49 protein-coding genes, 3 tRNA genes and 2 pseudogenes (1 of these 54 running past the window's edge) are annotated in these 57671 nt (G+C 42.0%); 28 read left to right on the top strand and 26 right to left on the bottom strand.

Annotated elements, in window-relative coordinates; genetic code table 11:
• The 7 genes and pseudogenes from AACW90_RS17995 to recG all read left to right on the top strand — a co-directional run.
• Positions 1–514: pseudogene (locus AACW90_RS17995) on the top strand (DUF294 nucleotidyltransferase-like domain-containing protein); it begins 1320 nt to the left of the window's first position.
• 2 nt (positions 515–516) lie between these two features.
• Entirely contained in the window at positions 517–1152 is a 636-nt protein-coding gene (locus tag AACW90_RS17990) for a 3'-5' exonuclease (RefSeq protein ID WP_390237162.1), read from the top strand.
• Positions 1153–1384: 232 nt separating this feature from the next.
• Positions 1385–3325, top strand: a complete 1941-nt coding sequence (acs, locus tag AACW90_RS17985) for an acetate--CoA ligase (RefSeq protein WP_390237159.1) — start codon at positions 1385–1387, stop codon at positions 3323–3325.
• A 343-nt stretch (positions 3326–3668) separates the two neighbouring features.
• The gene (aroQ, locus tag AACW90_RS17980) at positions 3669–4121 is read left to right on the top strand and encodes a type II 3-dehydroquinate dehydratase (protein ID WP_390237157.1); all 453 of its coding nucleotides are present in this window, start codon (positions 3669–3671) and stop codon (positions 4119–4121) included.
• 64 nt (positions 4122–4185) lie between these two features.
• The gene (gene accB, locus AACW90_RS17975; protein WP_390237155.1) at positions 4186–4632 is read left to right on the top strand and encodes an acetyl-CoA carboxylase biotin carboxyl carrier protein; all 447 of its coding nucleotides are present in this window, start codon (positions 4186–4188) and stop codon (positions 4630–4632) included.
• 15 nt (positions 4633–4647) lie between these two features.
• Positions 4648–5991: an acetyl-CoA carboxylase biotin carboxylase subunit gene (accC, locus tag AACW90_RS17970; RefSeq protein WP_390237153.1), complete on the top strand. Its 1344-nt coding sequence runs from the start codon at positions 4648–4650 to the stop codon at positions 5989–5991.
• 165 nt (positions 5992–6156) lie between these two features.
• A complete protein-coding gene (gene recG / locus AACW90_RS17965) occupies positions 6157–8235 on the top strand; it encodes an ATP-dependent DNA helicase RecG (protein WP_390237151.1) in 2079 nt (692 codons plus the stop codon).
• A gap of 28 nt (positions 8236–8263) precedes the next feature.
• On the opposite strand, the gene envZ is transcribed toward recG, so the two are convergent.
• The 3 genes from envZ to greB form a co-directional block, all read right to left on the bottom strand.
• Positions 8264–9607 (bottom strand): two-component system sensor histidine kinase EnvZ, encoded by a 1344-nt coding sequence (gene envZ / locus AACW90_RS17960; RefSeq protein WP_390237149.1) that lies wholly within the window; start codon positions 9605–9607, stop codon positions 8264–8266.
• A 59-nt stretch (positions 9608–9666) separates the two neighbouring features.
• On the bottom strand, positions 9667–10386 hold the full coding sequence (ompR, locus tag AACW90_RS17955) for an osmolarity response regulator transcription factor OmpR (protein ID WP_390237146.1): 720 nt from the start codon (positions 10384–10386) through the stop codon (positions 9667–9669).
• Between the two features lie 161 nt (positions 10387–10547).
• Positions 10548–11024 carry a transcription elongation factor GreB gene (gene greB / locus AACW90_RS17950; protein WP_195704592.1) on the bottom strand — a complete coding sequence of 159 codons (477 nt, stop codon included), beginning with the start codon at positions 11022–11024 and terminating at the stop codon, positions 10548–10550.
• Between the two features lie 188 nt (positions 11025–11212).
• Here greB and prmA point away from each other — a divergent pair, with 188 nt between their 5' ends.
• From prmA to fis, 3 genes are all read left to right on the top strand, one after another.
• Positions 11213–12100, top strand: a complete 888-nt coding sequence (gene prmA, locus AACW90_RS17945) for a 50S ribosomal protein L11 methyltransferase (protein ID WP_390237143.1) — start codon at positions 11213–11215, stop codon at positions 12098–12100.
• A gap of 133 nt (positions 12101–12233) precedes the next feature.
• A complete protein-coding gene (gene dusB, locus AACW90_RS17940; protein WP_195704594.1) occupies positions 12234–13202 on the top strand; it encodes a tRNA dihydrouridine synthase DusB in 969 nt (322 codons plus the stop codon).
• 24 nt (positions 13203–13226) lie between these two features.
• On the top strand, positions 13227–13523 hold the full coding sequence (gene fis / locus AACW90_RS17935; protein WP_195704595.1) for a DNA-binding transcriptional regulator Fis: 297 nt from the start codon (positions 13227–13229) through the stop codon (positions 13521–13523).
• A 234-nt stretch (positions 13524–13757) separates the two neighbouring features.
• Here the strand turns inward: fis and AACW90_RS17930 are convergent, their stop codons facing one another.
• A complete protein-coding gene (locus AACW90_RS17930) occupies positions 13758–14225 on the bottom strand; it encodes an Lrp/AsnC family transcriptional regulator (RefSeq protein ID WP_195704596.1) in 468 nt (155 codons plus the stop codon).
• A gap of 109 nt (positions 14226–14334) precedes the next feature.
• On the opposite strand from AACW90_RS17930, the gene AACW90_RS17925 reads away from it, so the two are divergent.
• The 7 genes and pseudogenes from AACW90_RS17925 to AACW90_RS17895 all read left to right on the top strand — a co-directional run bounded on the left by AACW90_RS17925 (position 14335) and on the right by AACW90_RS17895 (position 21866).
• On the top strand, positions 14335–15495 hold the full coding sequence (locus AACW90_RS17925) for a cystathionine beta-lyase (protein ID WP_390237139.1): 1161 nt from the start codon (positions 14335–14337) through the stop codon (positions 15493–15495).
• Positions 15496–15553: 58 nt separating this feature from the next.
• On the top strand, positions 15554–16720 hold the full coding sequence (locus AACW90_RS17920) for a M24 family metallopeptidase (protein ID WP_390237137.1): 1167 nt from the start codon (positions 15554–15556) through the stop codon (positions 16718–16720).
• Positions 16721–16853: 133 nt separating this feature from the next.
• Positions 16854–18218: an APC family permease gene (locus AACW90_RS17915; protein ID WP_195704599.1), complete on the top strand. Its 1365-nt coding sequence runs from the start codon at positions 16854–16856 to the stop codon at positions 18216–18218.
• A 175-nt stretch (positions 18219–18393) separates the two neighbouring features.
• Positions 18394–19167: a maleate cis-trans isomerase family protein gene (locus AACW90_RS17910; protein ID WP_347997406.1), complete on the top strand. Its 774-nt coding sequence runs from the start codon at positions 18394–18396 to the stop codon at positions 19165–19167.
• A gap of 69 nt (positions 19168–19236) precedes the next feature.
• The gene (locus tag AACW90_RS17905) at positions 19237–20385 is read left to right on the top strand and encodes a M20 aminoacylase family protein (RefSeq protein WP_390237133.1); all 1149 of its coding nucleotides are present in this window, start codon (positions 19237–19239) and stop codon (positions 20383–20385) included.
• A 271-nt stretch (positions 20386–20656) separates the two neighbouring features.
• On the top strand, positions 20657–21037 hold the full coding sequence (locus AACW90_RS17900) for a Rid family detoxifying hydrolase (RefSeq protein WP_390237131.1): 381 nt from the start codon (positions 20657–20659) through the stop codon (positions 21035–21037).
• 250 nt (positions 21038–21287) lie between these two features.
• A pseudogene (locus AACW90_RS17895) lies at positions 21288–21866 on the top strand (hypothetical protein).
• Positions 21867–21964: 98 nt separating this feature from the next.
• Here AACW90_RS17895 and AACW90_RS17890 read toward each other — a convergent pair.
• Positions 21965–22309 (bottom strand): DUF3316 domain-containing protein, encoded by a 345-nt coding sequence (locus AACW90_RS17890; RefSeq protein ID WP_390237129.1) that lies wholly within the window; start codon positions 22307–22309, stop codon positions 21965–21967.
• 200 nt (positions 22310–22509) lie between these two features.
• Positions 22510–23511, bottom strand: coding sequence for a LacI family DNA-binding transcriptional regulator (locus AACW90_RS17885; protein WP_390237127.1), 1002 nt, complete (start codon positions 23509–23511; stop codon positions 22510–22512).
• 172 nt (positions 23512–23683) lie between these two features.
• On the opposite strand from AACW90_RS17885, the gene nhaC reads away from it, so the two are divergent.
• Positions 23684–25153, top strand: a complete 1470-nt coding sequence (gene nhaC / locus AACW90_RS17880; protein WP_390237125.1) for a Na+/H+ antiporter NhaC — start codon at positions 23684–23686, stop codon at positions 25151–25153.
• Between the two features lie 62 nt (positions 25154–25215).
• Positions 25216–26385 carry a MalY/PatB family protein gene (locus AACW90_RS17875; RefSeq protein WP_390237123.1) on the top strand — a complete coding sequence of 390 codons (1170 nt, stop codon included), beginning with the start codon at positions 25216–25218 and terminating at the stop codon, positions 26383–26385.
• Positions 26386–26634: 249 nt separating this feature from the next.
• Here AACW90_RS17875 and zntR read toward each other — a convergent pair whose 3' ends face one another.
• Complete coding sequence (gene zntR, locus AACW90_RS17870; RefSeq protein WP_390237121.1) at positions 26635–27033, bottom strand: Zn(2+)-responsive transcriptional regulator; 399 nt, start codon at positions 27031–27033, stop codon at positions 26635–26637.
• A 218-nt stretch (positions 27034–27251) separates the two neighbouring features.
• On the opposite strand from zntR, the gene purH reads away from it, so the two are divergent.
• Both purH and purD read left to right on the top strand, forming a co-directional pair.
• Positions 27252–28844, top strand: coding sequence for a bifunctional phosphoribosylaminoimidazolecarboxamide formyltransferase/IMP cyclohydrolase (purH, locus tag AACW90_RS17865; RefSeq protein ID WP_390237119.1), 1593 nt, complete (start codon positions 27252–27254; stop codon positions 28842–28844).
• 201 nt (positions 28845–29045) lie between these two features.
• The gene (gene purD / locus AACW90_RS17860; RefSeq protein ID WP_390237117.1) at positions 29046–30335 is read left to right on the top strand and encodes a phosphoribosylamine--glycine ligase; all 1290 of its coding nucleotides are present in this window, start codon (positions 29046–29048) and stop codon (positions 30333–30335) included.
• A 113-nt stretch (positions 30336–30448) separates the two neighbouring features.
• Here the strand turns inward: purD and AACW90_RS17855 are convergent, their stop codons facing one another.
• Positions 30449–31147, bottom strand: coding sequence for a DUF1481 domain-containing protein (locus AACW90_RS17855; protein ID WP_390237115.1), 699 nt, complete (start codon positions 31145–31147; stop codon positions 30449–30451).
• Between the two features lie 41 nt (positions 31148–31188).
• Positions 31189–31461 carry an HU family DNA-binding protein gene (locus tag AACW90_RS17850; RefSeq protein ID WP_390237113.1) on the bottom strand — a complete coding sequence of 91 codons (273 nt, stop codon included), beginning with the start codon at positions 31459–31461 and terminating at the stop codon, positions 31189–31191.
• Positions 31462–31729: 268 nt separating this feature from the next.
• Between AACW90_RS17850 and AACW90_RS17845 the strand changes: the two genes are divergently transcribed.
• Positions 31730–32779: a CNNM domain-containing protein gene (locus AACW90_RS17845; RefSeq protein ID WP_390237111.1), complete on the top strand. Its 1050-nt coding sequence runs from the start codon at positions 31730–31732 to the stop codon at positions 32777–32779.
• A gap of 78 nt (positions 32780–32857) precedes the next feature.
• Here the strand turns inward: AACW90_RS17845 and AACW90_RS17840 are convergent, their stop codons facing one another.
• Positions 32858–33445 carry a YjaG family protein gene (locus AACW90_RS17840; protein WP_390237109.1) on the bottom strand — a complete coding sequence of 196 codons (588 nt, stop codon included), beginning with the start codon at positions 33443–33445 and terminating at the stop codon, positions 32858–32860.
• A 69-nt stretch (positions 33446–33514) separates the two neighbouring features.
• Between AACW90_RS17840 and AACW90_RS17835 the strand changes: the two genes are divergently transcribed.
• Entirely contained in the window at positions 33515–34441 is a 927-nt protein-coding gene (locus tag AACW90_RS17835) for a D-2-hydroxyacid dehydrogenase (protein ID WP_390237107.1), read from the top strand.
• Positions 34441–35028 (top strand): uracil-DNA glycosylase family protein, encoded by a 588-nt coding sequence (locus tag AACW90_RS17830; protein WP_390237105.1) that lies wholly within the window; start codon positions 34441–34443, stop codon positions 35026–35028. The genes AACW90_RS17835 and AACW90_RS17830 overlap by 1 nt, the downstream gene beginning before the upstream one ends.
• Before the next feature lie 70 nt (positions 35029–35098).
• On the opposite strand, the gene hemE is transcribed toward AACW90_RS17830, so the two are convergent.
• Both hemE and nudC read right to left on the bottom strand, forming a co-directional pair.
• Positions 35099–36166, bottom strand: a complete 1068-nt coding sequence (gene hemE, locus AACW90_RS17825) for a uroporphyrinogen decarboxylase (RefSeq protein ID WP_390237102.1) — start codon at positions 36164–36166, stop codon at positions 35099–35101.
• 250 nt (positions 36167–36416) lie between these two features.
• Positions 36417–37199 carry an NAD(+) diphosphatase gene (gene nudC / locus AACW90_RS17820; RefSeq protein WP_390237100.1) on the bottom strand — a complete coding sequence of 261 codons (783 nt, stop codon included), beginning with the start codon at positions 37197–37199 and terminating at the stop codon, positions 36417–36419.
• Between the two features lie 184 nt (positions 37200–37383).
• On the opposite strand from nudC, the gene rsd reads away from it, so the two are divergent.
• Entirely contained in the window at positions 37384–37878 is a 495-nt protein-coding gene (gene rsd, locus AACW90_RS17815; RefSeq protein WP_390237098.1) for a sigma D regulator, read from the top strand.
• A 237-nt stretch (positions 37879–38115) separates the two neighbouring features.
• Here the strand turns inward: rsd and rpoC are convergent, their stop codons facing one another.
• From rpoC to AACW90_RS17755, 12 genes are all read right to left on the bottom strand, one after another.
• Entirely contained in the window at positions 38116–42321 is a 4206-nt protein-coding gene (gene rpoC, locus AACW90_RS17810; RefSeq protein WP_390237096.1) for a DNA-directed RNA polymerase subunit beta', read from the bottom strand.
• 120 nt (positions 42322–42441) lie between these two features.
• Complete coding sequence (rpoB, locus tag AACW90_RS17805) at positions 42442–46470, bottom strand: DNA-directed RNA polymerase subunit beta (protein WP_390237094.1); 4029 nt, start codon at positions 46468–46470, stop codon at positions 42442–42444.
• A gap of 242 nt (positions 46471–46712) precedes the next feature.
• On the bottom strand, positions 46713–47078 hold the full coding sequence (rplL, locus tag AACW90_RS17800) for a 50S ribosomal protein L7/L12 (RefSeq protein ID WP_195704621.1): 366 nt from the start codon (positions 47076–47078) through the stop codon (positions 46713–46715).
• A 57-nt stretch (positions 47079–47135) separates the two neighbouring features.
• Positions 47136–47630, bottom strand: a complete 495-nt coding sequence (gene rplJ, locus AACW90_RS17795; RefSeq protein WP_275135097.1) for a 50S ribosomal protein L10 — start codon at positions 47628–47630, stop codon at positions 47136–47138.
• A gap of 335 nt (positions 47631–47965) precedes the next feature.
• Positions 47966–48670, bottom strand: a complete 705-nt coding sequence (gene rplA / locus AACW90_RS17790) for a 50S ribosomal protein L1 (RefSeq protein WP_275135098.1) — start codon at positions 48668–48670, stop codon at positions 47966–47968.
• 4 nt (positions 48671–48674) lie between these two features.
• Positions 48675–49103 (bottom strand): 50S ribosomal protein L11, encoded by a 429-nt coding sequence (gene rplK / locus AACW90_RS17785; protein ID WP_195704624.1) that lies wholly within the window; start codon positions 49101–49103, stop codon positions 48675–48677.
• A gap of 131 nt (positions 49104–49234) precedes the next feature.
• Positions 49235–49783 (bottom strand): transcription termination/antitermination protein NusG, encoded by a 549-nt coding sequence (gene nusG, locus AACW90_RS17780; protein ID WP_195704625.1) that lies wholly within the window; start codon positions 49781–49783, stop codon positions 49235–49237.
• 12 nt (positions 49784–49795) lie between these two features.
• Positions 49796–50173, bottom strand: coding sequence for a preprotein translocase subunit SecE (gene secE / locus AACW90_RS17775; protein WP_195704626.1), 378 nt, complete (start codon positions 50171–50173; stop codon positions 49796–49798).
• A gap of 227 nt (positions 50174–50400) precedes the next feature.
• Entirely contained in the window at positions 50401–51585 is a 1185-nt protein-coding gene (gene tuf / locus AACW90_RS17770; RefSeq protein WP_275134997.1) for an elongation factor Tu, read from the bottom strand.
• Positions 51586–51791: 206 nt separating this feature from the next.
• Positions 51792–51866, bottom strand: a tRNA-Gly gene (locus AACW90_RS17765).
• Between the two features lie 34 nt (positions 51867–51900).
• Positions 51901–51985, bottom strand: a tRNA-Tyr gene (locus tag AACW90_RS17760).
• Positions 51986–52011: 26 nt separating this feature from the next.
• Positions 52012–52087, bottom strand: a tRNA-Thr gene (locus AACW90_RS17755).
• 207 nt (positions 52088–52294) lie between these two features.
• On the opposite strand from AACW90_RS17755, the gene coaA reads away from it, so the two are divergent.
• Entirely contained in the window at positions 52295–53218 is a 924-nt protein-coding gene (gene coaA, locus AACW90_RS17750) for a type I pantothenate kinase (protein WP_390237088.1), read from the top strand.
• A gap of 48 nt (positions 53219–53266) precedes the next feature.
• On the opposite strand, the gene birA is transcribed toward coaA, so the two are convergent.
• A complete protein-coding gene (birA, locus tag AACW90_RS17745) occupies positions 53267–54220 on the bottom strand; it encodes a bifunctional biotin--[acetyl-CoA-carboxylase] ligase/biotin operon repressor BirA (protein ID WP_390237086.1) in 954 nt (317 codons plus the stop codon).
• Positions 54221–55261 (bottom strand): UDP-N-acetylmuramate dehydrogenase, encoded by a 1041-nt coding sequence (murB, locus tag AACW90_RS17740; protein WP_390237084.1) that lies wholly within the window; start codon positions 55259–55261, stop codon positions 54221–54223.
• Between the two features lie 65 nt (positions 55262–55326).
• Between murB and AACW90_RS17735 the strand changes: the two genes are divergently transcribed.
• A complete protein-coding gene (locus AACW90_RS17735) occupies positions 55327–55752 on the top strand; it encodes a GNAT family N-acetyltransferase (protein WP_390237082.1) in 426 nt (141 codons plus the stop codon).
• A 220-nt stretch (positions 55753–55972) separates the two neighbouring features.
• Complete coding sequence (gene pssA, locus AACW90_RS17730; RefSeq protein WP_390237080.1) at positions 55973–57313, top strand: CDP-diacylglycerol--serine O-phosphatidyltransferase; 1341 nt, start codon at positions 55973–55975, stop codon at positions 57311–57313.
• Positions 57314–57671 lie beyond the last annotated feature (358 nt).

The following is a 57671-nucleotide window of genomic DNA, read 5'->3' as shown; positions in this document are numbered from 1 at the left end:
GTCGCTGATGCTCATGCGGTCGCGGGCAATAAGGCACTATTAACGCCAATTAAAAATTACTTGATTAAACGAATGGCGAATCAAGAACTTATTCTCGCGGAATTTACTCGCCCTGCCCTGAATTTTTCGATACCGCTTACCTTGTTTGGAAAAGTTAAATCATCCAAAGAAGGGGTCGATATCAAGGGAGGTGGAATATTTCCGATCGTTCATGGGGTTAGAGCTTTGAGCTTTGAGCCTAGAGCATGCCCTCGATGTGAATAACACTTTCGACAGACTAATTGCTCTTCAAGAGAAGAACGTGTTAGAAAAAGAAACCGCAGAGAACCTCAGCGAAGCATTAAAACTTTTCCTAAAACTTCGTCTAACACAACAATTGTCCCAGCAACATAGCCACAACAAGATCGAACTAAAACTATTAGACAGAACCGAACGTGACCTACTTAGACACAGCCTACACGTGGTGAAGAAATTCAAGCAGTGGCTCGGTTATCATTATCAAATTAGGGATTAGGCATGAATTGGCTTAGGCGCAACTGGTGGCACTACAAACTCAAAGAATCACCTTACCGTGACCTCTTCGCTGCACCTATGAATCAAGAATTAGTCTCTCTTGATTGTGAAACAACCAGCTTAGATCCTAAAAGAGCTGAGTTGGTCACTATTGCGGCAACCAAGATCATAGGTAATAGGATCATTACCAGTGAACCATTCCATGTACGGCTTCGAGCACCGCAGTCTTTAGATTCGGGTTCCGTACGAATTCACCGCATCCGCCACCAAGATCTCATCGACGGCATAAGCGAGAAAGAGGCACTAAAAGCATTAATCACATTTATAGGTAATCGTCCATTAGTCGGGTACCACATCCGTTATGACAAGACGATATTAGATATCGCGTGTAAAAAGCAACTTGGGTTTCCATTGCCCAACAAGCTCATAGAGGTCAGTCATATCTATCATGAAATGTTAGAGAAACACCTCCCTAATGCTTATTTTGATTTAAGTTTAGACGCAATATGCAAACACCTGAACCTACCGCCTCAAAACAATAAACATGACGCATTGCAAGACGCCATCTCTGCCGCACTAGTCTATGTTCGATTAACTTATGGTGATTTGCCAACGCTAAGTTCGGCTTACATGCGATAACTTTTTTAGTTATACCGCTGAGATTTATAACCCGCAGCACAAGTTAATAAAAAAATTCAAAAAATAACCCATATTGAACGACCCAACGTCTCAATTTATCCTAAAGTCTAATTGAGAAAAAACGCGTATTAACCGACAGTTATAGCTATTAGTTAGGTTATAAAAATCAATAGCACAATGCTTATCAAAATGAACTCAATGGAAGTTTGCTTAAATCACAAGGAGAGAAGCAATGAGTGTGTATCCAGTCAAAGATAGTATTAAAGCCCTAACCCATGCAGATAACGATACTTATCTATCCATGTATCAACAGTCTGTCAGCGATCCAGAAGGATTCTGGGGGGAGCACGGCAAGATTGTTGATTGGATAAAACCTTTCACCCATGTCAAAAGCACTTCATTTGATACCGGTCATGTTGATATTCGTTGGTTTGAAGACGGTACACTTAATGTTTCAGCTAACTGTATTGATCGCCATCTTGCAGACAAAGGGGATGAGGTCGCGATTATCTGGGAAGGTGACGATCCTAATGTAGACAAGAGCCTAACCTTCAATGAACTACATAAAGAAGTATGCCGCTTCTCCAATGCATTGAAAGAAGCCGGTGTTCGTAAAGGCGATGTGGTATGTCTTTACATGCCGATGGTACCAGAAGCAGCGGTTGCCATGTTGGCATGTACTCGTATCGGGGCCGTTCATACTGTTGTATTTGGTGGCTTCTCGCCAGAAGCGCTTTCAGGGCGCATTATTGACTCTAATGCAAAAGTTGTGATCACCGCGGATGAGGGCGTTCGTGCAGGACGAGCCGTTCCATTGAAGAAAAACGTTGATGAAGCATTGACGAATCCAGAAGTAAAAAACATCAGCAAAGTGATGGTACTTAAGCGTACTGGTGGTGATATAGATTGGCATGAACATCGTGATATTTGGTGGCACGAAGCAACAGCGAAAGCTTCAGATGACTGCCCACCAGAAGAGATGAAAGCAGAAGACCCATTATTTATTCTTTACACTTCAGGATCTACAGGTAAACCGAAAGGCGTGCTACATACCACTGGTGGTTATCTCGTTTATGCCACCATGACCTTCAAGTATGTGTTTGACTACCATGAAGGCGATACTTTTTGGTGTACCGCGGACGTAGGTTGGATTACTGGTCATACGTACCTTGTTTATGGTCCTCTTTCAAACGGTGCTAAAACTATCTTGTTTGAAGGTGTGCCAAATTATCCTAATACCAGTCGAATGAGCGAAGTGGTAGACAAACATCAAGTCTCTATTTTATATACAGCACCAACCGCTATCCGCGCCCTTATGGCGAAAGGCGACGAGGCGATTAAAGGTACCAACCGTAGCAGCCTTCGCATTATGGGCTCTGTTGGCGAGCCGATAAACCCTGAAGCGTGGGAATGGTATTACAAAACTATTGGTAATGAGAAATCACCTATAGTGGATACATGGTGGCAAACCGAGACTGGCGGCATTCTCATCTCACCTCTTCCGGGCGCGACAGATTTAAAACCGGGCTCCGCTACACGACCATTCTTTGGTGTTCAACCCGCACTTGTCGATAACATGGGTAACATCGTTGAGGGCGCTGCAGAAGGTAACCTCGTTATTCTTGACTCTTGGCCCGGGCAGATGCGTAGCATTTACGGTGATCATGACCGTTTTGAACAGACCTATTTTTCTACATTTAAGGGCATGTATTTTACCAGTGACGGCGCTCGTCGAGACGAGGACGGTTATTACTGGATCACTGGACGTGTTGATGATGTATTGAACGTGTCTGGCCACCGTATGGGTACGGCAGAGATAGAATCAGCACTCGTGGCCTTTAGTAAGATTGCTGAAGCCGCCATTGTGGGGGTTCCTCATGATATTAAAGGCCAAGCCATTTACGCCTATATCACATTGAACGATGGTGAATACCCAAGTGCAGAACTGCACAAAGAAGTAAAAAACTGGGTTCGCAAAGAGATAGGTCCAATTGCAACACCAGACGTACTTCATTGGACTGATTCTTTGCCAAAAACTCGTTCAGGCAAGATCATGCGTCGTATACTGCGAAAAATTGCAACCGGTGATACAAGCAACCTAGGCGACACATCAACACTCGCCGATCCTAGTGTTGTTGACAAACTTATCGCTGAAAAAGCAGATATGTCTTAAAAATCATAAGTAAGATAACTCCAACCATTTGCGCTACTTAATGTAGCGCTTTTTTTTGCCTCAAATTCAACCATCGCTTAAAACGACGTATCTAAACTTCGAAAAACATCTTGTTTTACGGACAATATTTGTTCGACAAGTTGTCAAAAATGTTAACTCTGTAACAATTAGAAAGCTGAGAACAAAGAGATTAGACCAGTAAAATGCTGCTATTTGCAGTGAATTAGCTATAATCGGGGTCTAAAATGATGAATGATTGAAAATTGACTGAAAAATCATTAAAACTGTCTATAATATTATAGATATATTGAATCAGATCTAATTAAAGGAAGATAGGCACAAGATGACTGCAAAGTTACGCATTCTACTTTTAAACGGTCCAAATCTTAACCTATTAGGGGTTAGAGAGCCTGGTCACTACGGTTCGCAGACCCTAGATCAGATAGTGGATAGTTTAATGATTCAGGCCAATAGCGCAGGTGTTGAACTTCAGCATCTACAATCAAACAGAGAATATGAACTGCTAGAAGCCGTGCATGCCGCTCATAATAATGTTGATTTCATTATCATCAATCCGGCTGCATTTACCCACACCAGTATTGCACTACGTGATGCTTTGTTAGGTGTAGCCATTCCTTTTATAGAAGTACATCTGTCCAATGTTCATGCTCGTGAACCTTTTCGCCATCACTCTTATCTATCCGATAAAGCGATAGGCGTAATATGTGGACTAGGTGCTCAAGGTTACCAATTTGCTTTGACGGCAGCGATAGAACAACTGACGTCAAAATCGTAAAGAACTAATTTCGCTTCACTCTGTCATAGAGTAAAGGCGTCCAACAGATAAAGAGAACGAAAAGATGGATATACGTAAAATAAAGAAACTTATCGAACTAGTAGAAGAATCTGGTATTTGCGAACTTGAGATCTCAGAAGGTGAAGAATCAGTACGCATCAGTCGTAACAGCCCAGCACAATTTGCTCCTATGCAATATGCCGCACCTGCTCCCGCACTTGCACCTGCCGTCGCTGCTCCAACAGCAGAAGCCGCACCCGTTATAGCAGAACCTGCTGGTCACAAAGTTCTTTCTCCAATGGTCGGCACTTTCTATCGCTCTCCAAGCCCAGAAGCAAAATCATTTGTTGAAGTGGGCCAAACTGTTTCTGCTGGCGATACTATTGGTATCGTAGAAGCAATGAAAATGATGAACCAAATTGAATCTGATAAATCTGGTGTTGTAACTGCAATTCTAATCGAAGACGGTGCAACAGTAGAATTCGATCAACCACTTGTTGTTATCGAATAATAGAGGCGATTCACTATGCTGGACAAATTAGTCATCGCGAACCGAGGTGAAATTGCACTTCGTATACTTCGCGCTTGTAAAGAAATAGGTATCAAAACAGTGGCGGTCCACTCCACCGCTGACCGAGACCTAAAACACGTATTATTGGCCGATGAATCTATTTGCATCGGTCCTGCTCGTGGTATTGATAGCTACCTGAATATTCCTCGCATTATTTCAGCCGCGGAAGTTACTGGCGCAGTTGCTATTCATCCGGGTTACGGTTTCTTGTCTGAAAACGCAGATTTTGCAGAGCAAGTTGAACGTAGCGGCTTTATTTTTGTCGGCCCTAAAGCAGAAACTATCCGCATAATGGGTGACAAGGTATCGGCGATTAGTGCAATGAAGAAAGCAGGTGTGCCATGTGTACCTGGTTCTGACGGCCCTCTAGATGACGACGCAAGCCTTAACAAAGCCCACGCAAAGCGTATTGGCTATCCGGTCATTATCAAAGCCTCTGGTGGCGGTGGTGGCCGTGGCATGCGTGTTGTTCGTGGTGAAGCCGATCTCGTTGAAGCCATCGCAATGACACGTGCAGAAGCAAAAGCGGCATTCAATAACGACGTGGTTTACATGGAGAAATACCTTGAAAACCCTCGTCACGTTGAAGTACAAATTATTGCCGATGGTCAAGGTGGTGCAATTCATCTTGGTGAGCGTGATTGTTCAATGCAACGTCGCCATCAAAAAGTAGTGGAAGAAGCGCCTGCTCCAGGTATCACTGCCGAAATGCGTAAGTTCATCGGCGAACGTTGTACCCGTGCATGTATTGAAATTAACTATCGTGGTGCAGGTACCTTTGAGTTCTTGTATGAGAATGGTGAATTCTACTTTATCGAAATGAATACTCGTATTCAGGTAGAGCATCCGGTCACTGAAATGGTAACAGGTGTTGATCTAATTAAAGAACAGCTTCGTGTTGCAGCAGGTCAACCACTGTCGTTTACTCAAGACGATATAAAGCTAAGCGGGCACTCAATCGAATGTCGAATCAACGCTGAAGATCCTGTGCGCTTCTTACCTTGCCCGGGCACGATCAACCGATTCCACGCACCAGGTGGTATGGGGGTTCGTTGGGAATCGCATATCTATACTGGCTATACGGTTCCACCTCATTATGACTCGATGATAGGCAAGCTTATTACCTACGGAGAGAATCGTGATGTGGCCATTGCACGTATGAAAAATGCGTTAAGTGAAATGATCATCGAAGGCATCAAAACTAACATATCCTTGCAACAAGAAATAATGAATGATGAAAACTTCCAACATGGCGGTGCTAACATTCATTACCTTGAGAAAAAACTTGGTCTACAGTAAGTAAGCTAGAATTACTTCCATGCTTTGAAAGCACTCTCTTTAGAGTGCTTTTTTATTGGAGCTTAGTTCTAACTGCACCATACTATTGCCAAACTTAAAGACCTGTACAAATAGACAGTAAAGTGCTTGAATGTCAGGGCTAAGAACTAAAAAGTGAGTTTACTTATGTCACAGCTTTTATCCGCTATTCCAATCACATCATTAGTTGGTGTTGGAGCAAAGGTTGCCGAGAAGTTGATTAAAGTGGGCTTACATACCGTTCAAGACCTTCTGTTTCACCTACCTTTACGTTACGAAGACCGCACTAGAATTTACCCAATGGCGAAGGTTCATTCAGGTCTATGGGCTGCCGTGCAAGGAAAAGTAATGAGCGTCGATACTATCTTTGGCAGAAAAAAAATGCTCAGCGTAAAGATAAGCGACGGTAATGGTACATTGACCCTGCGCTTTTTTAATTTCACTGCGGGGATGAAAAACAACTTCTCAGAGGGCAAGCAGGTTCACGCTTATGGGGAAATAAAACGTGGTAATTATGGCTTGGAAATTGTACATCCAGATTATAAATTCTTTGCACCAGCAACCACCCCAGACATTGAGCAAAATCTAACACCGGTCTACCCAACAACAGAAGGGCTGAGACAAAACACCCTTAGAAATCTCAGTGAGCAAGCCTTATTGTTATTAGACAAATCAGCCGTTGAAGAGCTTCTTCCTAATGGTCTGTATAACAATCAACTCACATTGGCTCAGGCACTGCACACTATCCATCGCCCACCACCAGATACTAATATAGACGATTTTGATGAAGGAAAAACACCCGCTCAACAACGTCTTATTATTGAAGAACTAATCGCCCAAAATTTATCCATGCTCGCGATTCGAAATAAAGGCCAACAAGACACCGCATTACCTTTATCTGAAATAGGAAACTTTAAAGAAAAGCTTTTAGCTCAGCTACCTTTCTCCCCCACTAATGCACAAAACAGAGTGGTTGAAGAGATAGAAGCAGACTTAGTTAAACCTCACCCAATGATGCGTTTAGTACAAGGTGATGTAGGTTCAGGTAAAACATTGGTTGCTGCACTGGCGGCGGTTAGAGCAATATCACATGGGTACCAAGTCGCACTTATGGCACCTACCGAGTTGTTAGCAGAGCAGCACGCAATAAATTTCACGAATTGGTTAGAGCCTTTAGGGATTCAAGTCGCTTGGTTAGCAGGGAAATTGAAAGGTAAAACCAGACAAACAGAGTTAAATAAAATTGTCTCTGGCGACGCTAAAATGGTGGTTGGAACCCATGCCCTTTTCCAAGACCACGTCGAGTTCAACCAACTGGCGTTAGTCATTATTGATGAGCAGCATCGATTTGGTGTTCATCAACGATTAAAGTTACGAGAAAAAGGAGAAGCTCAAGGCTCTTTTCCTCATCAACTCATCATGACTGCAACCCCAATACCTCGAACCTTGGCAATGACCGCCTATGCCGATTTAGAAACATCAATCATTGACGAGTTACCACCAGGAAGAACACCCATTCAAACGGTGGCGATCCCAGATACAAAGCGAAGCATGATTATCGATAGAGTTCAAAATGCTTGCCTAAACGAAGGAAAGCAAGCCTATTGGGTCTGCACGCTTATCGATGAATCTGAAGTATTAGAAGCGCAAGCGGCTGCGGATACGGCAGAAGAGCTACAAAGGCAACTACCAGATCTAAAAATAGGTTTAGTGCATGGCCGAATGAAATCAGCAGAAAAACAGGCAGTAATGTTGCAGTTCAAAAACAATGAGTTGCATTTATTGGTTGCGACAACGGTTATAGAAGTAGGCGTTGATGTTCCCAATTCCAGTTTGATGATTATCGAAAACCCAGAACGTTTAGGGCTTGCTCAGCTTCACCAGCTTCGCGGTCGTGTCGGGCGCGGAACGATTGCGAGTCATTGTGTATTACTTTATCACTCTCCTTTATCTAAAACAGCGCAAAAACGTTTAAGTGTTTTACGTGAAAGTAATGATGGATTTGTTATCGCCCAACGTGACTTGGAAATTAGAGGCCCGGGAGAACTATTGGGGACAAAACAGACGGGTATCGCCGATTTAATGATTGCCGACTTAGTCAGAGATCAAAGGCTCATCCCTGAAATTCAACGAATGGCCAGATTCATACATGATCAGTACCCAGACAATGCAAAATCAATAATCGAGCGCTGGTTAGGCGAACGAGATATTTACTCAAACGCCTAGACATGTTGGCCACACACTCGCTTAAGGCTTAGGTTCTTTTTGTCCGTTTGTTAAGCCTATTTTGTCGAGAAGCCGTAGGAAAATTAAGCTGTACTCGTAACCCTCCCTCAGAACGGTTAATCACTGAAATAGTGCCACTATGCTGAGTGACAATTCGTTTTACGATAGCCAAGCCTAAACCCGTTCCTTCACTGCCTCTTGCTGAGTCACCTCGCGTAAAGGGTTCAAAAAGCTTATCTGACTGCTCTATATCGATTCCGGGCCCATTGTCTTCAACACTCACCCAGATAGTGTGCTTGTCTGCGGTTGTGCCCGTGGCTATTCGCACCCAACCGTTGCCATACCTTTCCGCATTCACCATTAAATTAGTTAACGATCGCTTTACTTCAATCTCACTACCTAACAGCAAGCAATCTTCCTGCGAAATATCGGTTTCTATATCAATGGATTCATCCTTGATAGCGACAGATACCGCCAATGCTAGATTATTAAGGTCAACATTATCAAAGCCTTCTTTGTTAACTGGTTTCAGGTAATCCATAAACTGACCAATAATCTCGTTGCATTCTTCGGTATCTTGAATAATACCCTCGGCCAGATAGCTGTCTTTTGGCGACATCATTTCTGTCGCTAATCGTATTCGAGTCAATGGAGTACGCAAATCATGGCTTATTCCTGCCATCAAAAACGCTCTATCCTCTTCAAGAACTTGGATATCCTTTGCCATCTGATTAAAGGCATGGGTTACGGCCCTTATTTCATTCGCACCTCTTTCCGCCAAAGGAGGTGGAAATTCACCTCTTCCCACCATTCTCGCGGCACCTTCTAATGCCATCAAAGGCCTATTTTGGATTCTTACAAAGATCCAACCCGCAAAGATAATAAGAACCGCCATTAACAGGCTATTTCGAAACAACGGTATGAAGTCTTCTTCTTGCAACTCCGAAAGCGGGATCCGTAATAAAACATTGGGTAATTGATCTATCTTTATCCACAAAATATAGCTTTCGCTATCCAGAGCTAATCTAACTTCGGCATCGCTGCCAAGCTCTTGGCTCATATGTTCACTCAAAAAATCAATGCTGGTCGCCGTATCGAACTCTTCACCAATCGGTTCATCTTTATGATGGGCTGTTACCCCCAATTTCTCTAATAGTTTTCTTCTCGATGGCGCTTCTAAATATACCCCGTTCTCAACCTCGACATAGTCGTCCAGCATTAAGCTTACTTCGTGGGCCAATATACGATTAAACTGTTGTAAGCTCGGCAACAGTGCATAGTTGAATATCGCAAAATAGGAATAAGCCTGACTCGCAAGCAGCACCAGAATAAAAAGCAAAACGGTTTGTGTACGTGAACTACGGATGAGCATAAATGCCTCGAAATAATAAAGCCCTTAAGAGAGCATCTTAAGGGCTTTTCAATAGAGAATTAAGCGTTTTTACCATCGGGAACAAATACATAACCTAATCCCCAGACCGTCTGAATATAACGTGGATGGCTTGGATCTTCTTCTAGCATTCTTCGTAATCTAGAGATCTGTACATCGATAGAGCGTTCCATTGCAGAATATTCTCTACCTCTTGCCATGTTCATCAGTTTGTCTCTCGACATAGGTTCTCGGGCATTATTTACCAGCGCTTTAAGCACGGCAAACTCACCAGACGTTAAAGGCATAAACTCATCACCTCGGAACATTTCTCTTGTTCCAAGGTTCAAGCGAAATTCACCAAATTCAATATTCGTTTCTTCCGAGCTTGGTGCTCCGGGGGCTTCAACAACTTGTCGACGCAATACCGCTTTAATACGTGCAAGTAACTCACGAGGATTAAAAGGCTTAGGTAGATAATCGTCCGCTCCAACTTCAAGCCCAACAATTCTGTCTATTTCATCACCCTTTGCCGTCAACATTAATATTGGGATCATATTTTCTGCCGTTCGTAGGCGACGACAAATCGAAAGGCCATCTTCACCCGGAAGCATAAGATCCAACACCACTAAATGAAAGGTCTCGCGCTTAAGCAACCTGTCCATCTGCTCCCCATTTGCGACGCCACGAACCTGAAAGCCTTGTTCAGATAAGTAGCGCTCTAGCAAAGATCGGAGACGAGCATCATCATCAACGACTAAGATTTTATGGTTCTCTTGCATTCAACTTCTTCCAATTAATGTATGGCTTATTATTAAGCGTAGATAATAATAACCTAATCGCATATCTATAGAGTAAATTGCACGTCAAAAATTGTTAGTAATCATGTCAGAATCAACAATAAGCTTATTTACTTAATTCATAGCAATCCGTGAATGACCCACTATTTCTCATACTCAATTGAATTGATAAACCACTCTTTGTCACCTTCTGGTGTCTTCACCGCGAACTCGTCGTCGACTTCTTTTTTAAGCAAGGAGCGCGCCATAGGTGAGTCGATAGAAATGTACCCTTTCGCATCACCGTAAATCTCTTCAGGGCCTACAATACGGAATTTCTTCGTTTCACCGGCTTCATTTTCAATTTCAATCCAAGCACCAAAAAAAACTTTGCCTTCCTGCTGGGGTGAATAATCAACAATAGTGACTTCTGGTAAAAACTTCCTCAAGAACCGAACGCGCCGGTCTATCTGCCGCAGTATACGCTTGTTAAACGTGTAATCAGCATTCTCTGAACGATCACCTAGCCCTGCAGCCCAAGTGACTATCTTGGTAATCTCAGGGCGTTTCTCATTCCAAAGGTGATCATGCTCTTGCTTAAGCTTGTTATAACCTTCTCGGGTGATCAGTTTTGTTTTCAATGCAACACTCTCAATTCAATCGAACCATTTAGAAATGGTTCGCTGTTCTAGATATTTAACCAGTATATCCACTAATTGTACATCCACAGAGCCTCATTACTCTAAACGCCACTAGATGAACCATTCGAATTCCAATGACTTTCTGCTAGACTCCCCCACAATTCAAACTGATCAAAAAGGTCGTTTTCATGCCTTGGATTCAAATAAAACTCAATGCGACAGCAAAAGATGCTTTGCAAATTGGTGATATGTTATCTGAAGAGACAGGCGCACTTTCCGTCACTTTTCTCGATGCGAAAGACACGCCGATTTTCGAACCTCTGCCGGGAGAAACTCGTTTATGGGGAGAAACGGATGTCGTTGCATTATACGATGCAGAAATCGATACCACATGGGTGATCCAACAAGTTACCCGTTCTGGTCTATTTCCTGACGACTTTGCATACAAAGTTGAACAACTGGAAGATAAGGACTGGGAACGTGAGTGGATGGATAATTTTCACCCAATGAAATTTGGCAAGCGATTGTGGATCTGCCCTAGTTGGCGTGATGTTCCCGATCCTAGCGCCATCAATGTCATGTTAGATCCCGGCCTAGCCTTTGGTACTGGCACCCACCCAACCACGTCTCTTTGTTTAGAATGGTTAGAAAGTATCGACCTTGAAGGTAAAACTGTCATCGATTTTGGTTGTGGCTCAGGAATTCTCGCGGTTGCCGCGATTAAACTTGGTGCAAAAAAAGTTATTGGAATCGATATAGACCCACAGGCTATCACCGCCTCAAAAGAGAACGCGAGGCGCAATGGGGTTGCCGATCAACTAGAGTTATTCTTACCGCAAGATCAACCTGAAGGTCTAATTGCAGACGTTGTTGTCGCCAATATTCTTGCGGCACCGCTACGTGAACTGTCGCCTGTGATTAAAGGCTTGATCAAATCGAAAGGTCTGTTAGCGATGTCGGGTGTATTAGACACACAAGCAGAAGATGTTGCTAACTACTACAGAGATGAGCTCGATATCGACCCAATTGCTGAAACTGAAGAGTGGTGTCGTATTTCAGGAATAAAAAAACGGTAATTGCATACGCCTAATTGATTGAATTTTAGGCAATTTGGAAAACAATTTGTAAATGCTCAAAAAATAGTCTTTTCACGCATCGAAAAAATGCGTAAAATGCGCGCCCTTGCTAGATTAGAACTGTGAAGACCTTTTGAGAATCGGAAATCATCAACTTAAGAACAATTTGATTGTTGCGCCTATGGCTGGCGTCACCGATCGACCCTTTCGAGAGTTATGCCTTCGATATGGAGCAGGAATGGCCGTCAGCGAAATGATGTCGTCTAATCCTAAGCTCTGGAAAACGGCTAAATCTAAGCAACGCATGGTACATAAAGGTGAATCGGGTATTCGCTCAGTACAGATTGCGGGTTCTGATCCTAAGTTAATGGCAGAAGCAGCTCAATATAGTGTTGAAAACGGTGCACAAATCATCGATATCAATATGGGTTGCCCAGCTAAAAAAGTGAATTCAAAGCTGGCGGGGTCAGCTCTGCTAAAACACCCAGAGATGATTGAGAAAATCTTAACTGAAGTGGTTAATGCAGTAGATGTACCAGTAACACTGAAAACCCGAACCGGTTGGGATACAGACAATAAAAACTGTATCGAAATCGCTAAAATGGCCGAAGGCTGCGGCATACAAGCTTTTGCTCTTCACGGAAGAACAAAAGCCTGCATGTACAAAGGCGAGGCAGAATATGACAGCATTAAAGCCGTCAAAGCGGCTATCTCTATACCCGTTATTGCCAATGGTGATATCGACAGTGCAGAGAAAGCCAAACAGGTTTTGGAATACACTGGAGCCGACGCTTTAATGATTGGTCGGCCTGCCCAAGGTCGTCCGTGGATTTTCCAGGAAATCTTACACTATTTGGAAAACGGCACCACTATGCCTGAACTTCCGACGAAGGAAGTGAAGGAGATTTTACTTGGACATGTTCAAGAGCTTCATCTCTTTTATGGTGAGTTTCTTGGCCCCCGCATTGCTCGTAAGCATGTGGGTTGGTATCTGAAAGAACATCAACAAGCTAGTGAGTTTCGCCGTACCTTCAACGCGATAGATGCTGCAAATCAGCAACTGGATGCACTCGAAGGTTACTTTGTACAATTTGTTTCATAAATTACTAGAAGAGCTAGACATAATATGTTCGAACAAAATTTAACTTCTGAACCACTAACAGTATCTACTGTAACTTCACAAGATCAAATCACTCAGAAACCACTACGTGACTCTGTAAAAGCATCTTTGAAAAATTATCTTGCTCAGTTAAATGGCCAGGACGTTGACGACCTGTACGAACTGGTATTGGCTGAAGTTGAACAACCACTACTAGACACCATCATGCAATACACTCGTGGCAACCAAACACGCGCAGCAAATATGATGGGTATCAACCGTGGTACTCTTCGTAAGAAACTAAAAAAATACGGCATGAACTAGAAATTAGTTTATAAACTATTGATTTAAAAGGCCAAGTAGAGAAATTTACTTGGCCTTTTCTTTTTGCATTTCGCACTACATTACACGCAAAAAGAAATGAAAACTTATCTAGAGTCCAATTTAAATATCTACGAGTATTATCATTAAAGCCCTCAAGTTTTGATTTACCAGGTGAACTTCAAATTCATTCGGGTTGAAAAATAGAGTTCTAATTAATCTAATATCCGTAAACTATTATATGGCCTGGTGTAGCGTTGCTTTTACACGATCCATTGCAATAATTGTTCTAAACCATTTCACGTTTTTATTATTATAAAATAGTTCTTTACTAACATTTTCATACGCTGCCATGGTTGGTACTCCAAGCACCAATATAAAGTCAGCCTCTCCCGTCACGTAATAACACTGCTGTATTGCTGGACCAGAAAAACTAGCTTTTAATGCCTCAATATCAGATGTATGGGCTCTTTCAATATGCACCTCAACAATAATCGTAATAAGCTGCCCCACCTTTTCTGGTGCAATGACAGCGGTATTCGCGCAAATAACACCATCATCCTCCATCTTTTTAATTCGTCGTTGTACTGACGCTGGCGATAAGCAAACTTTATCTGAAAGGATTCTAAGGGGAGTCTTATTATCCTGTTGTAGTGTGATTAGTATCTCTCTATCGAAATTATCGAGTGTATTTGGCACGTTCATTGGGAAATTTTCTCATTATCGTAGTTTATTGAGAGCGCTATTCTTATTCCAAAAGAGATATTATTTCAAGTGTTGATAGATAAATAAATAATTAATTAAGGAAATAATAATGCATTGGCAAACTAAGTTAGCCCAACCTCAAACGTTAGCTGCTTCGGGCTTCAAATCTTTAGTGACACCTACATACAGAGGTTCGACAGTATTATTTGAAACACAATCAAAAGTGGTTGATGGTTGGCAGCAAAAAGAAAATGGCTACAGTTATGGCTTATACGGCACACCAACCACTATTGAATTAACAGAGCGTATTGCTCAGCTAGAAAATGCTCACCACACTTTTGCGGTCCCAGGTGGCCAAGCAGCAATAGCATTGGTTTACTTTGCCTTATGTCATAGTGGAAGCCATGCATTAGTGCCGTACAGCGCTTACGGGCCAAATAAAGAAATGGCTCAGGGAATGCTTAAAGATTTAGGGATAGATGTTGAAGCATATGACCCTATGTTAGGCGCTGACATTGCCGGGCTTATAAAAGAAAATACGTCATTAATCTGGGTAGAAAGCCCAGGTTCAGTAACGATGGAAGTACAGGACATTCCTGCAATTTGTGCCGCTGCTCACGAAAAGGGCGTAATGGTTGCGTTAGATAACACTTACGCTGCTGGTGTGCATTTTGATGCATTTTCTCATGGTATTGATATCAGCATGCAGGCGCTGACTAAATACATTGGTGGACATAGTGACTTATTGTTAGGCACGGTTTCTGTTAACTCTGAAGAACTCAAAATGAAAGTGGGTTCTAGATATAAGCAATTAGGCTTAGCCGTTTCTCCAGACGACTGTAGCTTAGCGCTTCGCGGGTTACAAACACTTGCCGTTCGACTTGCCCACCTTGAAAAATCAACGTTAGAAGTAGCCAATTGGCTAGCAATACACCCCAACGTTGAACAAGTATTGCACCCTGCTTTACCTTCTTGCCCTGGTCACGAATTCTGGAAACGTGACTTTACCGGCTCTAGCAGTGTTTTCTCATTCGTATTTAAAGATGACTTAAGCGCTTCTCAAGTTGAAGCATTTATCGATTCCTTAGAACTATTTAAAATTGGAATGAGTTGGGGTGGAGTAACCAGCCTTGCATTAGTTTACCCAGCGATAGAAAGACCAAATAAAGATTATGAAGGTCGTTTAGTTCGATTGAATATCGGATTAGAAAGTACAGACGATCTAATTTCAGATTTACAACAAGCAATAACCAAAATTACTAATAAATAATAACACCAATAATAACACCAATAATAATAATGATTTAATTGAAACAGAAGAGGTATATATGAATAAACCTAATCGTGGTTTTACTCTACAAGAGTTTGAAGATAGAACATCTAGAGCGCAAAAAGTGATGCATGAACAAAATCTTGATGCGATGATTTTTACCACCGAACCTAATGTCCGTTATTTTACAGGATTCTTTTCCCAGTTTTGGCATAGCCCAACTCGCCCTTGGTTTGTTGTGGTTCCTGCGGAAGGGAAGCCTATAGCGGTTATTCCAGAGATCGGGGCCAAAGGAATGGCTGAAACATGGATCGATGATATTTTCACATGGTCATCACCAAGGCCAGAAGATGATGGTATTAGCTTATTGGCCAATACATTGAATACGCTCCCTCGTAAGCATGGACGAATCGGAGCCACTCTTGGTATTGAATCCCACCTTCGTATGCCAGTAAATAATTACCTTCAGCTAACGACACTAGTAAAGAGTGATTTTGTTGACGTTTCACTGGCTGTTCATGAACTGCGTCAAATTAAATCGCCAGCGGAGATAGCAAAAACTCGTGAGATCTGTCGTATTACCAATGAAGCTTTCGATAAAGTGCCTTCCTATGCTCAAACGGGTATGAGTGAGCGGGATATCTGTAAGCAGTTTAGTTTAGATCTAAGAATGGAAGGCGCAGATGAAACGCCTTTTGTTATTGCTGGATCTGGCCCTGATGGTTACTACGATATTCTGATGGGTCCAACCGACCGCATTATAGAGCCAGGCGATGTTTTGCTAATAGATACTGGTGCTGTATGGGATGGATACTTTTCTGACTTTGACCGTAACTGGGCGTTTGGAAGTGCTAGCGAAGAGATTAAATCGGCTTATCGCGCAACTTATGATGCGACCACTAAGGGCTTTGAAGCAGCATGCCGTGCTGGAGCAACAACGACTGATATCTACAATGCAATGTGGCAAGTATTAGAAGAAAACGGGGCTCTTGGTAATGATATTGGCCGCGTAGGCCATGGTTTGGGCATGGAATTAACAGAAAGACCGTCAAACACGTCAACCGATAATACACCTCTTAAACCGGGCATGATCATGACTCTAGAACCAGGCATGACATATGCGCCAAATAAAATGATGCTACATGAAGAGAATATTGTCATTACTGAAGATGGTGCTGAATGGCTATCAAGACGAGCAGATCCTGAACTGATCATCATCGAATAATCGCACCGAGAGATAAGCCTTAGTTTATCAAATTAAGGCTATACAGAGGATAGTAATATGAATTTTCAACAATATAAGAAAATTACGTGTTTAACGGGATATCCACAAAGCACTTATAAGGGAGCAAACTAAAATGTCAAAATCAGGAGATGTGGGTCATAGTGTTCTTGGAAAATGGACATTATTGGCTATGGGTATCGGTATCACTGTCGGTGCCGGGCTATTTTCACTCGTTGGGGCTGGTATAGGCCTTACTGGACATGCCTTGTGGTTAGCTTTTGGTATCGCCATTGTGTTCGGGATTTTTTATAACATACCTATGTTATTTGCCAGCGGTTCACTTGTTTTGGATGGTGGTCCTTACGCTCTAATCAGCAGGATACTCGGGAAAAAATATGCAGGTATGTATGTTGTAAGCTTCTTCTTGTATTTCCCTACTGTCGCCATTTATGCTTTGGCGCTAGGGTTCTATATAAACTCTTTGCTTCCAACGGTCACTCCTTCTGCAGGTGCGATAGCTGGTTTAACGGTGTTCTATGTTATAAATTTGTTCGGGCTAGATACCTTGTCTCGATTCCAAAACATGATGACAACGTTGCTTATGGTTGGTATCGCAACATTTATCTTGATTGGATTCGGCCAAGTTGATTTTGCCCTTCTTACACCAAGTACTAATCCAGATTTTGCATCACAGGGCAATATGGGTATTTTCAAAGCGGCTTGTTTGCTCTCTTTTGCAACATACTGCCAATACTATCTGATGTACTTCAGTAAATACGCCAAGAACCCTAAGAAAGATATTCCATTTGGGATGATAGGCACGACCATTACAATTGTCTTTATTTATATTGGAGTTTCAGTCGTTGCTTCTGGTGTTCTACCGATTGATGAAGTGGCTAATCAACCTTTGACACTTGTTGCTCGAGAAGTTCTTTCCGCTCCAATATTCGTGTTCTTTATGATTTGTGGACCATTTATGGCGCTATCAACGACCATTAATAGTGTTTACGCCTCTTACGTACAACCTATTCAGGCTGCGACGCATGATGGATGGTTCCCGAAAAGCTTTGCGGTTACCAACAAACGAGGCACTCCTTGGAAGATATTAACGCTTTGTTGGCTAGCTTCTATGTTACCCATTCTTCTTGGCTGGAACATAAGCACCATAGCAAATACTTACATCCTTACTGATATTTGTATTGGTATCTTTATGATGGTAGCCATTGCGATGCTACCTAAAAAATTCCCAAGTGCTTGGGCAACACGAGAGTTTGGTAAAAATGTTCCTTTATGGGGATTCTATACACTGGTAGGTCTTGCTGGTGTAGTACAAGGCATACTTATATATAACTCAATTACTTCCATTAAATTATACATTGTCGTTGTGACTGCAATAGCCTTTATTGTCGGTATTGCTTATGCAATTAAAAAGGACAAGGAAATTAACGTAATTGATTCCAATGAAGAACCGGTTCTTGAACCTGCTACCAATTCGTAGTTAATACTTTCGGTAGACGCTAATTAAACGCCTACCGATTATTAACACAAATAATACCAAACTAAAAATGAACATGGCGATAATATTTCTATATCTGGCATAAGCCTCTTCCGTATAAGGAAAACAATGTCGAATAAGAAGAACATTGTTATCACAGAAATAAAAGGATATTACTATGAATTTTGAACAATTTAATGAATTTGAAGTTAAGCTTAAATTTGAACCAGCTCCTCGTCCAAATAAAGTTCATATTGGACTTGTACAACTAGCAAATGATCATACTCTCGAAACCGACTGGTCTCATTTACTTGGTGAACAGGCGGCACTGTTTAGTAATCGCGTCTTTAAAGAAAATGGAATGACTCCGGAAGCATTGGATAACGTTGCTACGAGTATTGGTCAATCCGCTCTTTTAGTCGCTGACGGCCTCCCAATGGATGTGATGGCGTTTGCCTGCACTTCTGCATCATTTGTTATTGGTGAAGAAAAGGTATCTGCCTTGTTAACAGAAGGCCGAGGTGATATCCCAACGACAAATCCGTGGAGTGCTGCTAAAGCGGCATTTAAACATCTTAACGCAAAAAAAATCGCCGTATTTTCTCCTTATCCAACCGATGTAAATATACAACTTAAGGAGCAATTAGAGGGCTCTGGTTTTGAATTGGTTGCTATAACTTCATTAGGTATTATGGATGATAATATGATTCATAAAGCACCACTAAGTAGTTTTGAAGAAGGTATTGAAGTATTAATCAAAGATACTGGGGCAGAGGTAATTTTTATGTCCTGTACAAGCCTACGTGCCGTAGAACACATTCAGTATCTTGAAGAAAAATATGGTGTACCCGTTATTTCTAGTAATTCGGCACTATTTTGGCATTCAATGCATCTTTGTGGGAAAAAAGCAGTTTGTCCTGGCTATGGCAAGCTGTTGAATAGCGATATTTAATATTCATTACACAGGTAAAGGAAGAAGTAGTTCATTATTTTCCTTTACCTCATTACTTGGGCTTATCCTATGAATTTAGAAAAAAAAGTTATTGAATGGCGACATTTCTTTCATCAGAATCCAGAATTTGGATTTGAAGAAACATTAACTTCTGATTTTGTTGCAAATACACTCGAGAGTTTTGGCATTGAAGTCCATAGAAATATTGGGAAAACAGGCTTAGTTGGAATACTGAAGAAAGGAGACAGTAAAAAATCCATTGGATTGAGAGCGGATTTTGATGCGCTAAAATTACAAGAAGCGAATGCGTTTGAACACTGTTCAAAGACTGACAATATGATGCACGGTTGTGGTCATGATGGGCACTCAGCAATGCTTCTTGGTGCAGCGTTTCAACTATCACAGCATTGTGATTTTGATGGTACCGTTTACTTTATATTCCAACCTGCAGAAGAACAAGGTACCGGTGCAAAAGCAATGATTGACGATGGGCTATTCACACGTTGGTCAATAAATTCAGTCTACGCAATGCACAATATGCCGGGAGTTGAATTAGAAACCTTTCTAATCAGTCCAAATTCAATAATGGCAGCAGAGAATCATTTTAGAATTGAAGTTCTGGGTGAAGGTGGCCATGCGGCACTACCACATTTAGGCAATGACCCTCTCATTGCAGCATGTCATATAGGTACGGCGTTACAAACGATAATTACTCGAGACTTAGATTCTATACACGAACCTGCAGTGTTGTCGGTTACGAATATAGAAACAAACGGTGGAGCTAATGTTATCCCTACCGTTGTGACTCTATCTGGAGACACCCGCTGTTTTTCTGATGAAACACAGGAGAAAATCAAGGTCAAAATGGAACGTGTCATTTCAGGTCAGTGTGCCTCCGCAGGACTAAAATATAATTTTGAGTTTTCTAATTGTGTTTTGTCTACGGTTAATGACCCTGAAAAAGCTAAAATTGCAGCCCGAATAGCAGGAAGCATTGTTGGAAACGAGAAAGTAGATATTACTTGTAAGCCATACTGTACTTCTGAGGATTTTTCTTTTATGCAAAGAGAAGTACCAAGTTGCTATATTCTGATTGGGAACGGTGCGAGAGGAGAGAAAGGGGGAGTGGCGTTACACCTTCCTACGTACGACTTTAATGATGATTTATTAATGACTGGTGTTCAATTTTGGGTGGAATTGGTTCGAGACCAGCTTTAAATATTCACTAAAACCACATTAATTTAAGTCATATTTGGCAACTAATATAGTCATTAGAAACTGTATTTAAATTTCACATATTAAGTAGACTATAATTAGGCGCCGTTATTTTTATGTGTCACATTATAAATAAAACCCGCAAGGTAGATACTTAACATAAAGCAAATAAGTAACTATTCTATTTGCAAAAAAACTTAAGCATGTAGTAAGTCAGTCTATTTTATAATGATGTTTTACTTACATAAATAATCGTATATATAACGGAGAAAAAATGAAGCATATAATCAACTCAAATAACGCCCCTCAAGCTATTGGCCCGTATTCTCACGGGACTACTTTTGACCAATTAATATTTACTTCAGGTCAATTGCCTATTGATGCAAATACTGGCCAAGTAGTTGATGGCGGAATTTTGGAACAAGGCATTCAATCTCTTAAAAATTTAACCTCCGTTATCGAAGAAGGAGGAGGTTCTACAGATACAGTACTAAAGACGACTTGCTATCTTGCCAATATCGAAGATTTCCAAATGTTCAATTCGATCTATGCAAAACTGTTTGGTACCAATAGTCCTGCAAGGAGTTGTTTTGCAGTTAAATCGTTACCTTTAGGTGTATTAGTCGAGGTAGAGGCAATCGCGCACAAAATATAAGAAGTAATAATACCGTCCTTTTATAGGGTGAGCGCCTCATAAACCTATGGGGCGTTTTGGTGTGGGGAAATTCATGGCGCAATTACATGCTATTAAATTCAAATAGCCAATTTGAAAAACTCTAATCCCGTTGCTGCATTTCTTGCTTAAGTTCAATAGAACTCTAGCTCACCAATGTTTATGACGATCGTCAATTTTTTACTGTGTTTGTTTTGTTAAGGTACTGGTACCATCTTCAGAATAAGGAAAGATCTTGTTTAAGAAAATCGCGTTAAGCACCCTACTTGCAATAGCCTCGTCAAGCGTATTTTCGGCGCCTATTGAATTTCAAAAAATACCTGAAATCATGCAACAATTTGATAACGCTGAGATTTTCGTTAAGAAATCAGTAACATTGGGACGGTAACCAATAGCCGCAGAGATTGGCACTCAGTTCGCTACCTATGTTTCAGATGGAAAGGGAGGAGTAACACTAGAAACCCAAAATATCATGTCTGACGATGTCGTTATTGCCAGTATGCCCAAGCCTATTGTTGAAAATATTTATAATCAGTGGTTGATACCTAAAGCTAAATGGGTAGATACCTACGGCCCATTACCGACATCTAGCGAATTTAAACCCTTTAAACGCATCAAAACCATAAAAGCGATTAAGATAGATGACAGAATGTTGAGTCTATTGGAAAGTAAAGATGGTGAAACAGCGACGATACAAGTCAGCTGGGATAAAAATGGGATGGTGGTCTATAAGGATGGATACCTAGCGAACTATGAATATGGTATTGCACCAGATGAAATGAAAGCCAACTATGAAAAGGTTGATAAGTAATTAATATCACATAAAGACAATAGCAACCAAAGCTCAAATATAGAAAAAGCCAACAGACCGAAATCTGTTGGCTTTCTAAATTCTAAAACAACGTGAATTTAATCTTTGCTGTTTACGCGAGCGTCGAAATGATAATCAACATTCACGATAGCACGGTAAGAAATTTCACCACGAGCTTTAGAGAACTCTTCAATCGTCACAATCGAGTCGTCTAACTGGATATTGGAAACGGAATGTTCACCAATGGGCGCTAGTTTGAATTTTAATTCAGAACTGCTCGCGGTTTCCAATGCATCAACGTAGTCAAAACCCGCTTCGTACGCGGCCGCTTTAGAAGCGAAACCAGCTGTTGATAAATTTGTTTCACTATAAACCGATTGAGTACCTGCAAATGCCGTTGCGCTCATGAGTATCGTTGCGGCTAGAACGGTTAATTTTTTCATTTTATTTACCCTTAAAGTGTCTGTTTGAAATGAGTGACGACTTGTTGGGGTAACTGCCCCTCTCACTCGATGGAGCAATTATTCATTATTTTCATGTGATATACATCACACTAAAATACCATTCATTATGGGTAATTTAGCATCAATAATATGAAAGCTCCTGGCACGACGATTCACAGCATCAAAGAGATCACGCTTACTCAGTGATGATCAGCTTTAAGTGCCGTCACTGATTCGCGCTTTATTAGTAAAGGATGAAACGCGCGTGAAACAGTGCTGTTTATACCTTCTAAAGAAATACGTGCCGCATTGATTGCCATACTTTCGATAGGACTACGGATAGTAGTTAATTTTGGTGAGAAATAGCACTGTGGTAATACATCATCGAATCCGACGATGGACAACTGTTCTGGCACCAATATTCCGTGTTCTTTGAATACTTGAATAGCCGCTGCTGCATAGAAATCATTAAACGCTACTAAAGCCGTCATGGGTAACCCTTTATTTAAAAAATTGGTTGCCGCCAGTGCCCCTCCTTGCTCTCCAAATGGAACCTCTTCAACCCAGTCTGGGTTAAACTCAATGCCTGCATCATCGAGCGCACGACGGTACCCATCAAAACGAAGGAACTTATCATCAACTTCAATTTCACATGACAAATACGCTATGCGTCGATGTCCTTGTTCAATGAGATAACTGGTAGCTTGATAAGTGCCTTCACTATTATCCAGCCATACACACTGATCTTCGATTGTTGGCACACGCCGATTGATGACAACAAACCCAGGAATTTGCTTCGCATATTGAATCAATGCTTGATCACTCATTGTTTTGCTATGGATGACAATATTTTTGCACCCTTTACTTAGCATGAATTTGATCGCATCTTCTTCGCAGTCAGAGTCATAATTACCACTCGCGACGATCATTTTTTTTTCATATTGCTTCGCAATTTTCTCTACACCTTGACTCAATAATCCATAAAATGGCGAGTTAAAACGGCTAACGATCAATCCAATCGCATTCAACCCTTGGTTGATAGTAAGGCGTTGATTCCCTTTTATTTTGTATCCAACCTGAATCATGGCACTTTCAACCAGTTGTACGGTTTCTGGTGACACACTCAGTGATTGATTAATGACACGAGATACCGTTGCAGTCGATACCCCTGCTGCCTGTGCAACATCGTTAATTGTAGCCACTATTAAACTTCCTTTTAAATCAAATGTAATTTACATGCAAAATGATAATAATTACATTATTGACGTCCATCACAGATCCCGTAAAAGAGAAGATATATGCTAATACTGTGATTAAAACGATTATAAACCTTAATATGTACTTTCTACATATAATAACTTGGATGTAATTTACATGAAAAGCAAAACTATATCTACCCCAACTGTTGGATTGGCGTTACTGCCGATACTAACAATGCTCACTTTCTTGATTGTGGGCTATGGCGTATTTGGTTTACCCATCGAAAGCTTATTATTAGGATCGGCCGTTGTCGCTTCTGGAGTCGCCTGGAAATTAGGCTATGGCTGGGACGATATCCAAAGCGCAATTACTGAACGTCTTGCTAAAGCTTTGCCTGCTGTATTTATATTGGTACTTGTCGGCGGTTTGATTGGCAGTTGGATGATTGGTGGCACCATTCCAATGCTTGTCTATTACGGCCTTAAAGTCATTAGCCCTGAATATTTAATTTTTACAGCATTCTTAGTCACTAGCTTTGTTTCCTTGTGTACCGGAACCTCTTGGGGTTCTGCGGGAACCGTTGGTGTTGCGCTAATGGGTGTAGCCACAGGCATGGATGCGAATCTTGCTGCCGTTGCTGGTGCAGTAGTTTCTGGCGCTTACTTTGGCGACAAAATTTCGCCACTTTCTGATTCCACAAACTTCGCTCCTGTTGTTGCAGGGACGGACCTTTACTCCCACATACAGCATATGTTGTGGACAACAATTCCTGCCTTTTTGTTGGCTTCAATTGTATTTTTCTTTGCTGGAAACAGTGACGTTTCGGCGGAAACACCTGAAAAAATAATTGCCATTTTGGCAAACCTTAACGAATTATTCTCACTAAATATTTTCTTGTTATTACCACCAGTTCTTATTTTATGGGGTGCCATACGCAAACTTCCAACGATTCCACTCATGGTCGCCGCCATTGCTATAGCCATTGCTAATGCCATGATTTTCCAAGGTTTCGACCTAAACACCGCACTTACTTCCATGTTGGGTGGTTTTAATGCTTCCATGTTTACGAGCTCAGGACTTGGTGATGTTGTCGTTCTTAGTGACGTTTTAACGTTAGTAAATCGCGGTGGCATGACTTCTATGATGGGTGTTGTCCTTCTTGTTTTCTGCGCGTTCTCATTTGCTGGCACACTAGCACTCACTGGTAGCCTAAACGTATTAGTGAGATTGCTTACAAAGGGGATCAAAGGAACAGCAAGCTTGATTGGAGCAACCATTGCTACCACTTTCATTGTTGTATCCACAACATCAGATGGGAAGCTTGCACTTTTAATTCCTTCTGAAATATTCCGTGATATGTATAAGCGTATGCAGCTCGACGCGAAAAATTTATCTCGTACGATTGAAGATGCAGGGACAGTTATTGAGCCATTGATTCCTTGGACCAATGCTGGCGTATTTATGGCGGCTACGCTAGGCGTTTCAACCCTTGATTACCTACCGTGGGCAATTCAAAACTATTCTGGTGTCATTTTTGCGATGATCTGGGCGTATAGCGGCATCGGGATCGCTAAACTCAAAACAGAAAAAAATGCCGACGAGATACAAATACAAGATAAAGCGGCAAATACTGCAACCAGTTAGTTTAAACACGACGAACCTTCAGGAAGCACGATTCAGTGCTTCCTGTTTTTGACGAGGACATTATGCAACACGAATTAGATACCGTTATCAATCGCTACGATACAGACTGCCTAAAATGGGACTACATGGAAAAGTGGCTCGGTGTTCCAAAAGGAAAGGCATTACCAAGCTGGGTATCTGACTGGGATTTTAAAGCTCCCGACTTCATTACTACACCACTTAAAGAACGAATTGAACATGGGATATTTGGCTATTCTGAGCGTGGCGATGAGTATTTTAACTCCGTCATCGATTGGTGGTCGGAGAATCACAAGGTTGAGCTAAAGAAGGAGTGGTTCCATACCACTCCGGGAAGCCTACCCGCTATCGCGATGCTGGTTGAACGTTGGAGCAACCCTGGCGAACGAGTTCTTGTTTTTAGCCCTGTCTACCACGCGTTCTATCGAACGATTGAAAATACAAATCGGGAGCTTGCTGTTTCTCCACTTGAAAACAACAACGGCTACTACACCATTAACTTTGATGACCTAGAAAATCAATTAAAGTCTGGCATAAAAATCCTCATGTTCTGCAACCCACACAATCCCGGTGGACGCGTTTGGACAGAAGAGGAAGTGACTAAGGTTTGTGCACTTTGCCACCTATACGACACATATATTATTTCAGACGAAATTTGGGCCGACATCGTATTTAACGGATATACATTCTTTAGCTGTTTACGAGTCAATCCGGATTATCTGAACAAAATGGCCGTATGCATCGCTGGCACAAAGTCATTTGGCTTACCATCGATGCGCTTAACTAATACTATGATTCCAAATGAACATGAAGCAAAAGCGCTGAAGTCCAAATTGCTCGCCTATGGAATGGATGTGTACAGTTCGTTGAGCTTATTGGCAAATCAAGCCGCGTATCGCCATGGGAGAGAATGGCTTGATGAAACACTTTGTTATCTAGAAAACAATAATCGAGTGCTTGCTGACTTCGTTAACACGGAGCTGACCAAGGTGACTTATCTCCCACAAGAATCTACCTATCTTGCATGGTTGGATTGCAGGGCACTAGAACTGAGCGATAACGAACTCGAAGAACAACTTCATCTCGCCGGAGTCATTCCGACGATGGGTTATAGTTTTGGCGAGCAAGGAAAAGGATTTATTCGTCTAAACCTTGGTTGTCCAACCTCTATATTGAAAGAAAAAATCGTTCGTTTACGCACTGTATTCAAGTAACACCGAACTCTGATTCCATTTCGAACAACAAATAGAGTAGCAAGCCTATAATTTTCTGCTCTATTTCCTTCTTATTTTACCCACGAGAAGTCACAACAATGAATACGATAAGATTTGGCCTTGATATTGGCGGTACAAAAATTGAGTAGCAAAGAATAATGCTGATATAGCCCAAACATTTCTATTCACTTGCTCTATAGCGACTTCTAGGCTGAGTACCGGTTCTCCATAACAGGCTATCTTTCATCATTACTTTAGCGCCTCTAAAATGGAACAATGACTTGCGTTGTCATTACTGTGTCCGCAACAAGCATCGTTAATTTTCTTCAGAGCGTTTCGAATTTTGGTTAGCTCCTTAATTTTCTCATCAATAAGGAGTAGTTTTGTTGACGTAATGCCTTTTACTTCCGCGCAGCTATGTTGAGTGGCTTCAAGGCGAATCTCTAACAACTCTCTAATCTCATCGAGACTTAATCCAAGTCGCTTAGAGTTTAAAATGAACTGGACTTGCTCAAGGCTATTTTCAGAATAAATACGATAACCAGAATCACTGCGCCCGACGGGTTGAATAAGGCCGTTTTTTTCATAAAATCGAAGCGTATCAGTCGTCACGCCACCTTTTTTTGCCAGTTCTCCAATCAGGTACATATTTATTCCTTATCTTTTTTGTCTAAAAAATAGACTGATTTTAATTATTTATGTGAAGCCAATCGATTGCGCGAGCATTTTAGGTGCAAATTGGGTAGAATACGCGCCATCATTTTTAACAAATTTATACCCGTGTGCTTACTTGTTAAAACGTAGCATCTGGCAATAAACGTATCTCTTATACAATAATTTCTGTGAATTCAAGGAAAATGGAAGCAATGAATAACGCCCGCCCAATCCGTCGCGCTCTTATCAGCGTATCAGACAAAACTGGTATTGTTGAGTTCGCTCAGGCTCTTTCTGATCGAGGTATCGATATTTTATCTACTGGTGGTACTGCTCGCCTGCTTGCAGAACAAGGTATCTCTGTTACTGAAGTTTCTGATTATACCGGCTTTCCAGAGATGATGGATGGTCGAGTGAAGACCCTGCACCCTAAAGTTCATGGCGGTGTACTTGGCCGTCGAGGTCAAGATGATGCGGTTATGGCACTGCACGGTATCGACCCTATTGATATGGTTGTCGTTAACCTGTACCCATTTGCAGAAACCGTGGCGAAAGACGGTTGCACATTGGCTGATGCTGTTGAAAATATAGACATCGGTGGGCCTACGATGGTTCGCAGTGCCGCGAAAAATCATAAAGATGTGGCTATTGTCGTTAACGCCTCTGATTACTCCCGCGTCATCGCTGAAATGGATACAAATGAGAAATCACTTACATTAGACACTCGTTTTGATCTTGCTATCGCTGCCTTCGAACATACCGCCGCCTACGACGGTATGATTGCCAACTATTTTGGTACTATGGTCCCTTCCTATGGCGACAATAAAGAAGGTGACGAGGAGTCAACGTTCCCTCGCACGTTTAACCAGCAGTTCAAGAAGAAACAAGATATGCGCTACGGTGAGAACAGCCACCAAGCAGCGGCTTTTTATGTCGAAGAAAACCCTGAAGAAGCCTCGGTTTCAACGGCTCGTCAAATTCAAGGCAAAGCGCTTTCATACAACAACATAGCGGATACCGATGCTGCTTTAGAGTGCGTTAAAGAATTTTCTGAACCCGCTTGCGTTATCGTTAAGCACGCAAACCCATGTGGTGTCGCTCTTGGTAAAGATATCCTTGAAGCCTATAACCGTGCATATCAAACCGATCCTACGTCGGCGTTTGGCGGCATTATCGCCTTCAACCAAGAGTTGGATGCAGCGACCGCACAAGCGATTGTTGAACGTCAGTTTGTTGAGGTTATCATTGCACCTAGCATATCGACTGAAGCGATTGAAATAGTCGCAGCGAAGAAAAACCTTCGTCTACTTGAGTGTGGTGAATGGACAACAAAAACGACGGGCTTCGATGTTAAACGAGTGAATGGGGGCCTACTTGTTCAAGACCGCGATCAAGGTATGGTGACGCACGATGATCTAACCGTTGTATCCAAACGCCAACCAACAGAAGAAGAACTCAAAGACGCGCTGTTCTGCTGGAAAGTCGCAAAATATGTAAAATCTAATGCCATTGTCTATGCGAAAGGCGATATGACCATTGGTGTTGGTGCTGGCCAAATGAGCCGAGTATACTCTGCCAAAATTGCAGGTATTAAGGCCGCAGATGAAGGGCTTGAAGTACCTGGTAGCGTAATGGCATCTGACGCTTTCTTCCCGTTCCGTGATGGCATAGATGCCGCAGCAGAAGCAGGAATAAAATGTGTTATTCAGCCTGGGGGTTCTATGCGCGATAATGAAGTAATTGAAGCCGCTGACGAACACGGCATGGCGATGATCTTCACTGGCATGCGTCACTTCCGCCATTAATAAGAAACTCAGATTCAAGCTATAAATACATAACTTGGTGAATTGAATATTTTATCCCTATTCAGTTTTTAAAATGAATTATTCATTTTAGAGCAAAGCCATTTTTTCTAATTCAAGGAAAGCGCGCGGAGTTTATAAGCATAAATGAGCACGCTTGACACGGAAGTTGAAAAAATGGCGCAGCTATTAAAGGAAATAAAAATGGATGTATTAATCATAGGTGCAGGCGGTCGAGAGCATGCGCTTGGCTGGAAAGCGGCACAAAACCCAGATGTTGAAACCGTTTATGTCGCACCGGGCAATGCGGGTACGGCACTCGAACCAAAGCTATCGAATATTGCTATCGATGTAGAAGATATTGATGCCTTAGTGGCTTTTGCAAAAGAAAAAGCCATCGATCTAACGATTGTAGGTCCGGAAGTACCTTTGGTACTTGGTGTCGTTGACGCATTCCGCGAAGCAAGCCTACCTATTTTTGGACCAACAAAAGCCGCCGCACAGCTAGAAGGTTCAAAAGCATTCACTAAAGACTTTTTAGCTCGCCATGATATTCCGACGGGTTGGTACGCGAACTTTACCGAGATTACACCCGCAATCGAATACGTTCGTGAGAAGGGTGCACCAATCGTTATTAAAGCCGATGGCTTAGCCGCTGGTAAAGGTGTCATCGTCGCAATGACACTGCAAGAAGCCGAAGATGCTATCAGAGATATGCTTGCGGGGAATGCTTTTGGAGACGCAGGTAGCCGAGTCGTTATCGAAGAGTTTCTTGAAGGCGAAGAGGCAAGCTTTATAGTCATGGTCGATGGTAAGAGTGTCTTACCAATGGCCACCAGCCAAGATCACAAACGCGTCGGCGACAAAGATACGGGTCCAAATACTGGTGGTATGGGCGCTTACTCTCCAGCACCTGTAGTCACACCAGAAATACATGCACGAATACTGGAAGAGGTGATCTACCCAACGGTTCGCGGCATGGATGCAGAGGGCGCTCCCTATACTGGATTTCTTTATGCAGGTTTGATGATTGATGCTGATGGTACACCTAAAGTCATCGAATATAATTGTCGATTTGGTGATCCGGAAACACAACCAATCATGATGCGCATGGAATCTGATCTTGTCGACTTATGTTTAGACGCGCTTGATGAGAACCTTGAAAACGCTGAATCACATTGGGATCCACGCGCTTCTATTGGTGTCGTACTTGCTGCTGGTGGTTACCCTGCTGATTACGCAAAAGGTGACGTTATCTCAGGGCTCCCGACTGATGAAGTAGAAGGTGAAAAAGCGTTTCATGCTGGTACAAGTTATAGAGACGGCGATGTTGTGACTAATGGTGGACGGGTACTTTGTGCAACAGCACTTGGGGATACTGTGTCAGAAGCTCAGCAGCGTGCCTATGAGCTTACAAAGCGCATTAGTTGGAAAGGCATGTTCCATCGCAATGATATCGGTTACAGAGCGATAGAGAGAGAAAACAAGAAATAATCTTTCTCGATGTTCTGACATAAAAAAGGCGCTCAATGCGCCTTTTTTCAATTGTGTCACAGGACTGAATCCGTCATCTAGTCGAACTCACTTCCTATCCGGCTTCACTATACTCATTCATCTTCTATAAAAACGGGTCTTTCTACACAATCAAAACTTTCATCTTCTAGCATCAATAGATCTTTAACGACCAATTTACCCGGCGAAGAAGAACTAACAAACGCGGCATAACTGTCTAGACTCGCAAGGCGATTTATAACAAAGGTTGGCAATGTCTGATTAAATTCTATGCTTTTGAATGTTTCAGCATCACAGCTATTAAACACCTTCCCATCCCAATACCCTTGCATCAAGCTAGAACCGTTCTTATCTTGCTGTTCAGTGACGGTTTTAATAGATTCAGCTTCATTCAAAAGCATCTGAATCTGCTGTGTTGTCAAAGGAAGCACCTTACCATCAAGCCGATATTGTTGGTAAACCGCCTCGCCATTATTATCAAAACGTAATTGAATTCTATACGGCACCGGCTCATATGACGCTTGTCGTTGCATCCCTTCTCTGACGATTTCTCTGACGACGCTTTTTCTCCAACGATAGTCAGACTTATACCAACCATAATCACCTGAAGCGACATAATCGGAAGCGGAATAAGGAAGGTCTAATCGCTCTGTATACCAATAAAAACTCGTTGCATCACCAGCAGATTGGCCACCAGTCATCGTATTGAATATTTCAGTGTTGCTTGTCGTTGGGCTAGATGAGCAGCCCAAAAGAAATGAGGATAAGAGAAGAGGTATAAAATACTTTTTCATAAAGAGTATGACACCGAGCACTTGGCTCGGTGTCAATTATATTACTTCACTGATTCTTTCAGTGCTTTACCTGCGACAAATGCAGGTACATTAGCTGCAGAAATTTGAATCTCTTCGCCAGTCTTTGGGTTACGACCAATACGAGCTGCACGGTGATTTACTTTGAATGTACCAAAACCAATTAGTTGAACTTGGTCACCCTCTTTTAGTGTATCAGAAACACTACTTAGAGTTGCTTCAAGTGCAGATTTTGCTTGAGCTTTAGATAGATCCGCTTTTTCAGCGATAAAGTCGATTAATTGGGTCTTGTTCATTAGGTTTCCCTTTTTATGTGTTATCGAATCCGAACCACTGTAATGCATAAAGGCCCCGTCTGGCAAAGGTTTGTCTGGGAAGTTACCTTAAAAATACGTAAGTTTAGGTTGAATATGAGTAATATCTCACAATTTGATACAGTTTTCTGTGCCGTAGTGGTTGCTTATCATGTCGTAACACGAGTAAATACAGTATCTAAGCGCTATATATCTCACATAAATACTTTTAATTTATTGATACTTTACACAGGAATGTCTTAAAAAATTCATGTTTTTATTAACTTTATATATAACCGTAGCCATCGGTATTTCATTTTTTTGTTCAGTACTTGAAGCTATTTTGCTCAGCATTACGCCAAGCTACTTAGCTCAATTAAGGCAACAAAAACATCCTTCGGCTCCGAAATTAAGTCAACTAAAAGGAAATATTGATCGCCCTTTAGCATCGATACTGACTCTTAATACCATTGCCCATACGATTGGAGCGGCTGGTGCAGGTGCGCAAGCAGCATCGGTATTTGGTAGCCAGTGGTTAGGTTTGTTCTCTGCTGTTTTGACATTGGGGATATTACTGCTTTCAGAAATAGTTCCAAAGACCATAGGTGCAACCTATTGGAGACAATTAGCTCCAGTCGCTGCAAACCTGCTTGGTTGGATGGTATGGGCGTTAACCCCATTTGTTTGGCTTTCAGAGCAGATAACCAAGCGTTTGGCTCGTGGGCATACCCCTCCAAAACTACGCGACGAAATTTCTGCGATGGCAATGCTTGCCAAAGAGAGCGGCGAATTCAATGAAGGTGAATCTAAGATACTACACAACCTGCTAACGTTACCTGATGTCCCAATAACACAAATCATGACACCTAGGCCCGTCGTCTTTAGAGTAGAAGCCGAACTCACCATTAACGAGTTTATAGAGCAACATAAGGATATTCCTTTTTCCCGGCCGCTAATATACAGCCAACAAAAAGACAATATTTTAGGATTTGTGCATCGATTAGAACTGTTCAAGATGCAGCAATTAGGCAGCGGTGAACAGCAATTGGGTGCCGTAATGCGACCCATTAATGTTTTGCTTAACAACACTGTGTTACCTAAAGCGTTTGACCATATGATGAGCAATCGACTTCAATTAATATTGGTTGTAGATGAATATGGCACAATTCAAGGCATTGTTACCCTTGAAGACATGTTTGAACATCTGATAGGTGAAGAGATTGTCGATGAGGCGGATAAAACAACAGACATGCAGGAATTGGCTTATCAAAGATGGGAAACGTGGAAAAAATTGCATGATGTAAAAGATAGCAGCGATTAAAGTCTTTTCTTCTTGAAACTTGAAGCGAACGTTGTTCTTTTAAACAAACGGAATTCGCTTCAAGATTCCAGGTTCAAATTAAGCTGAAATACCTAAGTTACTCACGCCTTCATCTTTGATTTCTTGGCGTAGATCTTTAATCAGATCAATATCTCGCCTCACTGCATCCTTGAGTGGTTTGTATATTGCCCATTGAACATCCCATTCAGTACAAACCGCTTCGTTTTCTTTTTGATTTTCATTAGTGATCTCATCGCAGCCTTGAGCTTCTTCTAGCTGGGCAACCGTCATCACTGACAACTCACTCACCGACAACATGTTCTCAAACAAATAGTCTCTATCAAGTAGGCCGTGAATCAGCGTAGATAAACCTTTACACGCATCGATTGCAGGGTAGACACCATAGAAATCAAAATCTTCGGATGAAGGGATCAACTCTTCCAATTTTTCTAGCTGACGCTCGAAATTTATTTTTGCACTTTTTACTGTCATCAACTCCCAGATGCTATCTAGGATATCTCGATATATACGCGATTCTGCAAATTCTGTATTCTCGCAAAAAACAACATAGTTCGGATACATACGCTCACACAAACAAGCCATGAAGGTTATTTGTTGCCATGGTTCAAACTTCTCAAGTCGTACTTGCAGTGGATTCTGTAACATAACAGCTCTATGGTTTATAAATAATCAGCGGCAGTGTACTTGATAAAGTAAAGGGAAAAAAGAAAGCAGATGGATAATTTTAAAAACAAAGTCAGAATCATTACTGAATATAACGACGAATACATCGAAATGCTTAATCAAGCAGAATTACCTGACCTAATTATTACCGACAATAATAACGACGCGAATATCATTTTAGGATCGCCTCCATTAATCGCCCCCATTGTCGATGAGTTCTGTCAACTTGAATGGATGCAATCCGCTTATGCCGGTGTTGATGCGTTAATAAGCTCTGAGCTTCGACAAGATTATCAACTCAGCAATGTGAAAGGAATCTTTGGTGAGCAAATATCTGAATATGTTTTGGCTTACACTATCTCCCACTTTAGACATTTCAACACATACCGAACTCAACAATCTGAGAAGCTTTGGCTACCTCATCGGTACCGGACCGTTTCAGGCAAAAAAATGTTGATTTTAGGTACAGGTGCGATAGGTAATTACTTGGCTAAATCTGCTTCATCTTTTGGGTTACATACCATCGGCGTCAACCGTACTGGGATTCCACCAAAGGATTCAGCTTTTACAGACATTGTTCACATTGAGCAGGTACATGATGTTTTGGCTGAAATGGACGTCATTGTGTCGACATTACCTAACACCGTACATACTGTTGGTATATTCGACCAAACGTTTTTTTCTCATTGCCAACAAGCCCTGTTTTTCAACGTAGGTAGAGGCCATTCAGTTCATACTGAAAGCCTGTTATTGGCCCTTGAAAACGACAATATTCGTCATGCCTTCTTAGATGTATTTATCAATGAACCAATTTCTCAAGCTTGTCCTTATTGGCTCAATTCAAAAGTCACCGTAACCCCTCACATTGCGGCGTGCAGCTTCCCTGAGCAAGTATTTGAGATTTTCAAAGAGAATTATCTTCTATGGCATAGTGGCTTCAGCCTGCTAAACACTATCGATTTTGAAAAGGGCTACTAATGAATATTAGTGACCTACTTACAGAGATAAAGGCATGTAAGCTCTGTGAATCAGAACTTGAACTCGGTGCCAATCCGGTTATACAGGCAGATGAAGACGCTAAGATTTTAATTATAGGCCAAGCTCCCGGGGTTAAAGTACATAGAACGTCTATACCTTGGAATGACCCGAGTGGTGATAGGCTTCGAGGCTGGCTAAATATTGATAAGAATTGTTTTTATGACCCTAAAAACATAGCCATCATGCCTATGGGTTTTTGCTATCCGGGAAAAGGCAAAAATGGCGACCTTCCTCCTAGGAAAGAGTGTGCCCCACTTTGGCATAGAAGCGTGTTATCTCTACTGCCAAAGATAGAGTTAACGTTACTGATTGGCCAATACTCTCAACATTATTATTTGCCAGACAAACCAAAAACGCTCACAGAGACCGTTCATCAGTGGCACAGATGGTCACCAAGCGTTATGCCTCTTCCACATCCGTCTCCGAGAAATACATTATGGCTTAGAAAGAACCCGTGGTTTGAAGAAGATATTGTTAAGCACTTAGCTGAAAAAGTGGAGAAAATACTTTCTCGAAAAGAATATTGAGCTCTCACGAAGCCCGAGTCTAGAACCTAGAAGCGAACGAAGTGAGTGCCCAAGTTACAAAGTATCTGATCTATTTATGGTATGGCTTAGATAGCTCGTGTACCGCTTCTACAAACACGCCAGCATTTTCAGGTGGCACGTCTAAGTGAATACCATGACCTAAGTTAAATACATGGCCTGTACCTGTATCACCAAAGCCTTTTAGAATAGTCGCTACTTCTTCTTGAATTCGTGGGGCAGGTGCATAAAGGACAGACGGGTCCATATTGCCTTGTAAAGCCACTTTATCTCCAACGCGTGCTTTCGCATTTTCGATGTCGATAGTCCAATCTAGACCTATTGCATCACAACCTGTTGCGGCGATCTGTTCAAGCCACATGCCACCATTTTTAGTAAACAGAGTAACCGGAACACGACGGCCTTCATTTTCACGAATCAAGCCATCAACTATTTTTTGCATGTATTGAAGAGAGAATAGATTGTAATCACGCGGAGTAAGTACACCACCCCAAGTGTCAAATACCATCACAGATTGTGCGCCCGCTTTAATCTGAGCATTAAGATATTCGATCACACTGTCAGCCAGTTTATCTAACAATAGGTGCAAGGTTGCTGGTTCGGCATACATCATCTTTTTAATCTTAGTGAATGCTTTAGACGTTCCACCTTCGACCATATAGGTAGCTAGAGTCCAAGGACTACCAGAAAAACCAATTAATGGCACTTCACCTTGCAGATCTTTGCGAATTTGACGTACAGCATTCATTACATATTGAAGTTCACCTTCAGGGTCTGGTAAACCTATTTTATCAACATCAGCTTTACAAGTAATAGGATGATCAAACTTAGGGCCTTCACCTGTATCAAAGTGTAAACCTAACCCCATAGCATCAGGGATTGTTAAAATATCAGAAAACAGAATGGCGGCATCTAATGGAAAGCGGCGCAAAGGTTGAATGGTCACTTCCGATGCCAACTCTGCATTACGGCAAAGTGACATAAAATCACCAGCTTCTGCACGTGTTGCTTTGTATTCAGGTAAATAACGACCTGCTTGACGCATCATCCATACAGGGGTGTAATCCACAGGTTCTTTCAGTAGAGCGCGTAAATAGCGATCGTTTTTTAATTCGGTCATTCCGTCATTCCAATTTGAATTTAATTTTTTCAAAAGCTTATTCTAACACTCTTTAAATATGCTGCTATACGAGCTTTGAGCCCTAGATCATGTTATTACGTTTTTAATCAACTATTCTTTTGCGTCTTATTTCCGAGCATGGTACTAATCCTTCCGCTAGCGAAAACAATAATAATATTAGGTAGCTAAAAATACCTAAACATCTCATAACGACATCTTACTTACCCCCTCCGTTTACGGAGGGTTTTTTTTATCCTAAATTTATGAATTCAACCGTCTTATCAATGAGAGCACGAGCAATAGTGCCTTTTGGCGCCACGACTGGCATCTCTTCCGGAGTAAACCATTTAACATCGGCGAGCTCAGTATAATCCGGTTGAATATCACCCGAATCATAATCCGCTAAAAAACCTATCATCATGTTGGTTGGAAATGCCCACGGTTGGCTACCAAAATAACGAATATTCTTTATATTAACACCCGTTTCTTCTTTTACTTCTCTTGCAACACACTGCTCTAACGTCTCCCCGACTTCCACAAAGCCAGCAATAACCGTATACATTCCCCCTTTATGTTGAGGATGTTGTGCTAACAATATTTTGCCCTTATCACGAACCGCAACGATGATGCACGGAAAAATACGTGGATAGTGTATTGTGCGACACTCACCACATTGCATTGCAATTTCATTATGATTCAGAAAGTTTCTACCGCCACACTGCGCACAAAATCTTTGTGTCTGTGTCATATGTCCATACTGGACGGCTTTGCTCGCCAATAAAAACAACGCTTGTGGCATAAGTAAATGATCTCGAAGAGAGACTAGCTCGACTATCTGATCGACATCTGCTTCATTTACCCACATTACTGGCTTAGCTAAATACTCACCGATTTGAATTGCTTTATCTAAAGGCAAATTCAATGCTTTAGCTGTTCCTGACGGCATTTCATTTTCATTTAGCCAGATATCACTGCCATTCACTACAATCCAATAAGCGTCGACATCACCATTATTAACACTTTTTTTTAACATCCTTTGACCTCACCGCTTGAAGTTCATCCATTTTACTGGCAATCTGAATTCATACCAGAATTAGTCGTCATGTAATAATATATACACATTACTTTTGGTATCAAGAAGATAAACATTTGTATTAAGTGCCTCAGTTTATGGGGTTTTCGGTTGACGCTATGTGCGCAATCTGATCATGAGGGACATGGTCATGTTAAATAAATTAAAAAAAACACAAGAACAATGGGGTGGTTCCAGTGAAGTTATCGATCACTGGCTTGATACCAGACAAACCGTTATCGTCGAATACTGTCATCTCGCAGCATTGAAGCCGAACACCTATAAGAAAGCTATGGGAAAACTACCGACGCCTGATGAACTGCAGAAATATTGTCAGCACCTTGTCGATTACATTTCAGAAGGTCATTTTAAGATCTATGAGATGGTTATGGATAAATGGAAATCAACGGGTTTTTCTCCCACTGACGAAATTAACCAGACCTACGGTAAAATAGTACTGACAACTGATCCTCTATTAAATTTCACCGACAAGTATGCCAATGTTGGTAAAGATGATCCTCTAGAAGATTTGGATAATGATTTATCGCTCATTGGAGAGATTATTGAGACACGCTTCGAGGTTGAAGACCAACTCATCCAAATGATCGCAGACAGTTTAGCGGTACCTCCAGGCGCATAGTATTCACACAGAATACATTGCCTATGCTATACCTATAATAAGCACGATTCACATATGTGATTGGTGCTTTTTTTATTTCTCCTCCAAGCTGACCTCTTATACATCTCTGTATAACTAATATCATTGCAATAATAATAAGATCATGTGTTTACCTAACGCATTATTCACATTACATAGGTATATTACAGACACAAAAAAAGCACCCGAAGGTGCTTTTTAATAAGGCTTTGTTAATACTTACTCTTCTGAAGAAAAGCCTGCATTAAGAAGTGCCGCTAGATTGTCTGTTGCTTGTTCAGCAGATGGTGCTTCTGGACCACCGCCTGCACGTAGCTTTTGACGCTCTTGGTGATACGCAAAACCAGTACCAGCTGGAATCAAACGACCAACAATAACATTCTCTTTCAGACCACGTAACTCATCACGTTTACCAGAAACCGCAGCTTCTGTTAGTACGCGAGTCGTTTCCTGGAACGAAGCTGCAGAGATGAATGATTCAGTTGCTAGTGATGCTTTCGTAATACCTAGTAGCTCACGTTCAAAACGTGCAGGTTCTTTACCTTCAGCTTCTAGAGCACGGTTAGCAATCTTAACATTAGCAAATTCAACCTGCTCGCCAACAAGGAACTCAGAGTCACCCTTGAATGTGATAGTACATTTGCGAAGCATTTGACGAACGATAGTTTCAATGTGCTTATCGTTAATCTTAACCCCTTGCAGACGATATACTTCTTGTACTTCGTTTGCGATGTAAGAAGTTACTGCTCGGATACCACGTAAACGTAAGATATCATGCGGTGTTTCTGGACCATCTGCGATAACATCACCGCGTTCGATCTTCTCACCTTCAAATACGTTCAACTGACGATGCTTGGCTATCATCTCTTCGTAATGTTCACCACCATCTCTAGTGATAATCAAACGACGCTTACCTTTTGTCTCTTTACCAAACGACACAGTACCTGTGTGCTCAGCAAGAATCGCAGGCTCTTTAGGCTTACGAGCTTCAAATAGGTCAGCAACGCGAGGAAGACCACCGGTGATATCTTTGTTTCCACTCGATTTCTGAGGGATACGAGATAACGTGTCACCGATACCAACTTCTGCACCATCTTCGATTTGTACAATCGCTTTACCTGGTAAGAAGTAGTGAGCTGGCATATCAGTACCAGGAATCATTACATCTTTACCTTTCGCATCAACAAGTTTGATAGCTGGACGCATATCTTTACCTGCTGTAGAGCGAGCGGCAGGGTCAGTTACTTCGCTTGAAGAAAGACCGGTTAGATCATCAGTTTGACGAGTAACAGTCACACCATCAATCATATCCACATATTGGATACGACCGGCCACTTCAGTGATGATTGGCATTGTGTGCGCTTCCCAGTTAGCGACGATGTCACCAGCTGTAACGTCTTGATCGTTCTTCTTACTTAGCATAGAACCATAAGGAAGTTTGTGCTTCTCTTTCGTACGGCCAAACTCATCAATAATTGTAAGTTCAGATGCACGAGAGGTAATAACCAATTTATCATCTTTATTGATAACAAATTTAGCGTTATGAAGCTTCACTACACCCGTAGTCTTAGCCTGAATGCTGTTCTCTGCTGCTGCTGTTGATGCAGCACCACCAATGTGGAACGTACGCATTGTAAGCTGTGTACCCGGCTCACCGATAGACTGAGCAGCAATAACACCTACTGCCTCGCCTTGGTTCACTAGGTGACCACGTGCTAGGTCACGACCATAACACTGTGCACAACAACCGAAGTCTGCATCACAGGTAACTACTGAGCGCACTTTCATGCTATCTACAGAGTTTTCTTCCATGATTTGACACCACTTCTCATCAATCAGAGTATTACGTGGGATCAGTACATCATCAGTACCTGGTTTTTGTACATCTTCAGCAACAACACGACCAAGAGCCAACTCAGAAAGTGCAACTTTAACGTCACCACCTTCAATGTGAGGCATCATGTCGATACCTTCGTGAGTGCCACAATCGTGGTCATGAACAACAACATCTTGCGCAACATCGACTAAACGACGAGTCAAGTAACCGGAGTTTGCTGTTTTCAATGCCGTATCCGCTAGACCCTTACGAGCCCCGTGCGTTGAGATAAAGTACTGAAGTACGTTCAAGCCTTCTTTAAAGTTTGCGGTGATTGGCGTTTCGATGATTGAACCATCTGGACGAGCCATCAAACCACGCATACCCGCAAGCTGACGAATCTGTGCAGCAGAACCACGAGCACCGGAGTCAGCCATCATATAGATGCTGTTAAACGATTCTTGTTGCTCTTCTTCGCCGTCACTATTAATCACTGTTTCAAAAGAAAGGTTATCCATCATTGCTTTCGCAACGCGATCATTGGTAGATGCCCAAATATCGATAACTTTGTTGTAACGCTCACCAGCAGTAACAAGACCTGATTGGAACTGTTCCTGAATTTCGCGAACTTCTTCTTCCGCAGCAGAGATTTCAGTGTACTTAGCCGCTGGAACGACCATGTCGTCGATACCAACAGAAACACCAGAAAGTGCAGCGTATGCAAAACCTGTGTACATAATTTGGTCAGCAAAGATTACTGTATCTTTAAGACCAAGCTTACGATATGCCTCGTTCAAAAGGGTAGAAATTTGTTTCTTACCAAGCTTTTGGTTAACAAGACTGAATGGTAGACCAGTAGGAACGATGTTCCATAGCATTGCACGACCAACCGTCGTATCAACCATGCTAGTGTTCGTCGTTCTGTCACCATCTTCATCTACAACCGTTTCAGTGATGCGAACTTTAACGCGAGCGTGCAGTTCAGCAGACTTAGTACGGTATGCTTTCTCAGCTTCAGCTGGTCCAGCAAGGTACATGCCCTCACCTTTAACGTTGATCTTGTCACGAGTCATGTAATAAAGACCCAATACCACATCCTGAGAAGGTACGATAATAGGATCACCTGACGCTGGCGACAGAATGTTATTCGTCGACATCATCAGTGTACGTGCTTCAAGTTGAGCTTCCAGAGTTAGAGGTACGTGTACCGCCATCTGGTCACCATCGAAGTCAGCGTTATATGCCGCACACACAAGTGGGTGTAGCTGAATCGCTTTACCTTCGATTAGTACTGGTTCAAACGCTTGAATACCTAGACGGTGAAGTGTCGGTGCGCGGTTTAGCAATACTGGGTGTTCACGAATAACGTCATCTAGGATATCCCAAACGATCGCTTCTTCGCGCTCTACCATTTTCTTAGCTGCTTTGATCGTCGTTGCCATGCCACGAGTTTCTAGCTTGCTGTAGATAAACGGTTTAAATAACTCAAGTGCCATCTTCTTAGGAAGACCACACTGGTGCAGACGTAAATATGGACCAACTGTGATTACAGAACGTCCAGAATAGTCAACACGTTTACCTAGAAGGTTCTGACGGAAACGACCTTGCTTACCCTTGATCATATCAGCAAGAGATTTCAGAGGACGTTTATTAGAACCTGTAATTGCACGACCACGACGGCCGTTATCTAGAAGTGCATCGACAGACTCTTGCAGCATACGTTTTTCGTTACGTACGATGATGTCCGGAGCAGCTAGCTCTAGTAGACGCTTCAAGCGGTTGTTACGGTTAATCACACGACGGTATAGGTCGTTAAGATCAGACGTTGCAAAGCGACCGCCATCTAGTGGTACTAGAGGACGTAGATCTGGTGGCAATACTGGAAGAACGGTTAAGATCATCCATTGCGGGTTGTTACCAGACGTGATAAATGCTTCAACAAGCTTCAGGCGCTTAGTGATTTTTTTACGCTTAGTTTCTGAGTTAGTCGTCTCAAGTTCTTCGCGCATTTGTTCTGTTTCAGCGTGCAGGTCCATAGTTGAAAGCAGATCTTTGATCGCTTCCGCACCCATCTTCGCTGTGAACTCATCACCCCACTCTTCTAGACGATCAAGATACTCATCTTCTGTGAGCATTTGACCTTTTTCTAGATCAGTCATACCAGGTTCTGTCACTACGTACATTTCAAAATAAAGTACGCGTTCGATATCACGCAGTGGGATATCCATTAACAGACCGATACGAGACGGCAGTGATTTTAGGAACCAGATATGTGCAACTGGAGACGCAAGTTCAATGTGGCCCATACGGTCACGACGAACTTTAGTTTGTGTAACTTCAACGCCACACTTCTCACAGATAACACCACGGTGTTTTAGACGCTTATATTTGCCACAAAGACATTCGTAGTCTTTAACTGGTCCAAATATACGCGCACAGAAAAGACCATCACGTTCTGGTTTGAACGTACGATAGTTGATCGTTTCAGGTTTCTTAACTTCACCAAAAGACCATGAACGAATCATGTCCGGTGAAGATAGACCGATTTTGATAGCATCAAATTCTTCGGTCTTATGCTGTGCTTTTAGAAAGTTTAATAAGTCTTTCACAATCAGCTCCTGTAAGGAGTTAAAAGGAACTCGCTAGATGGATTAACCATTCAATAACGAGAACCTTTCTACCGATAATCCTGTTCCATCCCTATAAAGAGTTTTTATAGGGAAACGGGATTACTCTTCGTCTTCTAGCTCGATGTTGATACCTAGTGAGCGAATCTCTTTCAACAATACGTTGAACGATTCTGGCATACCAGGTTCCATGCTATGGTTTCCGTCTACGATGTTCTTATACATCTTAGTACGACCATTCACGTCATCGGACTTAACAGTCAACATTTCTTGTAGAGTGTAAGCAGCACCGTATGCTTCTAGTGCCCATACTTCCATCTCACCGAAACGCTGTCCACCGAACTGAGCTTTACCACCAAGTGGTTGCTGAGTTACGAGGCTGTAAGATCCAGTAGAACGTGCGTGCATCTTGTCATCAACAAGGTGGTTCAGTTTGAGCATGTACATGTAACCTACGGTTACAGGACGCTCAAATTCATCACCAGTGCGGCCATCAAATAAACGCAACTGACCAGATTCTGGTAAGTCACCCAATTTCAACAGCTCTTTGATTGAAGATTCTGGAGCACCATCAAATACCGGAGTCGCAATAGGTAAACCACCACGTAGGTTTTGTACCAATGTACGAACTTCATCATCAGATAGAGCCGCAATGTCTACTGTCTGACGCGTTTCACCAAGATCATAAACCTTCTGCAGGAAGTTGCGGAACTGATGTAGTTCTTGTTGTTCCTTAAGCATTTGGTTGATCTTGTCACCGATACCTTTCGCAGCTAGACCCATATGAACTTCTAAGATCTGACCAATGTTCATACGAGACGGTACACCTAGTGGGTTAAGTACGATGTCAACAGGCTGACCTTTTTCATCGTAAGGCATGTCTTCAACAGGGTTAATCTTAGAGATTACACCTTTGTTACCGTGACGACCTGCCATCTTATCACCAGGTTGGATACGACGCTTAACCGCTAGATAAACTTTAACAATCTTAAGAACACCAGGTGCTAAATCATCACCTTGTGTAATCTTACGACGTTTGTTTTCAAACTTCTTATCGAAGTCTGCTTTAAGCTCATCCCACTGCTCAGCAAGTTGCTCAAGCAATGATTGAAGCTCATCGTCTTCTAGTGTTTGTTCTAGCCACTGTTTACGGTGAATAGAATCTAGCTTAGCTTCAGAGTAACCGCCTGAAACAAGTACAGCTCTAACACGAGCAAGTAGGCCACCTTCAAGAATTTCAAACTCTTCAGTAAGGTCTTTCTTCGCTTCTTTAAGCTGCATTTGTTCAATTTCTAGTGCACGCTTATCTTTTTCAACGCCGTCACGAGTGAAGACTTGAACATCGATAATCGTACCTGAAACAGAGTTTGGTACACGTAGTGATGTATCTTTAACATCGGATGCTTTTTCACCAAAGATAGCTCGTAAGAGTTTCTCTTCAGGCGTTAGCTGAGTTTCACCTTTAGGTGTCACTTTACCAACTAGGATGTCACCACCCTTCACTTCAGCACCAATATAAACGATACCTGACTCGTCTAATTTAGACAGAGCAGACTCACCTACGTTTGGAATATCCGCAGTGATCTCTTCAGATCCCAGCTTAGTATCACGCGCCACACAAGATAGTTCTTGAATGTGGATAGTCGTGAAACGGTCTTCCTGAACGACACGTTCAGAAACGAGGATTGAATCCTCAAAGTTGTAACCGTTCCAAGGCATGAATGCCAAGCGAATATTTTGACCAAGCGCCAATTCACCAAGGTCTGTTGAAGGACCATCAGCAATAACATCACCTTTTGCTACTGGTTCACCAGGTAGCACGGTTGGGCGTTGGTTAATACATGTATTCTGGTTAGAACGCGTGTATTTAGTTAGGTTATAAATGTCGATACCGGCTTCGCCAGGTACCAATTCAATTTCATTAACCTTAACCACGATACGAGATGCATCTACTGACTGAACCGTACCGCCACGTTTTGCTACCGCAGTAACACCGGAGTCGACCGCTACATTACGCTCGATACCAGTACCTACAAGAGGCTTATCTGCGCGTAATGTTGGAACCGCCTGGCGTTGCATGTTCGCACCCATAAGGGCACGGTTCGCATCATCGTGTTCTAGGAACGGGATAAGCGATGCAGCGACAGATACAACCTGGTTGGTTGCAACGTCCATGTAGTTAACTTGGTCACGTGGATGAAGACCAGATTCACCTTTCTGACGCGCCGTAACTAATTCTTCTCCGAAGGCATTAGTTTCAGTTAGCGTAGAGTTCGCCTGAGCGATGATGAATTGCCCTTCTTCAATAGCTGACAAATAATCAACATCGGAAGTCACAATACCATCAACAACGCGACGGTAAGGGGTTTCTAGGAAACCAAAATCGTTACAGCGTGCAAACGCAGACAACGAGTTAATAAGACCGATGTTTGGGCCTTCAGGCGTTTCGATCGGGCATAAGCGACCGTAGTGAGTTACGTGAACATCACGTACTTCAAAACCTGCGCGTTCACGAGTAAGACCACCAGGACCCAATGCAGAGATACGACGCTTGTGCGTTACTTCTGATAACGGGTTGTTTTGATCCATAAACTGTGAAAGCTGTGAAGAACCAAAGAATTCTTTAACAGCTGCAGAAATAGGCTTAGCGTTGATAAGATCTTGAGGCATGATTGCATCAAGGTCACCAAGGCTTAAACGCTCTTTCACTGCACGCTCAACACGCACTAAACCAACACGGAATTGGTTTTCAGCCATTTCGCCTACGCTTCGTATACGACGGTTTCCTAAGTGGTCGATATCGTCCACTACACCTTTACCGTTACGAATGCCAATAAGCTTCTTCATTACTTCGATGATGTCGGTTTCGTCAAGGATACCTTGTTCACCAGCATCTTCACGACCGATAGAACTGTTAAATTTCATACGACCAACAGTCGATAGATCATAACGTTCTACAGCGAAGAATAAGCTCTGGAATAACGCTTCTGCCGCATCTTTTGTTGGTGGCTCACCAGGACGCATCATACGATAGATTTCAACTAACGCAGAAATACGGTCAACCGTGCTATCGACACGTAATGTGTCGGACATGAATGGACCGTGGTCTAGATCATTAGTGAACAGAACCTGTAAATTTTTGTGACCAGCTTGAGAAAGGTTTGCCAACGCTTCTAAGCTAATTTCTTGGTTCGCCGCAACGATAATTTCGCCAGTATCTTCATTGATATAATCTTTTGATGATACTTTACCAACGATGTACTCAACTGGTACTTCGATGGAGTCAACGCCATCTTTTTCAAGATTGCGGATGTGACGAGCCGTAACACGACGACCAGTTTCGATGTAAGTCTTACCATTCGCTTCTATATCAAAGTTTGCCGTCTCGCCACGCAGGCGTTCAGGGACCAAATCCATCATAAGGGTTTGGTCTTTCACTTCGAAGTTCACTTTGTCGAAGAAGATATCAAGGATCTCTTCTGTCGTCTTTTGCAGTGCACGAAGAATGATAGAAGCAGGCAGTTTACGACGACGGTCGATACGTACGTATAAATTATCCTTAGGATCGAACTCAAAGTCTAACCATGAGCCACGGTAAGGAATAACACGCGCGTTATATAAAACTTTACCTGATGAGTGGGTTTTACCCTTATCGCTATCGAAGAACACACCTGGGCTTCGATGCAGCTGGGATACGATAACCCTCTCAGTACCATTAATTACAAAGGTACCATTATCAGTCATTAATGGGATCTCACCCATGTAAACTTCTTGTTCTTTAATGTCTTTTACGGTACCTGCTGGTGCATCTCTATCAAACACAACAAGACGCAATTTTACGCGCAATGGTTTTGAATAAGTTACACCACGAATTTGACATTCTTTAACATCAAAAACTGGTTCACCAAGACGGTAGCTAACGTATTGCAGCTCAGAATTGCCGTTATAGCTCTGAATAGGAAATACAGAACGAAAAGCGGCTTCAAGACCGTGTTGTCCTTCAGGATCCTGTTCGATAAATTTATCGAAGGAATCAAGCTGGATTGATAGCAAATATGGAATGTCCAAAACTTGTGGACGAGTACCAAAATCCTTACGGATGCGCTTTTTCTCGGTATAAGAGTAAACCATGGGGTTCCTCAGCTCGCTGATAAGTGACCCAATCTACCCAATCATTTTCTAAACGAAAAGAGCGGGGCAGTACTAGCAACTGTTTACTGTAGACCCTATGCAAGCTGACTTACATAGCGGTTTTTTGCTTGGATATTGGTATCTAAACAGCAGGAAAATTCACCAATACCCTACAGCGCAAAAAGGCCGGTGGTTATAAAACCACCAGCCATCAGCCTTTCGGCTAAGCTAAGTAATTATTATTACTTAACTTCAACAGTTGCACCAGCTTCTTCTAGAGTAGCTTTCAGTGTTTCTGCTTCTTCTTTAGATACAGCTTCTTTAACAGCAGCAGGAGCGCTATCAACTAGGCCCTTAGCTTCTTTAAGGCCTAGACCTGTAGCAGCACGAACTGCTTTGATTACAGATACTTTATTTCCGCCAATAGCAGTAAGCATCACATCAAATTCAGTTTGCTCTTCTGCAACTTCAGCAGCAGCGCCACCAGCAACAACAGCTGCTGCAGCAGAAACGCCGAATTTTTCTTCCATAGCTTCGATAAGCTCTACAACTTGCATTACAGACATTTCTGCAACTGCATCTAGGATTTGCTCGTTAGTAATAGACATAACAATTCTCTTTTAAGTCAACAATTAGTTTATTTTGCAATCAGTACAAAGTGAGGCTTATGCCGCAACTTCTTCTTTCTGATCGCGAACAGCAGCGATTGTACGTACCAGCTTGCCAGCTGAAGCTTCTTTCATGCACATCATTAGGCGTGCGATAGCTTCGTCGTAAGTTGGTAGTGTCGCCAATACATTAGCGTCAGTAACTACGCCTTCAAATGCAGCAGCTTTGATCTCAAATTCTTTATTCTCTTTCGCGAAATCTTTAAAGATACGCGCAGCAGCACCTGGGTGCTCGTTAGAGAATGCGATCAAAGTTGGACCTACGAATACGTCTTGTAGACATTCGTAAGCTGTGCCTTCTACAGCGCGACGTGCTAGTGTGTTGCGAACAACTCTCATGTAAACACCCGCTTCACGAGCTTGTTTACGTAGAGTAGTCATCGCGCCAACAGTAACGCCACGAGAGTCAGCTACAACTGCAGAAAGTGCATCACCGGCTGCTTCGTTGACTTCAGCAACAATTGCTTTTTTGTCTTGAAGGTTTAAAGCCATCTTGGATTTACTCCTGGTTGTCGTTACACCACCCAATATTCATAAATAGATATCGGGAGTTAATACGGTGCATTCCCAGATAAAAGCCAATTGAAATAAATTTGACTTTCTTCGGTTCGGGCACCGTCTACGTAGGTAGACATTAAGTCTCAAATATTAAATTCGAAACGCCTACGGTCTTGGACGGAGACTGCAATAGCGAGGCATTTCAACGTTTCTCTCAAACAAATAATGAAATTTGTTCAATAAAACCACTAAAATAACCTTTAAAAACGCAGTCCCAACCACAAATTAAATAGGCGCGGAATTATACATGAATTCCGCGTCTATGCAAATTAGCTTGCTACAGTGTTCAGGCTAGTTTGATCAACAGCAACACCAGCACCCATCGTTGTAGAGATGCTAATCTTCTGTAGGAAAACACCTTTCGCTGAAGATGGTTTCGCTTTCTTAAGTGCAACTAGAAGAGCTTCTAAGTTCTCTTGTAGGTGAGCTGTTTCGAAAGAGGCTTTACCAATAGTAGTATGGATAATGCCGTTCTTATCGTTACGATAGCGAACCTGACCTGCTTTAGCATTTTTAACTGCTTGTGCAACGTTAGGAGTTACAGTACCAACCTTAGGGTTTGGCATAAGACCACGTGGACCTAGGATAGTACCTAGTTGTCCAACAACGCGCATTGCATCCGGAGAAGCGACAACAACGTCAAAGTCCATAACACCTTTTTTAACTTGCTCAGCAAGATCTTCCATACCTACGATATCTGCGCCAGCTTCTTTAGCTGCTTCAGCGTTAGCACCTTGAGTGAACACTGCAACGCGAATGTCACGGCCAGTACCGTGCGGTAGCACAGTTGCGCCACGTACGTTTTGGTCAGATTTACGAGCGTCAATACCAAGATTAACTGCTACGTCAACACTTTCTACAAATTTAGCTGTCGCTAATTCTTTAAGAAGAGCGATTGCTTCGTTGATTTCGTATTGCTTAGTTACATCAACTTTGTCGCGTATTACGCGCATGCGTTTAGTTAGTTTTGCCATAATCTTAACCCTCTACCACTAGGCCCATTGAACGAGCAGTACCTGCGATAGAACGTTTCATTGCTTCAACGTCAGCGCCAGTCATATCTGCAGCTTTTGTTTCTGCAATTTCTTGCAGCTGAGCGTCAGTTACAGTACCAACTTTCTCAGTATTTGGACGACCAGAACCAGACTTAACGCCTGCTGCTTTCTTAAGAAGAACAGCTGCCGGTGGAGTCTTAGTTTCGAACGTGAAAGAACGGTCGCTGTATACAGAGATAACAACTGGGATCGGTAGACCTTTCTCAACAGATTCTGTTTTTGCGTTAAACGCTTTACAGAATTCCATGATGTTCACACCGTGTTGTCCTAGAGCAGGACCTACTGGTGGACTTGGGTTCGCCATACCTGCTGCAACTTGCAGCTTGATATAAGCTTCAACTTTCTTAGCCATGATATTTCCTAATGCTTGGGTTCAAACGCTAATCTTTTGATCAGCTCCCCGCTTTTTTAATAATAACCTGTAAAAAGGCGCGAAATTATAATCAGATTTCGCGCCTTACACAAGTATAAAAAGATGTTTTTTTAATCAAGTTTCTCAACTTGACCAAATTCGAGCTCAACTGGTGTTGCACGACCAAAGATCGAAACAGACACTTTAATGCGGCTCTTCTCGTAATCTGCTTCTTCAACGGTACCGTTAAAGTCTGCAAATGGACCATCATTAACACGTACCACTTCACCAGGTTCAAACATCGTCTTAGGACGAGGAGCTTCGCTCGCTTGTTCTAGACGGTTCAAAATGGCGTCAGCTTCTTTGTCTGTGATAGGAGCTGGACGGTCAGAAGTACCACCAATGAAGCCCATTACACGTGGAACGCTACGTACAAGGTGCCATGATTCATCGTTCATCAACATCTGAACGAGAACATAACCTGGGAAGAATTTGCGTTCACTTTTGCGGCGTTGGCCAGCACGCATTTCAACCACTTCTTCTGTAGGAACAAGAATTTCGCCAAAGTAATCTTCCATCGTGTGCATTTTTATATACTCACGAAGAGATTGAGCAACACGACCTTCATAGCCTGAAAAAGCCTGAACCACATACCAACGTTTTTTTGGAGCTTCACTCATGAATTAAAACCCTCATGCACCAGTAACTAAGGCAACTAGACGAACCATAATGCCGTCAATTCCCCAAAGTATTAAAGCCATAATAATACATACGACCAAAACGATTAGTGTTGTTTGCATAGTTTCTTGGCGTGTAGGCCAAACTACCTTACGAACTTCCATACGAGATTCGCGTGCAAAACTAATCGCTGTTTTACCTTTTGCTGTAGTTGCAGACACACCAAGAGCTGCTGCGATTAAAACAACGACCCCTGCTACGCGTAATACAACCGACATTTCACCATACAGGTAATTACCCACTACAGCAGCGGCTAGCAGAGCAAAAGCGATAATCCACTTAAATGTATCTGCTGCACTTGAGCTATTAGGAGTTTCAGCATTTGCGTTCATAAAACCAACCTGTTACAAGTCTTAACTATAGACGACAACAACCCCGCTGCTGCAGGGCTCATTCTTAATACATCAAAAATACTAATGCACCGATCAGCCAAGATACACATCTTGACTCGAAAATTCTTTGTTTTTCAACAAGATCGACATAAAAACAGCCAACCCTTTTTTCATGTGCTTAAAAAGGGCATCAAATGATGCCCTTTTTACTAGCCGTTCGTCAAATCTTATTCGAAGATTTTAGCAACAACACCAGCACCAACAGTACGACCACCTTCACGAATCGCGAAGCGTAGACCGTCATCCATTGCGATTGGAGCAATTAGCTCAACCGTCATTTGGATGTTGTCGCCTGGCATTACCATCTCTACACCTTCCGGTAAAGTGATGTCGCCTGTTACGTCCGTTGTACGGAAGTAAAACTGTGGACGGTAACCTTTGAAGAATGGAGTATGACGACCACCTTCATCTTTAGAAAGAACGTAAACTTCTGATTCAAACTTCGTATGAGGAGTGATTGAATTTGGAGCCGCCAATACTTGACCGCGCTCTACGTCTTCACGTTTAGTACCACGTAGTAAAGCACCAACGTTCTCGCCTGCACGACCTTCGTCAAGCAATTTACGGAACATTTCAACACCAGTACAAGTCGTAGTAGTTGTCTCTTTGATACCAACGATAACAACTTCGTCACCAACTTTTAGGATACCACGTTCGATACGACCCGTTACTACTGTACCACGACCTTGAATTGAGAATACATCCTCAATTGGTAGTAGGAACGGTAGATCCACTGCACGCTCTGGCATTGGGATATAGTTGTCTAGCGCTTCTGCTAGCTCAATGATCTTATCTTCCCACTCTTTCTCACCGTTAAGTGCGCCTAGAGCTGAACCTTGGATTACTGGAAGATCGTCACCTGGGTATTCGTACTCAGAAAGAAGTTCACGAACTTCCATCTCTACTAGTTCTAGTAGTTCTTCATCATCAACCATGTCACATTTGTTCATGAATACGATGATGTAAGGAATACCAACCTGACGTCCAAGTAGGATGTGCTCACGAGTTTGTGGCATAGGGCCATCTGTCGCAGCTACTACTAGGATACCGCCGTCCATTTGCGCAGCACCAGTGATCATGTTTTTAACATAATCGGCGTGTCCTGGGCAATCTACGTGTGCGTAGTGACGTGCTGGTGTATCGTACTCAACGTGAGACGTTGCGATAGTGATACCGCGCTCACGCTCTTCTGGAGCGTTATCGATTGATGCGAAGTCTTTCGCTACGCCGCCGTATACTTTTGCAAGAGTAGTACAGATAGCTGCAGTTAGAGTTGTTTTACCGTGGTCAACGTGGCCAATAGTACCAACGTTTACGTGCGGTTTCGTACGTTCAAATTTTTCTTTAGACATGAGTTGTCCCTCTAGGTACGGATTTAGGTGGCTTTGATGACCACGCAACCAAAAAATATTGGTAATTAAACTTTCTTAATAACTAATAATATATCAAAAGGAAATACTTGCTTCAAAGCTGGTGCTGATACCCATTTTTAATTGGGTATCTCACCCTTACCAAAGGTGCGCTTTTATCGACTGAGCTATAACAGCACTCAAATAGATGGAGCGTGCAGCGGGAATCGAACCCGCATCATCAGCTTGGAAGGCTGAGGTAATAGCCATTATACGATGCACGCACAAGTGACTCTGAGAGCTATTTCCTTAAGAATATGGTGGAGGGGGACGGATTCGAACCATCGAAGGCGGAGCCGGCAGATTTACAGTCTGCTCCCTTTGGCCACTCGGGAACCCCTCCAAAATTTCTCTTTCTTTAAAAGAAAGTGGTGCCGACTACCGGAATCGAACTGGTGACCTACTGATTACAAGTCAGTTGCTCTACCTACTGAGCTAAGTCGGCACATAAGTGGAGCGCATTTTATGGGATGATCTTTTCTCTTGCAATAGGAAATTTAAAATAAATGTGCTTTTCCTAAACTTTCTAGTTTTTAGACCACTTTTTACGCAGTTCAAAGTGAATAATCATCGATATGCAAGCTAAGTCGCTTGAATTCATTCTTAGTTGATGTATTTTCCTCTCTTCATTATCTGTTTATATCGAGTTTTTATGAGTCCTTTCATGTCTTTTGATCGCAACCATTGGGCAGAGCTGAGAAATTCAGTACCCATGACATTGTCTGAAGCAGACCTTAGAGAGCTGCAAGGCATTAATGAAAATCTAACTATGCAAGAAGCGGTCGAGATTTATCTGCCTCTAACTCGACTACTCAATCTTTATATATCTGCTAGGCAAAGTAGAAATTCAGTTCTGAATCATTTTCTAAATAAAAAAGAACACTCTCCCCCGTTCGTTATTGGGATAGCAGGTAGTGTTGCCGTCGGAAAAAGCACTACAGCACGTTTATTAAAAGCCCTTTTATCCAGGTGGGAGATGCATCCAAGAGTAGAACTTATTACTACCGATGGATTTTTACTACCAAACAAAGTGCTAAACGAGCGCGAGATAATGACCAGAAAAGGGTTCCCGGAATCCTATGATATGAAGGGCCTTGTTCAGTTTGTTTCAGATATTAAGGCGTGTAAGAGACATGTAGTTGCTCCGGTATACTCCCATATAACGTATGATATTACCGACGAGAAGAAGATCGTTGATCTTCCTGACGTACTAATTATTGAAGGACTTAATGTGCTGCAAAGCGGAATGGACTACCCCCATGACCCACATCGAGTCTTTGTTTCTGACTTTGTAGATTTTTCTATCTTTGTAGACGCAGAAGTTCATCAAATTAAGACGTGGTATGTAGAAAGATTTATGGAGTTTAGAAGAAGTGCGTTTAAAAAACCTGGTTCTTATTTTTCTCATTATACTTCTTTAACTGAGCAAGAGTCAGTCAATAAAGCAATGAGTATTTGGGACAGCATAAACGGAAAAAACTTGGCACAAAATATACTACCTACCAGAGAACGCGCTCATTTGATTCTTAAGAAAGGTGGCAATCACATGGTTGAAGAAATTTTACTACGAAAATAGTCATTAAAACTAGCGTTTCTCGATAACGTTTAAACGCTAGTTAATTGGTTATTTTCTCAATGAAATTTCGCCACCTATATAACTCTCTATCCCATTTTCGGTTTCAAGAAGTATGGCACCTTGATCATTGATACCTCTAACCGTCCCGTGTATTACTCTATTGCCCATAATCAACCTAGCTGGGCGGCCAATGAAGTTGTCTAGACGATTCCATCTCTCAGTGATCCCATTCATTCCTTCGAATTCATAATTTTCTAATGTCGTCTTCCAGGTATTGATAAGAGTTGCGGCAAGTAGGTTTCGATCGGGTTGTTCATCAGTGACCTGTGATAACGATGTCCATGGTTGATCAATACCTTCTATTGCTTCAGGCATATCTATATTCATCCCCATCCCAATAACTAGGTTCGCAGCGCCTCCGGCTTGTCCATTCATCTCAACCAAAATACCGGCCAATTTCTTATCTTGATAATAGAGGTCATTTGGCCATTTCAACTTGATGCCATGTATTCCTATTGATTCCAAAGCTTCTACTATCGCGACTCCGACAACGAGACTAAGTCCCACAGATGCAGCCATTCCGGCTTCTAAGCGCCAATACATCGACAAATAGATGTTGCTACCAAATGGAGACACCCACTGGCGACCTCGCCTGCCACGGCCATTAGATTGATATTCAGCAATACACACCGAGCCACTCTCAATAATCTCTGTGTTATCGAGTAGGTATTGATTAGTTGATTCGATCACCGGAATGAGTTCGACTTTTTTAGATGTTAAATGTTCTATTGTATTTTTATCTAAAAGTTGAATCGGTTTGGATAATCGGTAGCCTTTTCCTTGGACGCTATAGATGTCGAGCCCCCAGGACAAAATACCTTTTATCTGTTTGCCAATAGCAGCCCGAGAAATACCCAGCTCAGCCCCTAGTAATTCACCCGATACAAACTCTCCAAAAGAAAGAAGTTTTATTATTCTTAATTTTACACTGTGATCTTTCATCTATTCGCTAACCATTCTTTGTAAATAGGTTTCTTTTTTGGAATTATAAAATCGCACTTCATGCTCAAGTGTTATTTGGTATTTATCTAAAACTTTACTACGAACTTTCGATGCCAGTTCAATAAGATTGGCGGCTGTTGCATCACCTAAATTGATCAAGACTAAAGCTTGTTCATCATGAACTTGAGCACCTCCGATACGGAGCCCTTTTAGCCCACTCTGGTCGATCAACCACCCAGCAGCGACTTTCATACCAGCGCCACTTGGGTACGCAACTAGTTCTGGAAATTGAAGGGATAACTGGTCAAATTCCGGTTGACTTATCACTGGATTTTTGAAGAAACTACCTGCATTTCCCACCACATTAGGATCGGGTAATTTACTCATCCTCATGTTACACACTTCATCGAAGATTCGCTTAGCTGTTAAGCTAGCCTCAGGTAATAATCTTAAATTTCCGTAAGTTACAACAGGGCACCACTGCTTGAGTAATTTAATACCAACAGACACTATGATGACTTTTTCGTATAACTCTTTTTTAAATATCGAATCTCTATATCCAAATTTACACTCGGTATTATTTAATCGAGTGATCTCAAAAGAGCTCAGATCGAGCACATCAACATATTCGCAAACATCTTTGAATTCTACGCCATATGCTCCAATATTTTGAATAGGTGCGGAGCCAGCACAACCAGGTATTAAGGCAAGATTTTCGAGACCGTAATACCCTTGTTCAATTGACCACTCCACGAGGTTAGGCCAGTCTTCTCCACCATTTACATGTAGTTTCCAAGCGTTTTCTGTCTCTGACACGTCTATACCAGACAAACGATTAATGATAACTACACCTTCAAAATGACAGGTAAATAGGACATTACTTCCTTTGCCTAACAATAGTTTCGGCAACCCATTCCACTCTCTATTTTGATACACAGAAAGGAGTTCCTCTTGGGACTCGACAATAACCAGTACGTCGCATGTAACGTCCACACTAAAGGTATGGAATGATTTAAGGTTGGCTTTTTTATGTATCTGCATGGTATTCGGAGATAAACTAGTAATAATAATATTCTACCCTATTGGCTCAATAAGCGCAGTTTTGAATGAATCGACTTGATATAAAAAAGCTAGATCCGTTATTGATACCACTTGTTCAGAAGTTGTATAAGAAGCATTACAAATCAGGAAAAGCAAAGAGTGATGAACTGATATACGTTGCTTACTGTCAATCCGATCTTTGTGGTGTCGTACGCCTTAGAACTATAAACGAATGCCGTTTGCTTACGGGGATGTTGGTTATCCCTGAATATCGTGAAATGGGTATAGCGCATCTCATAATGAAGCACTGTATTAATGAGACACTAAACTCAGCTGACTACTGTTTTGCCTATTCTAATTTGCAACCTTTTTACCAACAACACGGATTTGAATCTGTAGCAATTGAATCCTTACCCGCATCACTCAAACCACTGTTTATACGCTATTGTCAAAGTGGCAAAGATCTCATCCCTATGCGATTTTCTGCATAATCCTATTTTCAGTCTTGCTCGATGGACTCTTCAGCTGTTAAAAGTGCATCTAACCCCAATTTCTCACAGACAAGATAAAAAAGAGGTGTCCAATCTCAATAACTTTCAATATCATTAACGATCACTTACCAAATAATGCAGTAAATATTAACCACTTTATGGTTTCCTTTGGTAAAATCCGACCCTGATACTTTTTGATTTCTGAGGCAATTCACACTATATGATGGCGTTAAATAATCCGTTCAAACAGATGCCAACAATCGCTTTGGACCCAGAGCAGTTTGACGTACTACATACAGCAAAAGCATTTAGGGAGTGTTTGTTAAAACATATCCGTAATGCTCAAAAGCGAATCTATATCGCGGCGCTGTATCTCGAAGATGATGACGCTGGTAGAGAGGTACTAACCGCTATCTATCAAGCTAAACAAAATACTCCTGAGTTAGATATTGCTATATGTGTCGATTGGCACCGAGCACAAAGAGGATTAATCGGCGCTGAACAATCTGAAGGGAATGCTAGTTTTTACAAAGAATTTTCGGAAAAATATGAACAGAAAGTCCCTGTCTACGGCGTCCCCGTTCGTGGACGAGAAGTATTTGGGGTTTTGCATCTAAAAGGTTTCATCATTGATGACACCGTCATATACAGTGGTGCTAGCCTAAACAACATTTACCTCAATTTTAACGATAGGTATCGCTTTGATCGATACCATGTAATTAGAAACCAGTCTTTAGCGAATTCGATGGTCACCTTTATTCAAGATGACATGTTGTCTCATCCAGCAGTAAATAAACTCTGTAGCGACGATAAACCCAAGACAAAAGACATAAAACTAGCAATTAGGCAGTTCCGCTCTACCCTTGCACAATCAAAGTATCAATTTCAGAACGAAGCCGTAAATAGTGATCAAGTGGCCATTACGCCCCTAGTCGGCATAGGCAAGCGTCGTAATAGACTGAATCTAAGGGTAAACCAGCTCATTGCATCTGCTAAAGAAGAAGTGTTGATCTGTACGCCTTATTTCAATTTTCCTAAAAGTGTTGCTAAAGAAGTAAAGAAGGCACTCAAGCGTGGCGTAAAAGTTACTATAGTTATTGGTGACAAAACAGCGAATGATTTTTATATCCCACCAGAAGAAACGTTTAAAACCATCGCAGGCTTACCATATCTGTATGAGATGAACCTTAGGCGATTTGCGAAAACTAACGAAGCAAATATGGCAAGTAGAAAACTATCTATACAGCTTTGGAAGCATGATAAAAATAGCTACCACCTAAAAGGGATTTGGGTTGATAAAACCCAGATGCTATTGACCGGTAACAATCTCAATCCAAGAGCTTGGAGTCTCGATCTGGAAAACGCACTGTTGATTCAGGACAAGCATCATCTTTTGACAGCGAAATTTGAAGAAGAATTTCAAAATATCCTAAAACATGCTGATTTAATCGGCAGCTACAAGCAATTGGAAAAACTTGATACTTACCCAATAGAGGTTCAAAAGCTCATTAGGAAAGTGACACGAGTTAAAGCTGACAGGGTACTTAAGAAAATTCTATAGATTTTAATAGAGAGCCTTCACTACGCTCTCTATCAAATATCGATACCTATATTATCAGTTAATAAGAAACACATGCACCCGAGCTTACTGAGGGATTATTGTCCTATAAAATACTCATTAATCCGACAACGGTTCCTTCATGTCGCTAGAAGCCTCAGCATTTCTGCTGAGGCTTCTGCATTTTTCTTGTAATACCAATTAAAGTAAAAATATGATCTAATTGAGGCTACTTGAAACAAACTTATTATCACTATGGAAAACCTCAATAATATCGACTTCAAAAAGCTTGCTAGTCAGCAAAAATCTATGCAGATGAAAATGCGTTTTTTGGCCTTGGCACACTTCAAAGACGGCGCTT

This window comes from Vibrio frigidus, assembly GCF_042465995.1.
Lineage (GTDB): Bacteria > Pseudomonadota > Gammaproteobacteria > Enterobacterales > Vibrionaceae > Vibrio.
Note: the sequence above shows the minus strand (reverse complement) of the source record. Positions and strands in the feature narration are given on the sequence as shown.

Coding starts and splice junctions, on each gene's coding strand:
- AACW90_RS17990 (WP_390237162.1), top strand. CDS start 517: ATGAATTGGCTTAGGCGCAACTGGTGGCACTACAAACTCAAAGAATCA.
- acs (WP_390237159.1), top strand. CDS start 1,385: ATGAGTGTGTATCCAGTCAAAGATAGTATTAAAGCCCTAACCCATGCA.
- aroQ (WP_390237157.1), top strand. CDS start 3,669: ATGACTGCAAAGTTACGCATTCTACTTTTAAACGGTCCAAATCTTAAC.
- accB (WP_390237155.1), top strand. CDS start 4,186: ATGGATATACGTAAAATAAAGAAACTTATCGAACTAGTAGAAGAATCT.
- accC (WP_390237153.1), top strand. CDS start 4,648: ATGCTGGACAAATTAGTCATCGCGAACCGAGGTGAAATTGCACTTCGT.
- recG (WP_390237151.1), top strand. CDS start 6,157: ATGTCACAGCTTTTATCCGCTATTCCAATCACATCATTAGTTGGTGTT.
- envZ (WP_390237149.1), bottom strand. CDS start 9,607: ATGCTCATCCGTAGTTCACGTACACAAACCGTTTTGCTTTTTATTCTG.
- ompR (WP_390237146.1), bottom strand. CDS start 10,386: ATGCAAGAGAACCATAAAATCTTAGTCGTTGATGATGATGCTCGTCTC.
- prmA (WP_390237143.1), top strand. CDS start 11,213: ATGCCTTGGATTCAAATAAAACTCAATGCGACAGCAAAAGATGCTTTG.
- fis (WP_195704595.1), top strand. CDS start 13,227: ATGTTCGAACAAAATTTAACTTCTGAACCACTAACAGTATCTACTGTA.
- AACW90_RS17930 (WP_195704596.1), bottom strand. CDS start 14,225: ATGAACGTGCCAAATACACTCGATAATTTCGATAGAGAGATACTAATC.
- AACW90_RS17925 (WP_390237139.1), top strand. CDS start 14,335: ATGCATTGGCAAACTAAGTTAGCCCAACCTCAAACGTTAGCTGCTTCG.
- AACW90_RS17920 (WP_390237137.1), top strand. CDS start 15,554: ATGAATAAACCTAATCGTGGTTTTACTCTACAAGAGTTTGAAGATAGA.
- AACW90_RS17915 (WP_195704599.1), top strand. CDS start 16,854: ATGTCAAAATCAGGAGATGTGGGTCATAGTGTTCTTGGAAAATGGACA.
- AACW90_RS17910 (WP_347997406.1), top strand. CDS start 18,394: ATGAATTTTGAACAATTTAATGAATTTGAAGTTAAGCTTAAATTTGAA.
- AACW90_RS17905 (WP_390237133.1), top strand. CDS start 19,237: ATGAATTTAGAAAAAAAAGTTATTGAATGGCGACATTTCTTTCATCAG.
- AACW90_RS17900 (WP_390237131.1), top strand. CDS start 20,657: ATGAAGCATATAATCAACTCAAATAACGCCCCTCAAGCTATTGGCCCG.
- AACW90_RS17890 (WP_390237129.1), bottom strand. CDS start 22,309: ATGAAAAAATTAACCGTTCTAGCCGCAACGATACTCATGAGCGCAACG.
- nhaC (WP_390237125.1), top strand. CDS start 23,684: ATGAAAAGCAAAACTATATCTACCCCAACTGTTGGATTGGCGTTACTG.
- AACW90_RS17875 (WP_390237123.1), top strand. CDS start 25,216: ATGCAACACGAATTAGATACCGTTATCAATCGCTACGATACAGACTGC.
- zntR (WP_390237121.1), bottom strand. CDS start 27,033: ATGTACCTGATTGGAGAACTGGCAAAAAAAGGTGGCGTGACGACTGAT.
- purH (WP_390237119.1), top strand. CDS start 27,252: ATGAATAACGCCCGCCCAATCCGTCGCGCTCTTATCAGCGTATCAGAC.
- purD (WP_390237117.1), top strand. CDS start 29,046: ATGGATGTATTAATCATAGGTGCAGGCGGTCGAGAGCATGCGCTTGGC.
- AACW90_RS17855 (WP_390237115.1), bottom strand. CDS start 31,147: ATGAAAAAGTATTTTATACCTCTTCTCTTATCCTCATTTCTTTTGGGC.
- AACW90_RS17850 (WP_390237113.1), bottom strand. CDS start 31,461: ATGAACAAGACCCAATTAATCGACTTTATCGCTGAAAAAGCGGATCTA.
- AACW90_RS17845 (WP_390237111.1), top strand. CDS start 31,730: ATGTTTTTATTAACTTTATATATAACCGTAGCCATCGGTATTTCATTT.
- AACW90_RS17840 (WP_390237109.1), bottom strand. CDS start 33,445: ATGTTACAGAATCCACTGCAAGTACGACTTGAGAAGTTTGAACCATGG.
- AACW90_RS17835 (WP_390237107.1), top strand. CDS start 33,515: ATGGATAATTTTAAAAACAAAGTCAGAATCATTACTGAATATAACGAC.
- AACW90_RS17830 (WP_390237105.1), top strand. CDS start 34,441: ATGAATATTAGTGACCTACTTACAGAGATAAAGGCATGTAAGCTCTGT.
- hemE (WP_390237102.1), bottom strand. CDS start 36,166: ATGACCGAATTAAAAAACGATCGCTATTTACGCGCTCTACTGAAAGAA.
- nudC (WP_390237100.1), bottom strand. CDS start 37,199: ATGTTAAAAAAAAGTGTTAATAATGGTGATGTCGACGCTTATTGGATT.
- rsd (WP_390237098.1), top strand. CDS start 37,384: ATGGTCATGTTAAATAAATTAAAAAAAACACAAGAACAATGGGGTGGT.
- rpoB (WP_390237094.1), bottom strand. CDS start 46,470: ATGGTTTACTCTTATACCGAGAAAAAGCGCATCCGTAAGGATTTTGGT.
- rplL (WP_195704621.1), bottom strand. CDS start 47,078: ATGTCTATTACTAACGAGCAAATCCTAGATGCAGTTGCAGAAATGTCT.
- rplJ (WP_275135097.1), bottom strand. CDS start 47,630: ATGGCTTTAAACCTTCAAGACAAAAAAGCAATTGTTGCTGAAGTCAAC.
- rplA (WP_275135098.1), bottom strand. CDS start 48,670: ATGGCAAAACTAACTAAACGCATGCGCGTAATACGCGACAAAGTTGAT.
- rplK (WP_195704624.1), bottom strand. CDS start 49,103: ATGGCTAAGAAAGTTGAAGCTTATATCAAGCTGCAAGTTGCAGCAGGT.
- nusG (WP_195704625.1), bottom strand. CDS start 49,783: ATGAGTGAAGCTCCAAAAAAACGTTGGTATGTGGTTCAGGCTTTTTCA.
- secE (WP_195704626.1), bottom strand. CDS start 50,173: ATGAACGCAAATGCTGAAACTCCTAATAGCTCAAGTGCAGCAGATACA.
- tuf (WP_275134997.1), bottom strand. CDS start 51,585: ATGTCTAAAGAAAAATTTGAACGTACGAAACCGCACGTAAACGTTGGT.
- coaA (WP_390237088.1), top strand. CDS start 52,295: ATGAGTCCTTTCATGTCTTTTGATCGCAACCATTGGGCAGAGCTGAGA.
- birA (WP_390237086.1), bottom strand. CDS start 54,220: ATGAAAGATCACAGTGTAAAATTAAGAATAATAAAACTTCTTTCTTTT.
- murB (WP_390237084.1), bottom strand. CDS start 55,261: ATGCAGATACATAAAAAAGCCAACCTTAAATCATTCCATACCTTTAGT.
- AACW90_RS17735 (WP_390237082.1), top strand. CDS start 55,327: ATGAATCGACTTGATATAAAAAAGCTAGATCCGTTATTGATACCACTT.
- pssA (WP_390237080.1), top strand. CDS start 55,973: ATGATGGCGTTAAATAATCCGTTCAAACAGATGCCAACAATCGCTTTG.